Origin of the sequence: Brachybacterium atlanticum, assembly GCF_025669985.1 — a bacterium.
GTDB classification, from domain to species: Bacteria; Actinomycetota; Actinomycetes; order Actinomycetales; family Dermabacteraceae; genus Brachybacterium; species Brachybacterium conglomeratum.
In genome coordinates this window covers 1-53,670 of record NZ_JAKJJW010000010.1, presented here as the reverse complement: position 1 = coordinate 53,670, position 53,670 = coordinate 1, and the positions used below count along the sequence as shown (strand labels likewise).

The window sequence follows — 53,670 nt, the reverse complement described above, 5'->3', positions numbered from 1 at the left end:
ACGCCTTCCGCGAGCAGTGGGGGAGCACCCGTCGCGAGGGCGAGTCGCTCGTGATGCCCGGGCTCGAGGACCGCTCCCGCGAGCTGCAGCAGCACGTCGAGGAGCAGGACCGCGCCTCCGAGGACGGCGACGGCGGCTGGTTCGGCGACATGATGGACTGGCTGGGGGACACCGCCGGCGACGTCGTCGACGTGATCGACGACGGCATGGAAAGGCTCGGCGACCGGATCGGCGAGGGCGCGGACTGGGTCGGCGACCGGATCGGCGAGGGCCTGGACTGGCTCGGGGACCGCGTCCAGGACGGGAAGGACCTGGTCAGCACTGCGATCGACGCCGTGCGGGACTTCGAATGGCCGCGGGTCACGGAGCTGCTGGTCGACGGAGCGACCGGGCTCATCCGCGGAACGGGCGACGCCATCGAGGCTCTCACCGGGATCGACCTGAAGCTCGCCGACGACGGCGCCGGCTACGCGGACGCGCCGGTCCAGGTCACCGGTGAGGAGTCCGGCCTCGTGCCCCCGAGCGACCTCTCCCAGATCATCGCGAACACCAACACCACCTACGGCGACAAGGAGACCGGGGAGGTCTCGATGTCCGTCGTCGGCAACCCTCCCACCGGCGTGATCGTCAACATCCCCGGCACCGAGAAGTGGGGGCCGAGCGCCGGGGACAACCCGATGGACCTCACCGGCAACGCCGAGCAGGCCGGCTCGGGCGGCTGGTCCGCCGGCTCCCAGGCGACGGCCGACGCGATCGCGCAGCTCTATGCGCAGAACGACATCCCGCCCGGCACCCCGCTGATGCTGAACGGCCACTCGCAGGGCGGCATGATCGCCTCGAGCCTCGCCGCGAACGAGGACTTCGCCTCGCAGTACAACCTCACCAACGTCATGACCTACGGCTCGCCGGTGGACAACTACTCGGTCCCCTCCTCCGTGAACCAGCTGAACCTCCAGCACGGCGGGGACGCGGTGCCCAGGATCGACCTCGGCGGGCTCGCGCTGGGCCCGGGCGGCGGCGGAAGCGACGGGGCCACGAACATCACCCTCGACAGCCCGAGCTGGAACCCGCTGACCAACCACAGCGGCGGCGAGTACCAGAACTCCGTCCAGAACCAGCTGCAGGACCCGAACTCGGCGCTCTCCCAGTACAGCCAGGACCCGAGCCTCGCACCCTTCCTCACCGGCGACCCCGGGAACGTGCAGCACTACAGCTCTGGCGTGCACCGCGAGAACTGAGGCGTCGCGCGGTGAGAGTGGGGGATGATGGGCCGATGAGAGGCGTCGGCCGCAGAGGAGTGCTGGTGGGGATCGTGGGAAGCCTGCTCGCCGCGTGCGGCTTCGGCGGGCGCAGCGACGTCGGCGCCGTGCAGGACGCGCTGCGCACCGCCGTCGAGGCGCTGCCCGAGCACCGCGGCGGGCTCGTGCAGTTCCAGGACTCCACCAACGCCGGCACCAGGATCGGCGGCGTGCTCGTGCTGGAAGGCGAGGACCGGGCCGGCGTCGAGCAGTCCCTGCGCACGGTGCTGGAGACCGTCTCCCGGACCTACCGCGAGCAGCCCGGGGTGCGACGGGCCTTCGTACGGATCGAGGCGCATCCCGAGGGCGATGCCGCCCTGCGGGTGCTCGCCGCCGATGTGGTCGAGCCGGCCTCGGGCGCGAACGTCACCACCGACGACCTGGAGGCGCAGCTCGGCGGCTGAACGCTCTGCTCAGCGCGCGACGTCGAGCTGACCGACCCAGGAGATCGGGGAGACCCGGCCCTCCTCGAGCTGGTACTGGCAGCCGACGATCCCGAGCTCTCCCGCGGCGACCGCGTCGGAGATGACGGTGGACTGGCGCATGAGGGCGTTGACCGTCTCGTCGAGGTGACGACGGCCCACGGCGTCCACGTCGATGAGCGTCGGCTCGACGTAGGGGCTGACCTGCTGGGTCGCGAACCACTCCTGCTGCACGGCCGGGCGGATCTCCTCCAGCTCCTTGCGGATCGCCGGGGTGACCTCGCTGGGGCTCGCGGTGGTCTGGTCGATCGCGGCCTTCACCGCGCCGCAGGAGCCGTGGGCGAGCACCACGATGACGGCGACGCCGAGCTCCGCGACCGCGAACTCCATGGTCGCGACCGTGTTCTCGTTCGCGATCTGGCCGATGTTGCGCACCACGAAGAGGTCGCCCAGGCCGCAGTCGAAGAGGATCTCCGCCGCGACGCGCGAGTCGGAGCAGCCCAGGAACGCCGCGTTCGGCGCCTGTGCCCCGGTCAGCTCGGAGCGACGGGCCGCGTTCTGCTGCGGGTGGCGCAGCTCCCCGGCCATGAACCTCTCGTTCCCCTCGGCGAGGGCATTCCAGGCCTGCTGGACGGTGACGCGGGGAGTAGTCATGGGGGCGATCCTTCGTGGTGGGGTCCGCCGGGCGGGCCCGCTCGGCGCAGGGGCGCGACCTCGCGGGCTCACGCCCCGCCGCAGGATACTCCCGCGTCCGCTCCGGCTCCGTGGCGTCCGCCGTCCTCGCCTGCGAGGCGGCGGAGGCGAGGACGCTCAGGCTCAGGTCTACTGCAGGGCGGGAAGCTCGTCGGCCGCGGTGGGATAGCTGGGCTGGGCGCCCTCGCCGGTCGCGGCGAAGGCGCCGACGCGGGAGGCGAGGCGGGCGGCGGTGGCGAGATCGTCGCCGCGGGCGAGCCCGAGCGCGAGCGCGCCGATGAAGGCGTCGCCGGAGCCGGTGGTGTCCACCGCCTCGACCGGGGCGGGCGGGACGCGGCGCACGCCGGCCTGGTCGGCGACCAGCGAACCGTCCGCGCCGAGGGTGAGGACGGCCGACGGGATCCCCGTCGCGAGCAGCGCACGGAGGATCTGCTCGGGGTCCTCCGGAGCGTCCTCGTCGGGGGCGAGCTGGGCGAGGACGAGCCCTGCCTCGTGCTGGTTCACGACCAGCGGGTCCGAGGCGCGCAGCACTGCCGGATCCAGCTCCATCACCGGTGCCGGGTTGTGGAGGAACCGTCCCGTGACCAGGGCGGGCAGCGCCTCGATGCCGTCCCGCGGGATCTCCCCCTGGCACACGACGATGCGCGCTGCGGAGATGACCTCGGCCGCGGCCCGCACTCGGCCGGCGTCCATGGCGTCGTTCGCGCCCGCGATGACGACGATCGAGTTCTCGCCGTCCTCCGCGACCGTCACGATCGCCAGGCCCGTCGGCCCCTCGATCTCCGCGACATGGCCGAGGTCGACGCCGGCCTCGCGCATCGCGGACAGCGCCGCCTCCGCCTGGACGTCGGAGCCGACGGCACCCACCATCGCGACCCGTGCGCCGAGGCGCGCGGCGGCGACGGCCTGGTTCGCGCCCTTGCCGCCGGGGAGCATCTGCCCGCCCGTGCCATGCAGCGTCTCCCCGGGCCGGGGGTGACGCTGCACCTGCGCGAGGAGGTCGACGTTCACGGAGCCGACGACGACGATCGTGCCGTCGGGCGAGGAGGCGGTCGCAGCGGTCATGACGGGAAGCCTACGGTCAGGCGGCGTGGTCCACGCAGGTCCTCGCCGTCGGCCGGACCTCGAGGCGGGCGCGCGGGATCGGCCGGGCGCACACCTCGCAGATGCCGTAGCTGCCGTCCTCGAGCCGCTGCTCGGCGGCGTCGAGATCGACGAGGTGCTGCTCGGCACCGGCCAGCAGGGCCTCGGTGCGGGAGCGGTCCACGGCGGTGGTCTGCCCCTCGGGGTCGTGCTCGTCGTCGGTCGAGGTCAGCGCCATCCCTTCGAGGATCGCGGCGTGGTCGCGGCGGAGCGCCTCGATCCGCTCGTGGGTGCGGGTGCGTTCGGCCTCGAGCAGGGCGCGGAGGTCGTCGGAGACCGCTCAGCCCTCGCTGCCGGAGATGTTGACCTGCCACACGATGCCGAAGCGGTCGGTGAAGGCGCCGTAGACGTCGCCCCACATCTGCTTCTCGAGCGGCATCGTGATCTCGCCGCCCACGGACAGCTTCTCGTAGGCGCTGCGCAGCACCGCCTCGTCATCGCCCATCAGGGAGAGGGTGACGTTGGTGCCGCGGGTGTACTCGCCCATCCCCTCGATCACGTCGGAGGCGTACAGGCGGATCAGGTCGGTGACCTCGAGCGAGCCGTGCATGATCTTGTCGGCGGAGGGGTCGCCCTCGGGGACGGCCTGGAACTCCCCGAAGGTGGCGAACTGGGGCGTGGCCCCGAGGGCCTCGCCGTAGAACTCGAACGCCTCGCGGGCGTTGCCGTCGAAGTTGAGGTAGGGATGCAGTGCAGCGGGCATGGCGGACGTCCTCCTCGGCGTCGGCGCCGGCTCGTTGCCGGGCGCTCGGGGAGAGCGTAGGCCTGCGGGCCGACAGTCCACCAGGGGCGATGCGACGGACGGCCCGTGACCTGCGGTCGCCCCCTGCGTACGCTCGTCCGCGTGCCCTCCTCGCCCACGCTCTCCCTGCGCCGACGCCGCTTCGCGCTCTACGCCCTGTTCCTGCTGCCGGGCCTGAGCATGTCCGCGTGGGTCACCCGCACCCCCGCGGTGCGTGACCTGCTGGACGCCTCGACCGCGCAGATGGGGCTGGTGCTCTTCGGCCTCTCGATCGGATCGATGCTGGGGATCCTCTCCTCCGGACCGCTCGTGATGCGGCTCGGCACCCGTCCCGTGGTCCTCGCGGGGTCGACGCTGGTGGTCGTCGCACTGCCCACGATCGCGCTCGGCGCCTCGATGGGACAGCCGCTCCTCACCGCCTTCGGTCTCGCGCTGTTCGGCGGCGGCATGGGCGGCGGCGAGGTCGCCATGAACGTCGAGGGCGCCGACGTCGAGAGGCTCGGCGGGCGCTCCTTCCTCCCGTCCCTCCACGGCTGCTTCAGCCTCGGCACGGTGATCGGCGCGGTGCTCGGCATCCTCGCCAACGGCGCGGGCTTCCCGGTGGTGCCGCATCTGGTGGCGACGGCCGCCGTCGGCGCGGGGCTGCTGCTCTGGGCGATGCGCGCGATCCCGACCGGGACCGGGAGGGTCACCGCCGACGAGCGCGCCGCGCAGGCGGCGACGCCGCGGCCCGCGATCTGGAAGGACCTGCGGCTGGTGTGCATCGGCGGGGTCGTGCTCGCGATGGCGCTCGCCGAGGGGACCGCCAACGACTGGCTGCCGCTGCTCATGGTCGACGGGCACGGCTTCGGCGCGACCGTGGGCTCGCTCGTGTTCGCCCTGTTCGCGGCCTCGATGACGATCGGCCGCTTCTCCGGCGGGCCGATCGTGGAGCGCGTCGGCCGCTCCCGCGTGCTGCTGGTCAGCGCCCTGTTCGCCGCGACCGGCCTCGCGCTCATCGCCTATGTGGACAGCCAGGCCGTGGCCGTCGCGGCGGTCGTCCTGTGGGGCCTCGGCGCCTCCCTCGGCTTCCCGCTCGCGCTCTCCGCCGCCGGCGACTCCGGCCCGGACTCCGCCGCGCGCGTCGCCCTCGCCTCGGTGATCGGCTATCTCGCCTTCCTCGTCGGCCCGCCGACGCTCGGGTTCCTCGGCGAGGAGATCGGGCTGCGCGGCGCGCTCGTCGTCCCCCTCGCGGTCGCGCTCCTCGCGGCGGTGCTCAGCCCCGCCACCGCGTCCCGTCGGCCGACGGCGGAGGAGCAGCTGGGGAGCGTCGCGGACATGCGCTGAGGGTCAGCGGTGTCGCCGGCGCTCTCACCGCTGCCGACGCACGCCCCTCCTCGCCTCAGCCCCCGAACAGCCCGCTGAGGTCGACTTCCGAGGCGATCCATCCGGCGCTGGCGGCCAGGAGGAGCCCACCGGCGAGGATCCAGCCCAGCATGGCCAGCAGGTTCAGGAGGATCCCCCAGCCGGCGCGGCCGCGGGCGAAGGGCTCGTCCCCGCGGGACATGAATCCGAGGACCAGCCCGAGGACCGGAGCGATCAGCGTCCATCCCGCCAGCAGCGAGCAGATCCCGAGCAGCAGGCTCGCGGTGCCCTTGCCGGTGCCATGGTGGACGGCGGGTGCGTAGGTGGCGGTCATGGGATGCCCTCCTGGTGGTCGGTGCGCGCCCAGATCCCTGAGCGTGGTCGCCAGCGTAGGAACGGGGCGGGGGCCGACGGATCGGACCGCGGGATGGCGGAGGGTCCCCCTGCGGTCTGATCTGCGCGAGGGCCCTGGTCGCCGCAGGGTCGTCGGACTGCCGTGACGGGACCGACCAGTAGGCCGCTGCTCATGGATCGCACCCAGGTGCCGGAAGAGCCGCTCTACGTCCTCGCCGACCCGGAGGGCCACCCGTTCTGCCTGCCGGTGGGGTGAGCCGTCGTCACCAGGCGTAGGCCTCCGGGGCCGGACCGCCCGGGCCGGGGAAGATCTCGTCGAGAGCCGCGAGGTCGTCCTCGGACAGCGCGATGTCGACCGCCTCGATCGCGGAGTCCAGCTGCTCGATGGTGCGCGGGCCGATGATCGGACCGAGCACGCCCGGGCGGTGCAGCAGCCAGGCGAGCGCGACCTGGCCGGGGGCGAGATCCCGGTCCTCGCAGAAGGCCTCCCAGCGGTCCCGCTGCGCGGTGAGCGCCCCTTGTGGTCCTTCCCGCCGTACACGTCGGCGGTGTCGATGAAGGTCACGCCCTGCTCGAGGGCGCGGTCCAGGATCGCGAGCAGGATCCGTCGCGGGAGACCCTATTCCCGGCGGGTGGTGGAGGACCAGGGCCGCCCGGTCCGTGGAGTGCCGCTCAGCGCCAGGCCGCGGTGACCTCGTCGAGGTGGGCGCCCAGGGCCGCCTGCAGCAGCGGGCCGAAGCTGACGCGGCGCACGCCGAGCTCCGACAGTCGGGTGAGGGTCAGGCCGTCCGGGATCGCGCCCTTCGCCGGGTGGGCGGTGACGTTCAGCGGCGTGCTCACGGCGGCGAGCAGCGCCTCGAGCGTCGCGGTGTCCGGCACGCCCACCGGGTAGAGCGAGTCCGCCCCCGCCTTCTCGAGCAGGTTCAGCCGCGTGATCGCCTCGGCGAGCCGGTCCGGGATCTGCTCGTCGGTCGTGAACACGTCGGTGCGGGCGTTGATCACCAGGTGCACCCCGGCCTCGTCGGCCGCCCGGCGGATCCCCGCGATGTAGTCGGCGTGCTCCTGCGCTCCGCGCAGCCGACCTTCGGAGTGGACGGTGTCCTCGATGTTGACGCCGACGGCCCCCGCCTCCAACACTCGCTCGACGAGCTCGGCGGGGGCGGTGTCGTAGCCGGACTCCATGTCCGCCGAGACGGGTGCGTCCACGGCCCGGGTGATGCGGGCGATGCCGGCGAGGGCCTCGTCGAGGCTCATCTGCTCGCCGTCGCCGGAGCCCAGCGAGTCGGCGAGGGGGTGGCTGCCGATGGTCAGCGCCTCGAAGCCGGCCTCGACGGCGGCACGGGCGGACCAGGCGTCCCACACGGTGGGGAGCACGACGGGGGCAGGCTGGTGATGGAGGGCGAGCAGGGTCTCGGCGCGTGCGCTCAGCTTTGTCATGCGGCCAGGACACTCCACCCGGGACGAGCGGTCAAGGGCCGTCGGCGCGTCGAATTGCGGGCTCGACCGTGCCCGGCTCAGGCGTGCAGGGTGCGGGCCGCCTCGCGGGCGTGCACGTCGGGGCTCTCCATCTGTATGGTCGCGTGCTCGAAGGCGACGGGGAAGTGGGTGCGCACGCACTCGTGGACCTCCTCGAGGATCTCCATCGCATGCGACGAGCCGAAGCACTCCTCGGCCACCACCACGTGCGCGGAGAGGATCGGCAGGCTGCTGCCGACGTTGGAGGCGTGCAGGTCGTGGACGTCCCGGACGTGCTCGAGGGCCAGCAGGTGCTCGCGCACCTCGTCGAGGTCCACGCCCTCGGGGGTGTACTCCATGAGGATCCGCAGGGCGTCGCGCAGGATCCGCACCGCGCGCGGCACGATCAGCGCCGCGATGAACAGACCTGCGAGCGCGTCGGCCTGCTGGAAGCCGGTGAAGCGGATGACGAGCGCCGCGACGATCACGCCGAGGGAGCCGAGCGCATCGTTCGCGACCTCCAGGAAGGCCGCCTTCATGTTCAGGCTCGTGTCCTTGCCGCCGGCGAGCACGAGGATCGCCACCAGGTTCACCGCGAGCCCGACCGCGCCGAAGACGAGCAGCTCCGTCGAGGCGATCTCGGGCGGGGAGGCGAGGCGGCGCAGCCCCTCGACCGCGGTGTAGGTGCCGACGACGATCAGCAGCGTCGCCTGAGCCAACGCCGCGAGCACCTCGATCCGGGCGAAGCCCCAGGTGCGGGTGGGGCTCGCGGGACGCAGCAGCATCGTCGCGGCGATCAGCGCGACCAGCAGACCGGAGGCGTCCACCAGTGCATGCGCCGTATCGGTGAGCAGGGCGAGGGACCCCGTGACCACGCTGCCGACCGCCTGGGCGAGGACGATCAGGGCCGTCAGCCCGAAGGCGATCGCGAGCCGGGTGCGGCCGGTCGCCGGGGAGGCGTGGCTGTGGCCGTGGCCGTGAGTGTGCGAGGCGGTCATGGCGAGCCGTCCTCGTCGCTGCGGGAGTCGTCGTCGGCCGGGCCGCCGCCGACGCGCGGGTCGTGCAGGTGCTCGTGGACCGTCGGTGCCGCGCCCGCGCCGGAGAGCATCGCGGCGGCGAGGGCGAGCAGGGAGCGCAGCCGCTCCGGATCGGTGAGCGAGAACCAGGAGGCGCGGCCCTCGCTGCGGCTGTTGATCAGCCCGCAGTCGCGCAGGCAGGCGAGGTGCTTGCTCACGGTGGACTGGGCCAGGTGCAGGTGGTCGACGAGATCCCGCACCCGGTGCTCCCCGGTGGAGAGGTGCTGGAGCAGCGCGAGTCGGGTCGGCTCGGCCAGAGCATGGAAGAGCGCGGCCTGGGACTCGTCCACGTCGAAGAGCGGGGGAGAGGATTCCATCGGCATCGCCATGCGGCGATCATATCGCTGAACGGCGATGGGCGGGAGGGGTGGCGGTGGCCCGTCAGCGGCGCGGAGCCCGGGCCGCTCCCCGAGTCCCGCGACGCGCCCCTGCGTGCCCGCTCGGCCGATGTGTGAGAGGCGAGGTGGAGGGGTTCGTGGCGACTTCTGCGTACGTCATGTCCCTGATGTACGTGGATTTCTTCGATGACTCCCTAGCTCGGAGGCAGGCTGTCGGCATTCGGCGGGGAGTGGTGGGCGATGTCGGGCTCCTGCCCAGTGCTTATACCCCTTGGGGGTATAGGGTCGGGGTATGAGCACACATCACGAGGGGCACGGACCGCAGGACTCCCACGTCGCTCTCGGCGGCGAGGGCGGGGATCGACGCACGCACGAGCACGACGGCCGCGGGGGCCACGACGGCCATGACCCGCACGTCGAGCGTGACATGCACGCCGGGCATCACGGGAACGGGCCTCACCACGATCACAGCGATCACGACGCGCACGGCGGGCATGGCGATCATGTCGCGCAGTTCCGTCGGCTGTTCTGGATCATGCTGGTGCTCGCGGTGCCGGTGGTCGGCCTCTCCCCGATGTTCGCGCACCTGATCGGGTACACGATCCCGGACGTGCCGGGCCTGCAGTGGGTCGCCCCGGTGCTCGGCACGCTCATGTACGTCTGGGGCGGGCGGCCGTTCCTCACCGGCGGGCTCTCCGAGCTCCGCTCCCGCGCGCCGGGGATGATGCTGCTGATCAGCCTCGGCATCACCGTCGCATTCCTCGCCTCCTGGGGCTCCCGGCTGGGCCTGCTCGACCGCGAGCTCGAGTTCTGGTGGGAGCTCGCGCTGCTGATCGTGATCATGCTGCTGGGACACTGGATCGAGATGCGCTCCCTCGCGCAGACCTCCTCCGCGCTGGACTCGCTGGCTGCGCTGCTGCCCGACGAGGCCGAGCGGATCGAGGGGGACCAGCTGGTCACCGTCGCCCCCGCGGACCTGCGCGCCGGAGACCTCGTGCTGGTGCGCCCCGGTGCCTCCGTCCCCGCTGACGGCACCATCGTGGAGGGCAGCGCGGACGTCGACGAGTCGATGATCACCGGCGAGTCCCGCCCGGTGACCCGCAGCGCGGATGACCGCGTGGTGGCGGGCACCGTCGCGACCGATTCGAGCCTGCGCGTCGAGGTCACCGCCACCGGGGAGGAGACCGCGCTCGCCGGGATCCAGCGCCTGGTCTCGGACGCCCAGAGCTCCTCCTCCCGCGCTCAGCGGATCGCCGACCGCGCCGCCGCCTGGCTGTTCTGGTTCGCGCTCGGCGCCGCCGTGCTCACCGCGCTGGTCTGGACGCTGCTGGGCATGCCCGACCAGGCCGTGGTCCGCACCGTGACCGTGCTGGTCATCGCCTGCCCCCACGCATTGGGGCTGGCGATCCCGCTGGTCGTCTCGATCGCGACCGAGCGCGCCGCCCGGGCCGGGGTGCTGGTCACCGACCGGCTCGCGCTCGAGGGCATGCGCACCGTGGACACCGTGCTGCTGGACAAGACCGGCACCCTCACCCGCGGCGAGCCGGAGCTCTCGCAGCTCGAGGTCGCTCCGGGCGCAGGGATCGGGGAGCAGGAGCTGCTGGGCCTCGCCGCCGCCGCGGAGTCCGAGAGCGAGCATCCTCTGGCCGGCGCGATCCGTCGGCGCGCGGAGGCCGACGGCGTGGACGTGCCCGGCGCCTCCGAGGTCTCCTCCTCCCCGGCGCTCGGCGTCAGCGCCCGGGTGGACGGCCGCGAGATCCGGGTGGGCGGGCCCCGCCTGCTCGAGGAGAGCGGGGCGGGCGAGCTCGAGCAGGCCGCGACCTGGCGCGAGGAGGGCGCGATCGTGCTGCACGTGCTGCGCGACGGCGAGGCCGTCGGCGTGCTGAAGCTGGCCGACGCCGTGCGGGAGGAGTCCCGCGAGGCGATCGACGCGATGCACGCGCGCGGCCTCCAGGTCGTCATGATCACCGGCGACGCGCAGAACGTCGCCGATCACGTCGCCGCCGAGCTCGGCATCGACCGGGTCTTCGCGCAGGTCCGTCCCGAGGACAAGTCGGCCCGGGTGGCCGATCTGCAGCAGGAGGGCCGACGGGTCGCGATGGTGGGCGACGGCGTCAACGACGCCCCCGCCCTCGCCCAGGCCGACGTGGGCCTCGCGATCGGCGCCGGCACCGACGTCGCGATCGGCTCCGCCGGGGTGGTGCTGGCCTCCTCGGACCCCCGCTCCGTGCTCTCGGTGATCGACCTCTCCCACGCCGCCTACCGCAAGATGCGGCAGAACCTGGGGTGGGCGGCCGGCTACAACCTGCTCTCCGTCCCGCTCGCGGCGGGCGTGCTCGCCCCGATCGGGTTCGTGATGCCGATGAGCGTGGGGGCGCTGCTGATGAGCGCCTCGACCGTCGTGGTGGCGCTGAACGCGCAGCTGCTGCGCCGCCTGGACCTCAGGCCGGAAGCGAGCGGCGACCGACGCTGAGGTCCTGCCCCGCTCAGGCCCCCAGCTGCATCGTGGTGAGGCAGGTGGGGGCCTCCGCGTCGGTGCGCAGGGTCGTGGTGGCCTCGCCCGCCGCGCCGGCGAGGCGGAGGGTGAGCTCCTCGGATCGCGGCAGCCACAGGCCCAGGAAGCCGTTCGGGGCGGTGGTGCGGGACGCGTCGACGAGCACGGTGCCGGAGGCGTCCTCGACCCGTACGTCGAGCTCCTCCTCCGCCAGTTCACCCAGGCACGTGGTGAGGCTGTGGAAGAAGCACTCGTGGGTGCCGGTCACGAACGGCGCGACCGAGACGTACAGCTCCTCCGCGGGCAGGTCGAGGGTCGCCTCCTGCCCGGTGGCGTCGGAGAGGGTGAGCACGTCGGTGCCGACGGAGGCGAGCAGCTCCGCGGGCCGTTCGTCGAGCGGCAGAGCCTCGAGCGCGTCGATCACCTCGCGCGCTGTGCCTCCGGGCAGGTCATGCGCGGCCAGCAGCTCCTCCGCGTCCGACGGGGAGCCGGTGCAGCCGGCGAGGACCAGCGGGGTCGCGGCGAGGGCGGCGAGCAGGGTGCGGCGCGGAAGGGCGGTGGTCATCAGGGTCCTTCGGGACGACGGCGGGGCCGTCCGACCGTACCCCAGCGGGGTATGCGGGGCCCGGGACAGGAGTCCCGGGGCGGACCCTCCGGCCGCGGGGCGCGGGCACCGCGTCCGGGAGCCCGTGCGGCGGCGTAGTCTCTGCGCGTTCCCCACGTCCCGGGAGGCCCCGATGCAGATCCTCGACGCGACCGCGCAGCACGCCGGCGGCATCGCCGCGATCTACAACCATGCCGTCGAGCACACCACCGCGATCTGGAACGAGCGCCTCGTCGACGCGGCCGATCGCGCCGCCTGGATCGCCGAGCGGCAGGGGAGCGGCTTCCCGGTGCTGGTCGCCCTCGAGGACGACGGGACTGTGCTCGGCTATGCGACCTACGGGCCGTGGCGTCCGCACGACGGCTACCGCCACACCGTCGAGCACTCCCTGTACGTGCGCGAGGGACTGCGCGGCCGCGGCACCGGTTCGGCGCTCCTGGAGGCGCTGATCCAGCGGGCCCGCGCGCAGGGGCTCCACGTGATGGTCGCCGGGATCGACGCGAGCAACGAGGGGTCCGTGCGCCTGCACGAGCGGTTCGGCTTCGACCGCGTGGGCGTGCTGCCGCAGGTGGGGACCAAGTTCGGGCGCTGGCTCGACCTCGCCTTCCTCCAGCTGGTGCTGGATCAGGCCCTGCCCGCGGAGGGGGACTCCGCCGGCCGCTGACGGTGGGCCGGGCCGGGGCGCACCGGCCCGGACCCCGTCGGCCGATTCGCCGCAGGACCGGTCACCGCCGCAGCACGAGCGCCTCGCCCTGGCCGCCCCCGCCGCACAGCCCCACCGCGGCGGTGCCGCTGCCCCGACGGGCCAGCTCGTGCGCCACGTGCACCACGAGTCGGGCGCCGGAGGCGCCGATCGGGTGGCCGAGCGCGATCCCGCCGCCGTGCACGTTGACGATCTCCTCGGGAACGCCCAGCACGCGCTGCGAATGGGCGACGACGGCGCCGAAGGCCTCGTTGATCTCGACCAGGTCGAGGTCCGCGGCGGTGATCCCCTGCTTCGTGAGCGCCCGGGCGATCGCATCGGCCGGCTGGGCCTGCAGGGAGCTGTCCGGTCCCGCGGTCTGCCCGTTCGCGCCGATCCGGGCCATCACCTGCCATCCCTCCGCGTCGGCGCGGGCGGAGGTGGTGAGCACGAGCGCCGCCGCGCCGTCGGAGATCTGCGAGGAGCTGCCGGCCGTGATCGTGCCGTCCTTCGCGAAGGCGGGGCGCAGGCGGGCGAGGGACTCGGCGGTGGTGTCGGGGCGGATGCCCTCGTCGGCCGTGACCTCGAGCGGCTCGCCGCGCCGCTGCGTCACCTGGACCGGGACGATCTCCTCGGGAGGACGTCGGCCGCGGCGGCCGCGCGCTGATGGGACAGCGCTGCGACCCGGTCCTGGTCCTCGCGCGTGACCTCGAAGCGCGGGTTGTGCCGCTCGGTGGACTCGCCCATGCTCACCTGGTCGTGGGCGTCGGTGAAGCCGTCGTGCGCCATATGGTCCAGCGCCTCGACCGCCCCGTACTTCCACCCCGCGCGGGAGCCCATCAGCAGGTGCGGCGCCTGGGACATCGACTCCATGCCGCCGGCCACCACGACCTCCGCGTCCCCGGACGCGATCATCCGCGCCGCGTCGATCACGGCGGTCAGGCCCGAGAGGCACACCTTGTTCACGCTGCTGGCGGGGGTGGACCACGGGATGCCCGCGCCGAGCGCGGCCTGTCGGGCGGGGTTCTGGTCGGAGCGGGCCGGCAGCACCTGCCCCAGGACCACGGCGCCGACCGCGGCGGGTTCCACGCCTCCGCGCTCGAGCGCCCCGGCGATCGCGGCGGAGCCGAGCCTCGGGGCGGAGAAGGAGGACAGCGCCCCCTGGAGCCGGCCCTGCGCGGTGCGGGCGGCGGCGACGATGACGATCTCGGACATGGGGTGCCTCCCGGCGGCGACGACGGTGTCTGCCGTCATTGTGTCGCACCGCACCGTGCCGCACCGCGTCGCAGCGTGAAGGCCAGGAGGCTGTGAGGCCTCGCGCCTGCACGAGCACGCGCGCGGCGGGAATCGCGGAGGCCGCGTCGCTCAGCGGGCGTCGAGCCGGTCGGCGACCCGTTCGAGAAGGCTGGCCAGGGTGGTCAGCTCCTCGTCGGAGAGGTCCCCGAGGATCGTGTCGCGCGCGAGCTCGATGTGCGGCGGGGTGGCGCGGAGATAGGTGTGCAGTCCCTCGCGCGTGAGGCGGACGTTGATGGCGCGGCCGTCGCCCGCGCAGGACGTCCGCTCGACGAGTCCGCGCTTCTGCAGCCGGGTGACGGCCTTGGAGGTCCGGGGGGTGGACGACGCCGCCCCTTCGGCGGTCGGGTCGTGCCGCTGCGCGAGGCGGTGCGGCGGTCGATCGGCATCGTCCACCGCCAGGACGAGCTGCCGAACCCGGCGCTCGCGGGATTCCTCGCGCTGGTGCGTGCCGACGGGAACCCCGTCCCGCGCGACACCCTCATGGACCTGCCGGCCTGCCCCGTCACCGGCAGCGGCGCCTCCGGGGGAGGCCGCGGCATGCTCGCGACAGGCTCTACGCCTTCCTCGACGCCACCTCGTCCTCCCTCACGGTGGATCTGGGGCTGAGCCGGGCCGCAGACCTCGCGGGCCTCGCGACGCGCGCCTCGAGCGTCGACCCCTCGCACATCACCTTCGCGACAATGCCGTGGGAGCCGGCGCCCACCGACCGCAACCCCGTGGTGCCCTCCGCGGAGGCCGCCGGGCTCTTCCTGGCGCTCGCGGCCGACGAGCCGATGGTCGCGCAGGACGAGGACGCGGATGTCCCGGACAGCGGGCCGGACAGGACCGCGGCGACGGAGGACTCGGACGACGGGGAGCACAGGGACGCGCCCACGCCGGGCGACGCCCCGAGGGCGGCGGAGCCCGACACCGCTCCGTCGGCCCCCCGCGGGACCAGGACGGCGGACACCGATCTCTGCGCGGGATGAGGCGGCTCCGCATCCCGCGACGGGGTGCACCCCGGGCAGGAGCAGCCCCGCGGCGATAGCCTCGAGGGCGTGACCTGCAGGAGGCGGACCCGTGTGCGCCGCGCACGCGCCCGAGGGAGGAGAGAGATCGATGCAGCTGGAGGGCAGGCTCGCCGTCGTGACCGGCGGCGGCAGGGGGATCGGACGGGGCATCGTCGAGCGCTTCCTCGCCGAGGGCGCCCAGGTCGCGATCGTCCAGCGACGCCCGCTCGACCCCGAGCTGCGCGACCGCCCGGGGGTGCATGGCCTCGAGGCGGACCTGAGCGATGCATCGGCGGCCCGAGAGGCGATCGACCGCAGCGCGGAGCTCCTCGGCGGGCTCGACGTGCTGGTGAACAACGCCGGGATGATGAGCGAGCGCGCAGTCTCCGAGATCTCCGTCGAGGAGTGGGACCTGATGCTCGCGCTGAATCTGCGCGCCCCGCTCTTCCTCGCCCAGGCCGCCCTCCCGCACCTGCGCGAGCGCGGCGGCGGCAGCATCGTCAACATCGGCTCGATCGAGGGCATCGGCACCAATCCCGAGCACGCCGCGTACAGCGCCTCCAAGGCCGGCGTCCACGGGCTGACCCGCGCGCTCGCCGTCGACCTCAGCGAGCACGGGATCCGGTGCAACGCCATCGCCCCGGGCTGGATCGGCTCCGACCTCAGCGAGGGCTACCTGGACTCCGCCACGGACCCCGAGACCGCACGGGAGCGGCTCGAGCAGCTGCACCCCGTCGGCCGGTTGGGCCGCGCCGAGGACGTCGGGGACCTGGCGGTCTTCCTCGCCGGCGACCGCTCCGGCTTCCTCACCGGCGAGACGATCGTGCTCGACGGGGGCCGGAGCGTGAAGCTCCCGCTCCCGCAGTGACCCGCCCGGGAGGAGGTCAGGCGCGCTGGGCCCGCCGGACGGTCAGGGCATAGAGCAGCGTCATCAGCACGGTGAAGCCCACGCCGACGGCGAGGGCCGTGTGGTACTCGCTATTCCACACCATGATCCCGAAGGTGAACAGGATGAACGCGATCGCGAACAGCTGCCCGTAGGGCCAGAAGGGGACCGGGAACTCCAGCGCGTCCCGCTCCTGCCGGCTCATCCCGCGGCGGGAGGCGACCTGCGCCAGCAGGATCATCAGCCACACGAACACGGTCGCGAAGGTCGCCAGCGACGCGACGATCGTGAACACCTCGTCCGGCAGCATCCGGTTCAGCACCACGCCGACGACGAGCACGCCCAGCATCGCGACAGTGGTCACCACCGGCACCCCGCGCACCGTGCGGGACAGGGCCGACGGGGCCAGGCGCTGACGCGCCATGCCGGCGACGACGCGGCCGGCGCCGAAGAGGTCGGCGTTGATCGCGGAGAGTGCCGCGGTGATCACCACGATGTTCAGCAGCGCCGCCGCCCAGTTCACGCCGAGGGTGTCGAAGATCTGCACGAAGGGGGACTCCTCGCCGGTGATCTGCTGCCACGGGGTGAGCAGCAGGATCACGCCGATCGCGAGGACGTAGAACAGCAGGATCCGCACCGGGACCGTGTTCACGGCCTTCGGGATGGCCTTGGCGGGATCGTCCGCCTCGGTGCCGGCCACGCCGATGATCTCGGTGCCGCCGAAGGCGAAGAGCACCAGGATGAACGCGCTGATCATCCCGCCGGGCCCGTTCGGGAAGAAGCCCCCGTCGGCCGTGAGGTTCGCAAGGCCCGTCGGCGTCGAGGGATCCCCGAGCCCGAAGGCGAGGATCGCCGCGCCGCCCGCGATCATCGCGACCACCGCCGCGACCTTCACGATCGTGAAGGCGAACTCCAGCTCCCCGAACCAGCGCACGCTGGCGAGGTTCGCGGCGCCGACGATCAGCAGCGTCAGGGCCACCCAGATCCACTGGGCGGTGTCCGGGAACCAGAAGCGCATGTAGATCGCGATCGCGGTGAGGTCCGCGAGGCACACGATCAGCATCTCGAAGGCGAACATCCAGCCGGTGATGTACCCGGCCCAGGGGCCCAGGAAGCGTCGCGTGTACTCGGCGAAGGAGCCGGAGATCGGCATCCGCACTGCCATCTCGCCCAGTGCGCGGAGCATGAAGTACACGACGGCCCCGCCGAGCAGGTACACCAGCAGCACGGAGGGACCGGCGGCCTGGATCGCGCCGGCCGATCCGTAGAACAGGCCCGTCCCGATCGCGGAGCCGAGGGCGATGAAGTGGAGGTGTCGCGCCGAGAGACCGGGGCGGCGACGCGTGGTCGCGGGGGCGGACACCGGGGCGTCGTGCGCGGTCGCGTTCATGGCGGGGTGGCTCCGGGGACGGGGAGGGGCTGCGGCGCGGAGGCCGCGGGCACTTCTTGTGCACCTGACACGGTACGGCGCGGGGTGGCGCGCGGCCACGTGTGTCCGGCCACGTCCGTCGGAGTGCGGGGCCGGTCGACGGGGGTGCCACCGCGGCCGGCCGGGGAGCTGTGCGCCCGGTGTCGGCCCGGTCGGTCATGCTGTCCTGATGACCACCGATGCCCGCCTGCAGCTCGACCCTCCCCGTGAGAGCGACCTCGAGGACCTCCACCGGATCTACTCCGACGCCCGCACGTGGACGCACCTGCCCAGCGGCCGCTTCGCCGACCTCGAGACCACGCGTGAGGCGCTGGCCGTCTGGCTCGGGGATTGGCGGCGGGAGGGCCTCGGCGCGTGGGTGGCCCGGGAGGGCGGTGCCGTGGTGGGGCACGGAGGCTGCGCGGTGCGGCAGGAGGCGTTCTGGAACCTCGGGTACCGCTTCGCGCCCGAGGCACAGGGGCGCGGGCTCGCGACCGAGCTGGCCCGTGCTGCGGTCGTGGCCGCCCGCGAGCACCGTCCGGAGCTCCCGGTGGTCGCCTACCTGCTCGAGAACAACCCCGCCTCCGCCGCAGTCGCCCGGAAGGTCGGGCTCGCGCTGCGCCATCGCGGTCCCGACGCCGGCAACCCCGATCCGTCGGCCGTGCGCCTGGTCTTCGCTGACCGCGCCCTGAGCGAGTCGGAGCTCGCCGCGACCATGCGGTGAGGACTGCTCAGGAGGCGGCGACCGAGGCGACCTCGGGGTCGACGAGCTCGTCCTCCACCGCGTCGGCCGTCGGCGTCGGGAGCGGGCGGCGCAGACCCCAGGCGACGGTCGCGAGGCACAGAACGCACACCGCCGCGACGATCACGAGGCCGCCCGTGTAGCGCAGCACCGGGGTGAGCGCCGCGAGGATCGTCGGCAGCAGGAAACCGAGATAGGCGAGGGAGTAGTAGACGCCGGTGATCCCGGCGAGCTCGCGCGGAGAGGCGAGGGACTGGGCGATGACCAGCCCCGCCACCACGCACACCCCGTAGGACGCGCCGAGCACTGCCGCGACGCCCACCACCAGCACCGGGCGGCGCAGATCCGCGGCGACGGCGGCGAGGATCATCCCCGCGCTCATGCCGCTCAGGCCCACGACCAGCGCGCGGCCGCGGGTGAGGCGGTCGATCAGGCCCACGGTGCCCTGGGCGATCGCGCCGACGCCCAGGGTGAGCACCGTCAGGCCCGTCGCGTAGATCGTCGCGGAGTCCCCGATCTGCGCCTCGACCGTCGCAGGCAGGATGGCGTAGGCGACCCCGGCGGCGGCGAACACCCACGGCGCGGCCGGCAGCACGATCCGCGCGAAGACGGGATGTCTCACCGAGGAGACCCTCAGGTCATCGCGCAGCGCGCCGCGGGCCCGCAGCTCGCGCGGCAGGCTCTCCGGCGCCGCGAGCAGCGCGATCCCGGCCAGAAGGCACAGCCCGAGATGGACGAGGAAGGGCAGCTGCCCCGGCAGCGGCGCCCACTGGGCGAGCGAGCCCGTCACGCCCGCGCCGAGCGCGAAGCCGAGGGTGAGGATCATCGAGGAGCGTCGGGCCCCGGCGGTCGGCGTCGCGCCCGGGTCGTGCGGGGCGCAGGAGAGCTCCTTGATCCAGGTCGAGCAGACCCACATGCCCACACCCACTCCGATCCCGGCGAGGACGCGGCCGGCGCACAGCAGCACGAAGCTCGACATGCTCGCCGCGAGCACCACGCTGCCGAGCGCCCCGGCAAGCAGGCCCGCGATCGAGATCGGCCGACGGCCGTGATGGTCCGAGAGCCCCGCGGCCAGCAGCATCCCGGGGACGAGACCGGCGACGTACATCCCCAGCAGCAGGTTCGCCTGCCAGGGCGCATAGCCGCCGACGGTCTCGTACACGTGCAGCAGCGGCGTGAAGTGGTTGCCGCCCCAGGCGAGGAGGAAGCCCGTCGGGGCGACGGCCAGCCAGGCCGGGATCCGTGCGCGCATCACTCGGGCACCACCGAGTAGGCATCGTGGCCGGTGTGCAGGTGGCCCTCGATCATCTCGCGGAAGCCGGCGACGTCCCCGCGCGCCACCGCATCGGTGAGCTCGACGTGCTCGCGGTGCAGGGCGGGCAGGTCCGCGGCGGGGGAGAGGACTGCCAGATGCGTGAGGCGGAACAGTCGCGGTCCGAGCGCGCGCAGCACCTCCTCGACCACGCGGTTGCCATCGTGGGAGGCGAGGGTGAGGTGGAAGGCGTAGTCGTGGACGGCGAAGTCCGCGGGACGATCGGTCGCGCCCTCCTGCGCCGCGAGCACCGGCGCGAGCGCCTCGACGAGGGAGGTCCGACGGGTCTCGTCGGGGGCGATGCGGGAGACGGCGTGCCCCTCGAGCATCGCGCGGACCGAGAGCAGCTCCTCCCGCTCCCGGGCGGTCGGGGTCGTGACCTGGGCGCCCTTCTTCGGCAGGAGGCGCACCAGCCCCCAGGTCTCCAGCTGCAGCATCGCCTCGCGCGCCGGGGTGCGGCTCGCGCCGTGCTCCTCGGCGACGTCGACCTCACGCAGCAGGGCGCCCGGCTCGATATCGCCGGTGGCGATCTGTCGGGCCGTCCTCGCGGCGATCTGCGTCGCGATCGGACGGTTCTCGCGGTCATCGAGCCAGGGGAGGGTGGGGGAACGCATGGGGGCGATCCTAATGCATGCATCAATGGATGCAAGACGGGGGCCGTGATGCGGTGCTCGGCCGCGGGGCCGTGCGGGGCCGTGATGGGCAGTGCGGCGCCGTTCGCGAGTGTCCGCCGTCCCCGCGGCCGAGGTGCGGTTCACTGGAGGCATGAGGGACTGGACCGCCGCCGCCGAGGCCTACGACCGGTCCTTCGCGACCCTCTGCGACGGCGCCGCCCCACGACTGCTCGCCGATCTGCCCGACGGGGAGCTGCTCGACGTCGGCTGCGGCACCGGACGCCTGGCCGTGCGAGCCGAGCACGCGGGACGGACGGTGACGGCGCTGGATGCCGACGAGTCCATGGTCGAGACCGCCCGCCGTCGCCTGCGAGGGCAGGTGCTCCGCGCCGCGCTGCCCGACCTGCCCCTGCCTGATGCAGGCGAAGGCGCGATCGCGGCGAACTTCGTGATCAACCACGTCGGCCGCCCTCGCGCCGCGCTCGCCGAGCTGCGCCGCGTGCTGCGCCCCGGCGGGCGCCTCGCGATGACGATCTGGCCCGCCGGCGGTGCGAGCTGGAGCGCGCTGCTCGGCGAAGTGTTCGAGGAGGCCGGCGCCGTGCTCCCGCCGCCGGAGCGACTCCCGGCCGACGAGGACTTCGACCGCGGCGCCGACGGGCTCGCGGAGCTCGCACGGGAGGCACGGCTGGAGGTCGTGGAGGCCCGCGACCTGCACTGGGACTGGCGGATCCGTCCCGAGAGCCTGTGGGCGGGGCTCCAGGCGGGGATCGCCACCCCGGGCGCGGTCGTCCGCGCCCAGACACCGCCGGTCCGCGACCGGATCCGGGAGGTCTGGGTCGCGCGCGCCGAGGACCTCGCGAGGCCCGACGGCACCGTGGCCTTTCCTGTGCGCGCCGCGTACGTGCTCGCTGCGCGGTCCCTGGGCGAGGAGGCCTGAGGCGATGCCCCCGACCCTGTTCCTCACCGTCGGCCTGCCCGGCACCGGCAAGACCACCGCCGCCCGCCGCATCGAGGCCGAGCACGGCGCGCTGCGGCTCACCAAGGACGAGTGAATGAAGGCGCTCTAGGGCAGCGAGAACCCCGAGCAGGCCTCCGACGTCATCGAGGGCCGGCTCGTGGGGATCGCGCTGCGCGCCCTCGAGCTCGGGACGAGCGTCGTCCTCGACTTCGGGCTCTGGGGCAAGGACGAGCGCTCCAGCCTGCGCCGGGCCGCCGCCGACCGGGGCGCCGAGGTCGTGATGCTCTTCTGCGACGTCGATCCCGCCGAGCAGCGACGCCGCCTGGACCGCCGCCTCGCCGAGGAGCCGCACACCACCTGGCCGATCTCCGAGGCCGAGCTCACCTCCTGGGCCGACGTCTTCCAGCGCCCCGCCCCGGAGGAGGTCGACGGCAGCGAGCCGATCCCGGATCCGCCGACGGGGTTCGCGGACTGGGCGCGTGGCGCGAGGACAGGTGGCCTCCTGCGATCCGCTGAGGCGACGGCGGCCGACCGGCCGCCCGGCCTGTCCCGGCGCGCCGCGCGGACCAAGGGTGGAAAGCGTAACTTTCCAGGTGGTCGGGGTGGACCGAGCGTCGCTGACCAGCGACGTCACCTGCCCCGGCTGCCCGGAGCACCGGAAAGTCGTGAGAGGTGCACCGGCGGATGGCCGTGCCGCGCTTTCATGGGGCACGGCAATCATCAGGGGAGGGGCCGACATGACGGATCACCAGCAGGCACGCGCGACCGCCACGAGCACGAGCGTCACGGCGCGAGCGCTCGCGGACGGCAGCCCGTTCGGCACCGTCCTGCAGCGCCTGGACGCGCTCGACCAGCGCCGCTGAGGCGCCGCGGGCGTCAGCGCACCGCGTCGTCGACGAGCTCCACCACACCGTCGGAGCAGGTGGCGCAGTCGCGCCGGCGCGGCGCATCAGGAAGCGGTGCGCCGTGCCGAGTGTCGGGAGGGCAGGCTCAGTCCTGCCGATCCTCGCGCGTCGGCTCCGTCTCTCGCTGCGCCCGTCGTGCGCCGGAGGCGGCGGCCGCCCGGACGACCGCGAAGAGCACGGCGACGACCACCACCGCGGCGATGACCACCGCGAGCAGCATGACGATCTCCCAGCCCCCGAGCCCCATGAACTCCGTGATTCCCATGGTCCGACCCTACGCGTCAGTGGATCACCGGGGCAGGAGGCAGTAGTCCTCGGCGGTGGCACTGAGGGGGGCGACGGGGCGGATCGGGATACCCGCCGATCGGCACGCAGGTGATCTCTGGTGCTGCAGGTCAGGAGGCCTGCTCAGCGAAGATCTCCACGAACCTGCCGCCGGTCGGGAGCAGCGCGTCGAACCTGCCCCGGTGAGCAGGCCGAGGCAGCCCGCCCACTCGTCCAGGCCGCCGTCCGCCTCCGACTCCTCGACATGAAGTCGCGGACCCCCGCTCTCCTCGACCTCCACCCCGATCTCCTCGCGCAGCTCCTGCCGCAATGCTGCGGACGCGCTCTCTCCCGGCTCGACGTGGGTGCCGGGGGAGTCTCAGCACTCCGCGCAGTAACGCCGATGTGGTGAGCTGAGGGCGTGGAGCACCCCGCCCGGCCCGGGCAGCGCACCCGCGCAGTCGCTTGGGATCACGGCCGTCCCGTCTCGACGGGGGCCCGCAGCATCGAATGGACGACCGGGCCGTCGGGGATCCGCGTGGTCGCGGTGACGGAGAAGCCGTGGCGAGAGTACAGCTCCACGTTGCGGGGGTCCGAGGTCTCCAGCGTGCAGCTCCCACCGGCCGCATCGACGCGGCGCAGGCCCTCGGCGAGCAGTGCGGAGCCGAGGCCCCGCCCCCGTGCCGAGGGGCGGACTCCGAGGGTCGCAAGCTCCCACGCCTCGGTCGGCCGTGGCGGCAGCTCGGCGGCGAGGAAGACGTCGAGACGGTCGCCCAGCAGGTCGGCGATCCGTGCCTGCGCCGCGTCCGCCGGGGCGGGGGAATGCGGGCGGAGCAGGGCGGCCACCCCGTCCAGGTGCTCACTCACGAGAACGATGCCACTGCTCAGGGCGTGCTCGAGGTAGATCGACTGCAGTTCCTCGAGTCGCTCGGCATGGTGGTCCTCGGGGATCGACCACCGTGTCCACGAGTAGTCGTCGAAGGCCGTGGCGAGAGTCTGCGCAGCGGCGGGCAGGTCGGCGGGGCGGGCATCGCGGAGAGAGTTCGGCACTCCGGCACGGTAGCCCAGCTCGTCCGGGGCACGGACGGTCGCTGCGTTCACGACGACTCCCGCATCCGTGCGCGCAGCACGTCGGACTCGCATCCGGAGCGTCCGGGTCGAGACCGTGCTCGAGCAGCCAGCGCGCCGCGGTGAGGCTCCGCACCGACCACCAGACGCGGATGACGTCGCGGTCCACGTCGGTGCCGTAGCCCGTGAGCAGGTCCTCCAGGTGCTCCTCGTGGCCGAGGGTGAGGATCGCGAGCTCGAACATCGCGTCCCCCGGGGCACCCTCGGACCAGTCGATGATGCCGGTGACCTCGTCGGCCTCGACGAAGACGTGGGTGATCGGCAGGTCGCCGTGGATGAACACGGGCGGACGGGGTTCCAGCGCCCCGCGGGCGATCTCCCGGTTGCGCACCACCAGCTCGGAGGGGAGCGGGGAGTGCGCGAGCAGCCACTCACACTCCTTCTCGAGCTCCGCCTCGACGTCCGCGAGCGGTCGCCCGGGCCACGGAGGCAGCGGCGCCTCGTGGAGCCGACGGATCATCCGCCCGGCCGCCGCCCACGCTGCGGGCGATGCCTCCGACGGGGCGCCGAGCACGCCGAGCGCCGCGCCGGGCACCGCCGAGAGGGCGAGCGCCGGCGGCTCGTGCCACAGCACCTCGGGCGTCGGGATCGGGGCGAGGTGCATCGCCCGGACCTCGGTCGCGAGACGGGTGGGGTGCCCGTCGATCTTCACGAACACCTCGCCCGCGCGCAGCGTCGCCCGCTCGTCGTGCGCGACGACCACCTCGACCTCGTCCATGCGGACATCCTCCCGCCTCCGGCGGTGAGGCGGCGCCGGTTTTCTGCGTCGCCCGAGGCGCTGCGTGACTCCCGAACGGAGATATGAGACAGTGCCATCTACAAAGTTCGGCATGCCGAACTAATGTCAGATGACGAGGCGAAGAGGTGTGCGCGTGGGGCATGGAGGACGACTGGTGACGAGGGCTGCGGCAACGGCGGCGGCACTTGTGATGCTGCTGGCGGGATGCGGGAGCGCGGGCGGCCGTGACGAGGGGGACAGGCCCGTCGTGCTGACCACCTTCACGGTCCTGCAGGACATCGCGCAGAACGTGGCCGGGGAGCATCTGCGCGTCGAGTCGATCACCAAGCCCGGCGCCGAGATCCACGGCTACGAGCCCACCCCCGGCGACGTCGCCAAGGCCTCCGAGGCGGATCTGATCCTCGACAACGGCCTGCACCTCGAGGCCTGGTTCGGCCAGTTCGTCGAGACCGCGGACGTCCCTCACGCGGTGGTCTCCGACGGCGTCGAGGCGCTCGACATCGCCGGTGATGCGGGGACCCCCAACCCGCACGCCTGGATGAGCCCCGAGGCCGCGCAGGTCTACGTGGACAACATGGTCACAGCCTTCAGTGAGCTGGATCCCGAGCACGCCGAGGACTTCGCGGCCAATGCCGAGGAGTACTCCCGGCAGCTGCAGCAGATCCACGACGAGCTCGTCGAGACCGTCGGCGCTCTGCCGGAGAACGAGCGGGCGCTGGTGACCTGCGAGGGTGCCTTCTCCTATCTCGCGCGCGATGTGGGCCTCGAGGAGCACTACATCTGGCCCGTCAACGCCGAGCAGCAGGCCACCCCGCAGCAGATCGCCGCGGTCATCGAGACCGTCGACGAGCAGGACATCCCGGCCGTGTTCTGCGAGTCGACCGTCTCCGACGCCCCCATGCAGCAGGTCGTCGAGGCGACCGGCGCCCGCTTCGGCGGCACCCTCTACGTCGACTCGCTCTCGCAGGAGGGCGGCCCCGTGCCCACCTACCTCGACCTGCTCCGCCACGACGCCGATGTGATCGTCGAGGGCCTGACCGGGACGGAGGCGGCGGCATGAGCCTCCGCGTCGAGGACCTCACGGTCCGGTACGGCGAGGTCACCGCCCTGGACAGCCTCAGCGTGCGCATCGCGGCCGGGGAGGTGACGGGCCTGGTCGGCATGAACGGTGCCGGGAAGTCCACCCTGTTCGGCGCGATCATGGGCACCGTCCCGATCGCTTCGGGGCAGGTCCTCCTGGACGACGAGGAGCCCGCTCGGGCGCGCCGCCGCGGCGCGATCGGCTACGTCCCCCAGGGCGAGGCGATCGACTCCTCCTTCCCGGTCAGCGTCGCGGACGTCGTGATGATGGGCCGCTACGGCCACCAGGGCCTGACCCGTCGGCCCCGCCCCGCCGACCGCCGCGCGGTCGCCGAGGCGCTCGCACGGGTCGAGCTCGAGGACCTCGCCCGTCGGCCCATCGGACAGCTCTCCGGCGGGCAGCGGCGCCGTGCGTTCGTCGCCCGCGGCCTCGCCCAGGGCGCCCGCACCCTCCTGCTCGACGAGCCCTTCGCCGGCGTCGACAAGCGCAGCGAGGCCCTGCTCGTCTCCGTCCTGCGCGAGCTCACGGCCGACGGCTGCACCGTGCTCGTCTCCACCCACGACCTCCACGCGCTGCCCGCCCTCGCCGATTCCGCCGTGCTGCTGCGGCGCCGGCTCCTGTTCCACGGCCCGGTCGCCGAGGCGCTCGAGCCCGCGATGCTCGCCCGCGCCTTCGGCCTGGATCCGCTGGCCCGTGAGGAGGTCGCCCGATGAGCCCGCTCGACCTGATCATCGAGCCGCTGCAGTACGACTTCATGCTGCGGGCGCTGGCCGCGACCTCCCTCGCCGCCGTGGTCTGCGCGCTGCTGTCCTGCTGGCTCGTGCTCATCGGCTGGTCGCTGATGGGCGATGCGGTCTCCCACGCCGTGCTGCCCGGCGTGGTGCTCTCCTACGCCCTCGGCCTGCCCTTCGCGCTCGGCGCGCTCGTGTTCGGCCTCCTCGCCGTGGTGCTGATCGGCGCGGTCCGCGGATCGCGACGGGTCGCGGAGGACGCCGCGATCGGGATCGTGTTCACGACCCTGTTCGCCCTCGGGCTGGTGCTGATCTCCGTGACCCCGAGCCACACGGACCTCGGCCACATCCTCTTCGGCAGCGTCCTCGGCGTCTCCCGCGGCGACCTGGTGCAGATCGCGGTGCTCGCCTCCCTGGTGCTCGCCCTCCTGCTGCTGCGGCGGCGCGATCTCACCCTCTTCGCCTTCGACCCCACCCACGCCCGAGCGATCGGCCTCTCCCCGCGCCGCCTCGGCGCCCTGCTGCTGGGACTGCTAGCCGTCACGGCGGTGGTCGCGCTGCAGGTGGTGGGCGTGATCCTGGTGGTCGCGATGCTGATCATCCCCGGTGCCACGGCGCGCCTGCTCACCGACCGCTTCTCCCGCATGCTGCTGATCGCGCCGACGCTGTCGGTCGCCGCCTCGGCGCTCGGAATCCTGCTGAGCTACTGGCTGGACGCCGCCTCCGGCGGGCTGATCGTTCTCGTCCAGGGGACGCTGTACGCGCTCGTCCACCTGCTCGCACCGCGGTACGGGCTGCTGGCCCGGGGCCGGGCGCGGCGCGGGGGCCGGGCGGAACGGCGGGGCTCGCCGGGCGCGGTGCCGTCGGCCGAGGGGTCCGCGCCGACGGGAGCCGCGGAGTCGGCCGAGCCTCAGGCGCCGGCGGCGGTCTCCGACGCCCAGATCGCCTCGGTCGCCGAGCGGCCCAGCGGCACGGCGGTGCTCGAGCCGACCAGCGACACCTCGAGCGCGTCGGAGAACTCCGGCCCCTCGCGGATCTCGAGCTCCGCCCCCACCACGATGCCCTGAGCCGCGCAGAAGGTGAGCAGACGCGGATCGGCGTCGGAGATCCGCTCCACGCGCACCCGCGTCCCGGCCGGGAGGGCGGAGAGCAGCTGCGCCTGGGGCTGGTCGACGGACCCGTCGGCCGCGGGGATCGGATCGCCGTGCGGATCGCGCGAGGGCCGGCCCAGATGGGCGTCGAGGCGCTCGACGAGCAGGTCGGAGACGGCGTGCTCGAGCTGCTCCGCCTCGTCGTGGACCTCCTCCCAGCCGTAGCCGAGGTCCCGCACGAGGAACGTCTCGATCAGCCGGTGCCGACGCACCATCGCCAGCGCATGCTCGCGCCCCTGCGCGGTCAGGGCGATCGCGCCGTAGCGGGAGTGCTCGACCAGCCCCTGCTCACCGAGCTTCCGCATCGCATCGGAGACGCTGGAGAGCCGCACCCCCACCCGCTCCGCGATCGCCGAGACCGTCACCGGCTCCTCGGACCACTCGCCGAGGCTCCAGACGGCCTTGAGGTAGTTCTGGGCGCTGGTCGACAGCTCGGAGACGGACATGAGGACACGGTAGCCAACGGTGCACCGGGCGGCGCGCTACCCGGCGCCCCTCAGGAGTCCGCGAACACCCCGAGCCGGTTCCCGCTGGGGTCGGTGAACTCGAAGCGCCGGCCGCCGGGGAACTCGTAGGGTCCCGCGACCACGGCGCCTCCGGCCTCCTCCACGGCGGAGACCGTCCCGTCCAGGTCCTCGGAGAACAGCAGCACGAGGGGCCCGGCGGCCGACGGCGCCGTGCCGGGGTTCAGCCCGCCGACCTCGCCCTCCCCGTCGGGGGCGGTGATGCCGCTGTAGGCGGGGCCGTAGTCGTGGAACCTCCATCCGAAGGCCTGCTCGTAGAACGTGCGGGTCGACGGCAGGTCGGTGACACCGAGCTCGACGTAGCTGATCGCGTGATGGGTCGGTGCGGGCATGGGGTCTCCTCCGTGAGGTCGCGGCAGGGCCGAGCGGTGGCTCGTGCCTCGTGCCCCGACGCTACGCGTCGCTCCGCGCACCGTCTTCCAGGAATCGGACAGCCGTGGTCCCGGTCAGGGAGCGCACCTCGTCGTTCATATGGGCCTGATGCGCATAGCCGGCGGCGAGCGCGCGCTCCGCGAGCGAGCCGGTCCGGCCCCGCGCCTCATCGGCCTCGTGCTCCCACACGCACGACACCAGCGCACCGAGACCGTCCGGTGCGGGGAGCTCGCGGTAGAGAGCCGACATGGTGCCCGAGCGTAGCGGCGCCGCTCGGTTCAGAGCCCCGGTTCCTCCCAGGGCACCGGCGTCGTCGTGCCGCTCTCCCAGTCGCGACGCAGGATCGCGTAGGCGACGGACGCCAGCGGTGCACCGCCCTCGACGGGCCAGGACTCGCGGTAGTGGGCCTCCTTCACCCAGCCGCAGCGCACGAAGGTGCGGCGCATCGCGAGGTTGTCCTCCCGGGTCTGGCCCTCGAAGCGCGTCACCTCGTCGAGGTGCTCGAAGACGTGGCGCGTGACCGCGCGGAGCGCCTCGACGCCCAGCCCCCTGCCGCGGAACTCCTCGGCCAGGCGCAGGTCGAACAGGGGAGTGGGGTCCTCGAGGTCCTCGAGTCGCACCAGGCCGATGCAGCCCAGGTCGGCATGGTCGAGCCAGAAGCTCTTCGTCTCGTCGTTCTCGAAGGCTCCCTCGTCGATCGACGTGGCGACCTCCTCGGCCGTGCGTCGTGACATCACGTGGAACGGGAACACGTTGGAGGTGAGGAAGGAGAGCAGGCGGTCGCGGTCCGCCCCGCGGGGAGCGAGTCGGCGCAGCGCGATCGACGGGGCGGTGGCGGCAGCAGTCACGTCCTCACCGTAGCGCCAGCCATCGCCGCGACAGGGCGGCTTCGCCGTCCTCGAACGTGGACGGAGCACACGCGGGCGACGTCTGGTCCCGCGGGCTGACGCGGTCGCGACCGCCGGATGACGCCAGAGTCACCGGCCTAGGACCAGCATCGATGCCATGAACGACACCCTGACGAGCCCGCCCGGACACGCGACCACGCCGAGGACCGAAAAGGTCGGCCGAGGACGCCTCGAGGCGATCGACATGGCCCGGTTCCTGACCGGGCCGGGCGCATACGCGCTGCAGCTGCGGATGGTGGTCGCCGTGGGCTGGGTGCTCGTGCGCACCGGGCGTCGGGGACCGCTCGAGACCGGCATGTCGACCCTCGCCGCGACCGGTGCGGCGGCCGTCGGCCGGAGGGGTCGCAGGGACTGAGGCCCGATCGCCCGAGGACCTGGGGCTCCGGTGGCAACCGGCGTCATCTCCTGGTGCCGTGCGAGCAGGGAGGGGATGATGGAGCCATGAGCTTGACGACGGCGACCCAGCAGCCCACGATCCACCCGATCCCCGAGGGCCTGGCCGAACGGGCCGCCCTCCTCGGCGGCCCGGGAGGCAACCTCGCCGACGAGCAGATCGCCGGCTTCGTCGCCGAGCAGCTCGCCGGGCAGGACCTCGACGGCAAGAGCGTCTGCCTGATCATCCCGGACGGCACCCGCTCCGTGCCCCTGCCCAAGGTGCTGCCCGCGATCCACGACGCGCTCGCCGGCCGCGCCTCCTCCGTCACCGTGCTCATCGCGCTCGGCACCCACGCCGCCATGAGCGAGCAGGCCATCGACCAGCTGCTCGGCTCCACCGAGCGCGGCGCGAAGGCGACCTACCCGGAGTGGACGGTCCTGAACCATGCCTGGGACGACCCCTCCCAGATCGCGGACCTCGGCGTCATCCCCGCCGAGCGGATCGCCGAGCTCACCGGCGGGCTGCTCACCGACATCCCCATGAACGTGCAGATCAACAAGCTCTGCGTCGAGTCCGACGTGAACCTGATCGTCGGCCCCGTCTTCCCCCACGAGGTCGTCGGCTTCTCCGGCGGCAACAAGTACTTCTTCCCCGGCTGCTCGGTGCACGACGTCATCGACATCTCCCACTGGGTGGGTGCGCTGATCACCGCCAGCCGCATCATCGGCACCCTCGGCATCACCCCCGTGCGCCAGCTCATCGACGCCGCGAGCGAGCTCATCCCCACCGAGAAGCTCGCCTTCACCATGGACGTCGCCGAGGGCGGAGCGGACCTCGGCGCGATCGCGTTCGGCGACCCGCAGGCCGCCTGGGCGGCGATGGCGAAGATCTCCGCACAGACCCACATCACCTACGTCGAGAAGCCCTATAAGCGGATTGTCGCCCTCGTCCCGGAGATGTACGAGGACATGTGGACCGGGGCGAAGGGCTTCTACAAGTCCGAGCCCGTCTGCGCCGACGGCGGCGACGTGATCATCTACGCCCCGCACATCACCGCGGTCGCCGAGATGCATCCCGGCATCCGCGAGATCGGGTACCACAACATCGAGTACTTCACGAAGCAGTGGGACCGCTTCAAGGACCACCCCTGGGGCGAGCTCGCCCACTCCACCCACGTCACGGGCCTCGGTACCTACGACCCCGAGACCGGGGAGGAGAAGCAGCGTGTGAACCGCTACTTCGCCACCTCCATCTCCAAGGAGGAGACCGAGGCGTACAACGTGCTGTACATGGACCCCGCCTCCCTCGACATCGAGGCGCTGCGCGACGACCCCGACACTCTCGTGATCGACCACGCGGGGGAGGTCCTCTTCCGCCTCGCCTCCGAGCGCGACGGCGCCGCGGAGCAGAGCAGGTGACCTCCGTCCGCCAGCCCGTCCCGCTCACCCTCGGCACCGCCCCGCAGGCCCCCACCTCGCTGTTCGCGCCCGGCCATCCCGGCTTCGAGGTCGAGGAGATGACCCCCGACGCCCTGCAGGGCGAGGCGCTCGAGCTCGCCGACGCGGTCTCCGCCGAGCTCGCGGGCGTGAGGAAGCTCGGCGTCGCCTACTCCGGCGGCGTCGACTCCGCGACCCTGCTCGCGCTCGCCGTCCGGGCCCTCGGCGCAGAGAACGTCGTCGCGCTGCTGGGCGTCTCCCCGTCCCTCGCCCGGCGCGAGCGGCGCCTGGCACACCAGGTCGCGCGCGTGATCGGCGCCGAGGTCGTCGAGGTCCCCACCCACGAGGGCGAGAACCCCGACTACCAGAAGAATGACGCTGCTAGGTGTTTTCATTGCAAGGACGAGCTGTTCACCCGCATCGGCGAGGACGTCGTCGGCGAGCAGCAGCTCGACGCGGTCGCCTACGGCGAGAACGCCGACGACGCCACCCGCCACGACCGCCCCGGCGCCGGCGCCGCGACCCGGCACCGGGTGCTGCGGCCGCTGTCCGTCGTCGGGATGACGAAGTCGCAGGTCCGCGAGGTCGCGCGGCAGCTGTCCCTGCCCGTCGCGGACAAGCCCGCCGCCCCCTGCCTCGCCTCCCGCATCCCCTTCGGGCAGGAGGTCACCCCCGAGAAGCTGCGCCAGATCGACGACCTCGAGGACGCCGTCTACGAGCAGGGCTTCAGCGACTGCCGGGTCCGCCACCACGGCGCCGTCGGACGCATCGAGCTGCCCACCGAGGAGCTGCCCCGCGCGATGGAGCCCGAGATCCGCGAGGCGCTCGTCGCCGCGGGCAAGGAGACCGGCTTCCAGCACGTCACCATCGACCTCGACGGCATCCGCTCGGGCCTGTTCTCCCTGCAGATCGTCGGGAAGGGCGGCCGTGGCTGACGGGGCCGGGCGGATCGAGGGGTTTCTCGACCTGGACCTCGGCCGCGCCTCCCGCCGCGGCGCCCCCGAGGCCGTGCTCTGCGACGCGAAGTCCGTCGAGCAGGTGCGCGAGATCGCCGCGACCTACGCCCGCCTCGCCGCCGAGGGGCGCGAGGACCTGGGACCGGTGCTGTTCACCCGCGCCGACGAGGCCCGCGCCGAGGCCGTGCTCGCCGCCCTGCCGGACGCCTCGCACGATCCGTCGGCCCGCTTCCTCGCCTGGCCCGCCGCGCCGCCCGCGCCGAGCGGCGGCCTCGTGATCGTGGCCTGCGCCGGCACGAGCGACCTGCCCGTCGCGCGCGAGGCCGAGCTCACCGCCCGCCACCTCGGCCGCCCCACCACGCTCATCGCCGACATCGGCATCGCGGGCCTCCACCGCCTGCAGTCCCGCCTGCCCGAGCTGCGCGAGGCCGCCTGCGTGGTCGTCGCCGCCGGGATGGACGGGGCGCTGCCCACCGTGATCGCCGGGCAGATCCCCGCACCCGTGGTCGCGCTGCCCACCTCCGTCGGCTACGGCGTCGCCGCCGGCGGCGTCACTGCGGCGCTGACCATGCTCTCGGCGTGCGCGCCGGGCATCGGCGTGGTCAACATCGACAACGGCTACGGCGCCGGGCACCTCGCCGCGCAGATCGCCCGCTGGGCGCCTGCGCCGGAATGAGTCCGCGTCGCGGGAGCGCACCTCGGCTCAGTGCCAGGAACTGAGTGCTTCTGCCGCGTTCTCCAGGGGCATCTGTCCTGTGGCCACGGCGATGACCAGGTCGTAGGCCTCGTCGTCGGGCGCATCGAGGTCGACGCCGTTCAGTCCGAGGAAGACGACGACGGCCAGCCATCCCAGGCGCTTGTTGCCATCGAGGAGGGTGTGGTTGCGGACGATGGACTCGAGGAGCGCCGCGGCTTTCAGGTCGAGTCCGTCATAGGCGTCTGCGCCCCAGAGCGTGGTCGTGGGGCGATGTGCTGCGGACTCGAGGAGACCGACGTCGCGCACCGGGCCGACTCGGAGGTCGTCGACAAGTGTCAGCAGGTCCTCGAGGGTCAGATAGCGAACCGGAGTCACTGAGCGAGTCGGTCGAGGAGGTCGGCGTAGCGAGTGCGCGCACGCAGGGACAGATCCTGCACCGCCTTCTCGTGCCCCCGTCGGGCGGCTGCCTCGCGGATCGCGCGGACCGTGGCCTCCTGCCGGCTGATGCCCTCCTCGCGCGCGAGCTCGGCGAGGATCTTCTCGTCGTCATCCGTGAGTCGCAGAGTCATGGCCATGACGAGATGATACCGCTCTGGTATCACGCTGGACACCCCCGCCCGTCGTGAAGATCGCCAGCTGGGCCCCCGCGCCGGGGGAGTGAGCGGGAGCCGAGCCCCAGTGCGCGGGATCTCCGGTCGCCGCCCTTGCGTTACTTTGCCATCCGGTTGGTAAAGTAACTGGGTCGTCCCGATCCAGGAGGTGCCATGGCTCCCGCACGCCCCACCGTCCCCGCCGCCTCGGGCCGCCCCGCGCACCGCCCCTCGGCCCGCGAGGCGATGCTCGACGCCGCCGAGGCCCATCTCGGCGAGGGCGGCACGCTCACCCTCGACTCCGCCGCCCGCGCCGCCGGCGTCACCAAGCCGGGGCTGATGTACCACTTCTCCACCAAGGAGCAGCTGCTCGGTGCGATCCTCGACCGGATGACCGCGCGCTACGAGCGCGAGATGCTCGCCCTGGTCGCCGCCCGCCACGGCGCAGAGATCGAGGACTTCGCCGAGGCGCCCGCTGAGCATCGCGTGCTCGCCTATCTCGACTGGGCCTGCACCGGCGCGATCGACGCCGCCGACCTGGTGATCTTCGCCGACCCCCACCTTCGCGTCACCCTCACCGAGCGCTGGGAGGATCAGCTCTCCCGCTGGCTCGGCATCTCCGCCGGAGTCGACGCCGACCGCGGCGCGCGCCTCCTGGCCGTGCGGCTGATGGCCGACGGGCTCTGGTTCGACCGCGCCAGCGGACTGGACGTCGGCTCCGCGGAGCAGCTGGACCAGACGCGCGAGCTCGCCCGCGACCTGCTCGGAGGTGACGCATGACGACCTGGCTGCTGCTCGCCGCCGCGGTCCTCTCCGAGGTCACCGCGACCCTCTCCCTGCGCGGAGCCCTCGACCGGCCTGCGCTGTACGTCGTCGTGGTCGTCGGCTACGTGCTCACCTTCGCCCTGCTCGCCCAGGTGCTCCGCCGCGGCATGGGCCTCGGCGTCGCCTACGGGCTCTGGGGCGCGATCGGGGTGGTGCTCACCGCCGGCGCGTCGGCCGTGCTGTTCGGGGAATCGCTGGGCGCCCTGAAGATCAGCGGGATCCTGCTCATCGCGGCCGGCGTCGCCGTCGTCGAGCTCGGCTCCCAGCGAGCCCGCCGCGCCGAGGCCGCCACCGCCGCCGACGCCGGAGCGGGGGAGCGGCCGCACGGCGGACCCGGCCCGGTGCCGGTCGCCGCCGCCGACACGGCGGAGATCCCCGTCGAGGAGTGGCTCGCCGGCGCCACTGCCTACGGCTCCCGCGGCGAGGTCGAGCTGCTGCGGGAGCTCGAGATCCACGCGATCCCCGACGAGTCCGAGGACGAGCACGAGGGGAAGGAAGCATGACGAGCTGGCTGCTGCTCCTGGGCGCGATCGTCACCGAGGTCGGCGCGACCCTCTCCCTGCGGATGTCCGCGACGGGCGACCGCCGCTGGTACCTGCCGGTCGTCGTCGGCTACCTGCTCGCCTTCGCCCTGCTCTCGGGCGCGCTCGCCGCCGGCATGCCGCTCGGCGTCGCCTACGGGATCTGGAGCGCCGTCGGGATCGTCGCCACGGCCGTGCTCTCCCGGATCCTGTTCCGTGAGCCGCTCACTCCTCTGATGCTCGGCGGGATGGGGCTGATCGTCGTGGGCGTCCTGCTCGTGGAGCTCGGCGGCTCGCACTGACGCGGCGCGGGCGACTCCTGCGAGGTCTTCCCTCGCAGGTCTTTCGCCGTTCATGAGTCCTTCGACGACGTGGTGAACACTTCCGGTGCGGGACGTCACCGAGCCCGCGACGCCGCCGACGCCGACGAGAGGCACGAACCCCATGCACCGCGACCAGGACGGACCCACCTCGAGCACCGCGCGCAGAAGACTCGGAGATCGGCGCGGGTTCCTCCGCGGGGCGGGCCTGGCGAGCGCCGGCGTCCTCGGGGGAGTCGCCGGCCCTGCCCGAGCGGAGGCAGCGGGACGCGGGAGGGGACCGCGGCCGTCCGGCGACCTGGTCTGGCTCGCCGGGGACCACCACCTCCACAGCCAGTACAGCAACGACGCCATGTTCCGCATCGAGGACCAGGCGCGACGCGCGGTCGCCGGAGGCCTGGACTGGATCGTCATCACCGACCACGGCAACGAGGCCTTCGCCGCGCACAGCATCGCGCCGCAGCGCCAGGACATCCTCGCCGCCCGCGAGCGCTTCGGCGACGAGCTGCTGCTCTTCAACGGCCTGGAGTGGAACATCCCGGCCGGCGAGCACACCACGCTGATGATGGCGCCCGGCGAGGGCGAGGCCGAGCTCCTCCAGGAGTTCGTCGACACCTACGACGCCAATGTCGTCGGCGCCCGGGACGGAACTTGCGCCCACGAGGCGCTGGCCGTCGATGCGCTGACGTTCCTGAGCCGGGCCGTCGCCTCCGGTCGGCTCGCGGACGTCCTCGTGCTCCCCAACCATCCGGCGCGCAAGGGGATCGACTCGCCGGCGGAGCTGCGGGCCTGGCAGGACGCCGCCCCCGAGGTCGTCATCGGCTTCGAGGGCGCGCCGGGGCACCAGGCCGCCGCGCTCCCGGCCGGGATGGCCCGCGGTCGCGGGCTCTACGACGGCGGCCCGGGCGAGCACTCCTTCGAGGGGTACCCGGAGGAGAGCTACCGCACGTGGGGCGGCTTCGACTGGATGACCGCGACGGTCGGCGGGATGTGGGACAGCCTGCTCGCCGAGGGCAGGAAGTGGTGGATCACGACCACGTCGGACGGTCATCAGGGGTGCGGCGACTGGGTGAAGAACCCCGTCGACGACCTGGACCAGACCGGCTACTCGGACCGTCCGTACAACGAGGCGGGAGACACCTTCGACAGCACCGGCGTCTTCCCGCCGCCGGTGAACGCCGGGCGCCCGGTCGTCGAGTACAGCTCCTTCACGCCCGGGGCGTACAACAAGACCTGGGTGGGGGCGACGGAGGCCAGCCACCGCGCGGTGATGGAGGGGATGCGGGCCGGCCGCATGTGGGTGTGCTTCGGGGACCTCATCGGATCTCTGCAGATGACGTTGCAGGTGGCGGGGAACCGCGGGAATCGGTTCGCCGTGGGCATGGGGGAGACCCTCGAGGTGAGGACACCGACCGAGGTCGAGCTGAAGATCGTCATCGAGACCGCTGACCAGGTGAACTATGCCGGGCTGCTCCCGCAGCTCGCCCGGGTGGACCTCGTGCTCGGTGAGATCACCGGCCCGACCGAGGACCGTGATGCGCTGCGCGCGCCGGGCACGCGCGTGGTGAGGTCGTGGGACACCGTCGGTCAGGACGGGACGATCGAGCTCACGCATCGATTCACCCTCGAGCGCGACGTCTACCTGCGGATCCGCGGCACAGACGGGAAGCGCAGCCAGCCCGGCTTCCACGGACCCGAGGTCGATCCCGTCGGACCTGCGCTCGACGTGGTCGGCGAGGTGAACCCCTGGGAGGACCTCTGGTTCTACTCGAACCCGATCTTCGCCCGGCTGGGCTGAGGGCGCGCCGGGCAGGGACGCGAGCAGCCAGGCCGTCGGCCCGGCGCGCCTGGGACACTGGGGATCATGACCCGCGCACCTGAGGAGACCGCCACGGCGATGCCCGAGCCCGGGACGTCCGACGCCGGGCTCGGGCACGGCGTCGTCGGCGGAGCGCCCGCAGGGATCCTCACGCACCTGGACCCCTCCGCGTGACGGGCGGACCGGGCGGCGCGACCCCGCGGCGGCGGCTCCGCCGCCGCGCGGTCCCCGTCGCGATCCTCGCCCTGGCCGTGCTGCTCGTCGCGACCGTGCTCTGGCTGCGCCCCGCCGAGGACCGGCCGGCCGGCGACACCGCGGAACCGGTCGACCTCGCCGACCTCCCGCACCCCTCCGCGGTCGCCCGCCCCGACCTCTCCTCCGCCGAGACCCGCGACCCCGCGGACCCCCTGGCCGAGGGGCCCGTCGACGCGCCCGTCGTGCTCGTCGTCTTCACCGACTACCAGTGCCCCTACTGCGCCCGCTGGACCGAGGACACCCTGCCCGCGCTGCGGGAGCACGTGGACCGCGGCGAGCTGCGCATCGAATGGCGCGACGTGAACGTCTACGGCGAGGACTCCGCCCGCGCCGCCCGCGCCTCCCTCGCCGCCGCTCTCCAGGGCCGCCACGCCGACTACCACCAGGCCCTCTTCGCGGGCGGCGAGGTGCGGCCCGCCGCCGAGCTCGACGAGGACTCCCTCATCGCCTTCGCCGAGGAGCTGGACCTCGACGTCGAGCGGTTCACCGCGGACCTCCGCTCCGAGGAGGTCGCCCGCACCGTCGAGGAGCACGCCGCCGAGGGCGTCGAGCTCGGCGCCGTGACCACCCCGTCGTTCGTCCTCGACGGCACCCCGACCGTCGGCGCGCAGCCCACCGAGGTGTTCCTCGAGCAGGTCGAGGCGGCGCTCGAGGAGGCGGAGGCCTGACATGGGGATCAGCCTGCTGCCCGCCTTCCTCGGCGGCGCCCTCGCCCTGCTCAGCCCGTGCGGGGCGCTGCTGCTGCCCGGCTATCTCGCCTCGACCGTGACCCGCCGCGCCGGCCTGCTCCTGCACGGCGCCGTGTTCTACGTCGGGTTGCTGCTCACCCTCGTGCCGCTCGGCGTGGGCGCCGGGGCGCTCGGCGGGCTCCTCGCCCAGCACCGCGCTGTGCTCGTCGCCGCGACCTCCGTGCTGCTCATCCTGCTCGGCGCGGTGCACGCCCTCGGGATCGGCCTGGACCCCGCCCGGGTGCTGCCCGGCGCGGACCGGCTCCGCCAGGCCTCCGCCCGCGGCTCCGGGCAGCCGCGCACCTTCCTGCTCGGCGCCGTCGGCGGCGTGGCCGGGGTCTGCGCCGGGCCCGTCCTCGGCGCCGTCCTCACGCTCGCCCTCGGCCAGGGCGGGATCCTCCGCGCCGCCGTGCTGCTGGCCGCCTACGGCGCCGGCATGGTGGTGCCGCTGCTGCTGCTCGCCCTGACCTGGGAGAAGCTCGGCCCCCGCTCCCGGCGCCTGCTGCGCGGGCGGCCCCTCGCGCTCGGCCCGCTCACCCTGCACTCCACGACCCTGCTCACCGGGCTGCTCATCATCGCGCTCGGGGTCCTGTTCTGGACGACGAACGGGCTGATCTCGCTGCCCTCCCTCGTCCCGACGCGGGTGCTCGCGCAGTGGCAGGAGTCGCTGGCCCCGCTGAGCTCGACCGGGGTGCAGATCGCGGTGATCGCGGGCCTCGCGGCCCTCGCGCTGCTGCTGTGGTGGCGGGCCGAGCGGCGAGGCGCGGCGGAGTCGGCGGACAGGACGGCCGACGGCGCGGCGGGCGGCAGGACGGCCGACGGGGCGGCGGACGATGCGGCAGCCGGTTCGGCCGACGGGACGGCGGGCCCGCAGGATCGGAGGGGCCGATGACCCTGCAGTCACCGCAGACCCCGTCGGCTCCGACGGGCAGGACCTCCCGCCGCGGCCTGCTGCGCGCCCTCGGGCTCGGCACCGCCGGGCTCGGCGCCGCGGCGCTCGCCGCCTGCACCCCGGAGACCCCGGAGGGCGCGCCGACCAGCGCCGACACCCCGCTGGCCCCCGTCGACCCCATGCCCGCCCTCCTCGGCGAGCAGGCCACCGTCGTCGACCCCGCCACGCTGCGGCTCCCCCTCGAGATGCTCGTGATGATCGTGGTCGAGCCCGGGTGGACCGCCGCCCCGCAGCAGCTCGACGGGATCTTCCTGGGCCGCCGCTGCGACGGAGACGCCGTGCGCTTCACCGCCGTCGACCAGGACGGCACCGCGCTGTGGACCGCCCGCCGCCCCCTCGGCTGCGAGGCCGCGGTCCTCACCCGCGACGACAGCGCCCGCGCCGTCGCCGTCCTCACGGACCGCACGGCCGACGGCGTCACCACCCTGACCGGATACCGCCTGCGCGGGGCCGAGCATCTCTGGGGGCCCGTCGCCGTGCCTGGTCCGCCCGTCGGCCCCGGGCTCCTGGTCGCCGCGGCCGACGGCTCCGGCCGCGCCGTCCTCGACCCCGGCACCGGCGGGACCGCGCAGGCCGAGGCCGATCTCGCGGGCGGCCGGCTCCTGGCCGAGCATCTCGGCACGGTGCTGCTCGTCGACGGCGAGGAGCTCGTCGCCCGCGACGTCCCCTCCGGCACGGAGCGCTGGCGGATCCCGGCACCCGAGGGACTGGACCTCGCGACCTCGGAGGTCTCCGGCCGGATCGACCCGACGACCTCCCACGCCGTCCTCGTCGGCCCCGACGGGACGGGCGCGCTGCTCGACGTCGCAGGCGGCCGGGTCCTCGCGGACGGGATCACCGCCGCCGCCCACGACCACGCGATGGACACCACCGTGGTCACCGCCGGCCGCACCGTGCGCGGCCTCGCCGCCGACGGCACCGAGACCTGGCGGCACGACGACCCCGAACAGCTCGTGCTGATCGCCGCGGGGGAGCGCCTCGCCTACGCCCAGCGCCCCGAGGAGGGGACCCTGGTGGTGCTCGACACCTCCCAGGGGCAGATGGTGAACCCGTACGATGTCGACCTCGAGGGGCCGCTGGCCGTGCCCGAGCTGTTCTCCGCCGACGCCGCGACCTCGGTCCACGTCGAGGACACCCGGTACCTCGTGACCACGACCCTCGACGAGGGGTACGGGATGCGGGAGCGGTCCTGAGAGCCGCCCGGACGGGGCGGTTGCCGCCGGTTGCCCTTCCGTGAGGGTGAGATCTGCCGAGGACAGCGGGCGCGCGGCGCCCCCGAGGACAGCGCCCGGTGGGCGCGGGACGGAGCCGGCCGAGTGACGGACGCGCGCGTGACGATCTACGACGTCGCCAAGGAGGCAGGTGTCGCCCCCTCCACCGTCTCGCGCGCCTTCTCCCGCCCCGGCCGGGTCAGCGCCGCGACCCATGCCAAGGTCATGGCGGCCGCGAAGGTCCTGGACTACCGCACCTCCGCCCCGCCCTCGCAGGAGCGCGCCCACCGCCACCAGCGCCTCGGCATCGAGGTCCCGGACCTCACCAACCCCTACTTCGCCGAGCTCGTCTCCGGCATGCAGGAGGCCGCCCAGGAGCAGGACTTCCTGCTGCTCCTGCTGGACGCCGTCGAGGACGAGGCGCGCGAGCGCGCGAGCCTCGAGAGCGCCGTCGACGTCGTGGACGGGATCGTGCTCTCGGGCACCCGGCAGTCCGACGCGATGCTCAACCACCTGTCGAAGCGCATCCCCGTCGTCGTGATGAACCGGCGCGTGGCAGGCCTGGATTCCGTCACCCCCGAGTTCGAGCACGGCATGGGCCAGGCGATCGCCCACCTGGCCGAGAACGGCCTGCGCACCGTCACCTACGTCGCCGGGCCCGTGAACTCGTGGTCCGACGGGGAGCGCTGGCGCGCCGTCCGCGTCGCCGCCCGCCGGCACGGGCTGCAGATCCAGCGCCACGGCCCCTTCGCCCCCACCATCGCGGGCGGCGAGCAGGCCTTCGAGGAGATGCGCGACTCCCTGCCCCATGCGGTGATCTGCTACAACGACCTGGTCGCCTTCGGCTTCCTGGTCTCCGCCCTGCGCGCCGGCATCCGCGTGCCCGAGGAGCTGTCGGTGATGGGGCACGATGACATCCAGCTCTCCCGGCTCGTCGGCGGCGGGCTCACCACCATCGTCAGCCCCAAGCGCGCCCAGGGCCGTGCCGCCGTCGAGCGCCTCATCCGCCGCATCGAGAACCCTTCCGCCCACCGCACCCCGGTCGAGGGCTCGCTGCCCGTGCGGCTCGTGCCCCGCGGCAGCACCGGACCGCGCGAGACCCCCTGAGGCGGCGCGCCCGACGCAGTCCCCGGCCGCTTGCTGGGGCGCCGATCAGTCTGATGGAGGGCGCTTTCCCCGGCAACCCGTGACAACCGTCCGACGCTCTCGCGAAAGGTTGCGAGGATGGCCGCATGAGCAACGACGCCTTCGTCCCGCACCCCGACCGCCTCCTGCCCGCGGACCCGGCCGTCCGCGAGATCGCGCGCAGCCTCTACGAGCTGGAGAAGGACCAGCCGATCGTCTCGCCCCACGGGCACGTCGATCCGCGCCTCCTGCTCGACGACGAGCCGTTCCGCGACCCGACCTCGCTGTTCATCACCCCTGACCACTACGTCAACCGGCTGATGCACGCCCGCGGCGTGGACCTCGCCGACCTCGGCGTGGCCCAGGGCCCGCTGGACGAGAAGGCCTCCCGCAGGGCCTGGCACCTGCTGGCCGAGCACTGGCACGCCTACGCCGGCACGCCCTCGCGCTACTGGATGGAGCACGAGTTCTCCGAGGTCTTCGGCCTGGAGACCGTGCTGAACCCGCGCACGGCCGCCGCGATGTACGACGAGATCGCGGACAAGCTCACCCGCCGCGAATTCCGTCCCCGCGCCCTGTTCGACCAGTTCAGGATCGAGGTCATGGCGACCACCGACGACCCGGTCGACGACCTCGCCCCGCACGACGCCCTCGCCGCCGACGCCTCCTTCACCGGCCGCGTGATCCCCACCTTCCGGCCCGACAAGTACCTCGAGCCCGCCCGCGCCGACTTCCCCGAGCTGGTCGCCGCCCTCGGCGAGTCCGCCGGCGTCGACACCGGCACCTACGACGGCCACCTCGAGGCGATGCGCACCCGCCGCCTCTACTTCCGTGACCACGGTGCGGTCTCCTCCGACCACGCCCACATCGATCCCGGCACCGAGCGGCTCGCGATCGAGGACGCCCGCCGCCTCTACACCGCCGCGCTCGAGGGCACGATCGGGGCCGACGAGGCCGTGGCGCTGCGCCGCCACCTGCTCGCCGACCAGGCCCGTCTGGCCGCCGAGGACGGGCTCGTGATGACCCTGCACCCGGCCGTCTCCCGCAACCACTCCGACGCGATGTTCGAGAAGTTCGGGGCGGACGTCGGCTTCGACATCCCCGTCGCCGTCGACTACGTCCACCACCTGCGCCCCATGCTCAACGACGTGGGCCACGCGGAGGGCTTCCGCACCGTGCTGTTCACGATCGACGAGACCGTGTTCTCCCGCGAGATCGCGCCGCTGGCCGGCGTGTACCCCTCGGTGTACGCAGGGGCGCCGTGGTGGTTCATCGATTCGCCCGATGCGATCCTGCGCTTCCGCCGCGCCGTCTCCGAGACGCTCGGCTATACGCGCACCAGCGGATTCATCGACGACACCCGCGCCTTCTGCTCGATCCCGGCGCGCCACGACATGTCGCGCCGCATCGACGCGAGCCACCTGGCCGGACTGGTCGCCGAGCACCGGATGCGTCTCGAGGACGCCGAGGCGCTCGTCGCCACCCTGCCCACCCAGCAGCCTCGCGAGGTCTTCCGCCTCGGCGAGTCCGCGTGAGAGGAACCGCTCCGATGAACGCCCCCGCCCCCTCCGACGTCGGCCGCCTGGTCCACCTCGGGATCGGCAACTTCGCCCGCGCCCATACCCTGCCCGCCACCGCCGTGGCCGGCGGCTGGTCCGTGGTCGCCTTCACCGGCCGCTCCGCCGCGATGGCCGACGCGCTGAACGCCCAGGGCGGGAAGTACGGCCTGATCGTGCGCGGCCCGGAGGCCGACGAGGTCAGCGTGCTGGACGTGATCGACGAGGTCCACCCCGCCGCCGACGTCGACGCCCTGGTCCAGCTGCTCGCCGATCCCTTCACCGCCGTGGTCACCCTGACCATCACCGAGAAGGGCTACGCCGCCGGGTCGGATCCGGCGACCTCCGCCCCCGCCCGCATCGCGCTGGGGCTGAAGGCCCGCCGCGAGGCCGGCGTCGACGAGCCGATCGCGCTGGTCTCCTGCGACAACCTCACTGGCAACGGCGAGGTGCTGGGCGAGGCCGTCCGCGCCGAGCTCGACGAGGAGACCGCCGCCTGGTTCGAGGACCACGTCGACGTCATCTCCTCCATGGTCGACCGGATCACCCCCTCGGCCGACGACGGCACCGCGGACACCGTGCGCGAGCAGACCGGCTTCGCCGACGCCGTCCCGGTGGTCACCGAGCCGTTCACCGAGTGGGTCATCGAGGACCGGTTCCGCGGTCGTCGCCCCGAGTGGGAGAAGGCCGGGGTGCAGTTCACCGACGACATCGAGGTGCACGAGCGCCGCAAGCTGCGCCTGCTCAACGGCGCCCACACTCTCATGGCCTACGCCGGCCAGGTCGCGGGCGTGGAGCGCGTGGATGAGGCGATCGGCCACCGCGAGGTGCGCGCCCTGGTCGAACAGCTGTGGAGCGAGGCTCGGGAGACGCTGCCGCTGCCGGCCGACGAGCTCGACGCCTACACCGCCGCCCTCGAGGAGCGCTTCCGCAACCCGCGTCTCGCGGACAACCTGATCCGCATCGCCGCCGACGGCACCGCGAAGCTGCCCGTGCGCGCCCTGCCCGTGATCGCCGAGCTCGGCGGCCCGGACGAGGCCCCCGGCGAGGTCGCGGCCGTCGCCGCCTGGACCGCCTGGGTCACCGATCGCGTGCACGGCGGCCACGAGGTGCAGGACCCGAAGAGCTCCGAGATCGCCTCGGCGGCCGGCATCGAGGACGCGACCGAGCGGGTCACCGCCCTGCTCGCCCTGCTCGACGTGCCCGCCGGCGACCCGCTGGTCGCGGCCGTCGTCGTCGAGGAGCAGCGCCTGCCCCGCCCCTGAGGCCCGGTGCCCAGGCTCCGGCCGGACTCGACACGACGCCTCGCGGATCTGTTCCGCGGGGCGTCGTGCTGCCGTGCGGTGCACCTGAGACTCAGTGCTCCTGGCCCGCGGTGCACGAGGCCCCGCCGCGGCCGGGCCCTCACCGGCGCCGCGGCTCACCCACCAGGACCATGATCTGATCGACGCCGCGCCGGGCGGTGGTTCGGTGGCGGCGCAGGGCGTCCCACTACGCCTATATAGGCATAGTGGAACGCCATGCGCCATCTGCAGACCATGCACCGCGGGCAGCGCATGCGGTGCTCGTGCGAGCGAGCCGCCCCCTCAGGCCAGGTCGGCGAGCTTCTCGAAGCGCTCGAGGCGCTCGCGGTAGTAGTCCTGGTGGGCGAGCACCGGCTCGACCCGGGCGAGCACCGGCGCCTCGGCGACGGGGATCTCGGGCGCGGCCTGCTCGAGGGCCATCACGGCCGCGCCGCGCATGGTCGAGCGGGAGACGGCGACGTGGTCGATCGGCATGGCGAGCGCGTCGGAGAGCAGGTGCAGCCAGCCGGGGATCGCCCCGGTCATGCCGCCGGAGAGCACGATCCGCTCGGGCTCGCCGCCGGCCTCGCGCATCTGGTCGGCGATGCGCAGGAACGACACAGCCACGCCCTCCATCGCGCCGAGCAGCATGTCCTTCCAGGTCGTGGAGGCACCCACGTTCGTGAACATCGCCCGGGAGCTGCCGCGCCACTTGGTGCCGCGCTCGCCGGAGAAGAAGGGGACCACCAGCGGAGTGCCCTGGGAGGGCGGGCCGGAGAACAGGGTCGCGGTGTCGGTCGCGTCGATGTCGAAGGGCATCGCGAGCTCGTTGCGGCACCAGTCCAGCACGCGCCCGCAGTCGCTCATGGCGGAGCCGACGAGCGTGCGGCGCTGGTCCACGCGGTATGCCCACAGCCCGGAGGGGAGGGCGGGGATGTCGGTGTCCAGCAGCTGACGGATCGCGCCGGAGGTGGCGGTGGAGATGCCCCAGGTGCCGGTCCCGAGCGCGCCGATGCCGAGGTTCGCGGCGAGGCCGTCGCCGATCACGGGCAGCCACACGGCCTCTGCCAGCTGCGGGAACTCGGCGGCCAGCGGGGTGCCGGCGACGTGCAGCGCGTCGTCGGGGTCGATCGCGGGGCCCATCGCGGCCTCGTCCACGCCCACGGCGTCGAGCAGCTCGGGCACGTACTGCCCGGTGCGCCTGTCGATCATGCCGGACCAGGCTGCGGAGGCGGTGCCGAGCGCGGGCGTGCCCAGCAGCTTGAAGGCCACGTACTCGCCGAGCGCCATGAACCGCTCCGTGCGGGCGAAGACCTCGGGGTGCTCCTTGCGCAGCCACAGCAGCCGTGGCGCGGTGTAGGAGGAGTGGAGGCGGGCGCCGGTGCGCTCGTGCAGGTCCTCGACGTCGATCCGGGAGGCGAGCTCGCCCACCTGGGCGTGGCAGCGGGTGTCTGCGTAGGTGATGCACGGGGTCAGCGCGTTGCCGGCCGTGTCGACCGCGATCAGCGAGGAGGCGAAGGTGTCGAAGCCGATCGCGCGCACGTCGCCGGGCAGCTCGCCGTGGCCGAGCACGGCGGAGAGCGCGGTGCGGATCTCCGCGACGATCTGGTCGGCGTCGATCGTGCTGGTGCCGTCGTCGTCGACCGTGAAGGCATGGATCTCCTTGTGCTGGAGCTTGCCGACCTCGCGGCCCGAGACGTCGTACACGGCGGCGCGGGTGCCCCCGGAGCCGATGTCGATCCCGACGACCAGGGGTCCCTGGGCGTCCTCGGCCGGGATGTTGAAGCGGGGCATGGATGATCTCCTGCGGTCGTCGGGGCCTGCGCGTGCGAGCACGACGGTCCGGGCGGTCGTGCCGGGGCGCAGGGGGTTCCGGCCAGCATACGAGGCCCTCGCACAAGGCCGACGGACTCGCCACGGGTTGCCACCTGCCGGCTGTCGATCTCCCGCACTCCCCGCCCTCCTCGTCGGTTCGTCGCGCAGGGCCCGGCAGAAAGGGGACTCCAGCGGCACGGTGAGGAGCTCAGCTCCGCACCGTGCCGCTGGAGTCCCGTCTGTGCAGACGGCGCTCGGTCGCGGCCGGACGGGCCGGCGGCGGCTCGGCTACTCCAGCACGGACTGCCCCAGGAACTCGCCCTCGGCGCAGCCCGGCGGGATCGCGAACACGGCCGAGCCGATCGGTGTCGTCCACTGGTTCAGCAGGTCCAGCTCGTCCAGGCGGCGCTGGATCGGCAGGAACTGCGCGAGCGGATCGGCCTGGAAGGACACGAACACCTGCCCCGCCTCGGACAGCAGCCCCGAGCCGGGCGCCGGCGCGTGCTCGTAGTTGTACGGCCGGCGGTAGATCTCCTGGTGCTCGCCGTCGTCGATCCCGCGGGCCCGGCGCATGTGCGAGAACTCCCCGATCACCGGGAAGCCGTTCGCGGAGACCTTCTCGAAGTCCGGCGGGGTGCTCTCGTCCCCGCCCGACAGCGGCGCGCCGTCGTCCTGTCGGGTGCCGGTCGCGGCGTCCCGCGCGCCGCGGTCGGCCTCGTCCCAGCCGTCGAGGTCCATGCGGATCCGACGCACCACCATCGAGGTGCCGCCCGCGAAGGGGCCGTCCTCGATCCAGACCACCTTCGCGAAGTGCTCGCTGCCGGGGGCGGGGTTCGCGGTGCCGTCGAGCTGGCCGAAGAGGTTCCGCAGGGTGCTGCCGAGCCTCACGACGCCGGGGGAGCGGCGGAATCCCGTCTGCCCCCACCGAAGGGTCGTGAAGGCGCGGGCGTCCTTCAGCAGCATCCGTGCGGCGTGGGAGACCGTCAGCGGATCGTCGGCCGCGACCTGCAGCAGCAGGTCCCCGCCCGACCACTGCTCCTCGAGCTCGTCGATGCCGAAGGCGGGCAGGGGCGCGAGCCAGTCCGGCGCCGGGCGCTCGGCCCGGGACATCAGCCCCGGGCCGAAGCCGCCGGTGACGGTGAGGGAGGCGGGCTCGGTCGCGAGCTCCGGCTCGGTGTCCGCGAGCGCGGGCTCGCCCCGGGTGAGGCGGGCGGCGTCGTCGGTGAGCAGGCGCAGCATCCGCAGCACCCCGTCCCGGTCCACGTCCTCACGCAGGTCGAGAGCCAGGAGCATGGCAGACGCCGGGGCGGGCGTCTCGATCCCGGCCTGGTGCCCGCCGTGGAAGGGGACGGTCGGGGCGCCGTAGGGCGCCTGATGGGTCGAAGCCTCCTCCGCGGAGTCGGCAGGGGCGGCGGGGTCGTCGAGGGTGCGGCCGAGCCCGACCCCCGCGGCGCCGATGCCGAGCGCTCCGGCGCCGAGGGTGCCGGCCCGCAGCAGGTGGCGCCTGCCGGGGCGGGCGGGGGCGCGGTGGTCGGGGGCGGTCACTCGGCGCCGTCCTCTTCGGTGTCCTCACCGTGCTCGTCGGTGCCGTGGCTGTCGTCGGCGCCGGCGTCCGCGTCGTGCCCGTCGTGCTCGCCGCCGTCGTCGGAGGCACCGGAGCCGGCCGAGCCCTCGGGCTCGTAGTGCTCCTGCGCGCGGGCGAAGTCCTTCACCGTGGCGGTGACGACCAGCTCGGTGCCGTCCTCGCACTGCAGCGTCAGCTCCACCTCGTCGCCGGGCCGCAGCGGGGCGGCGAGGTCCATGAGCATGAGGTGGTCCCCGCCGGGCTCGAGCACGAGCTCGCCGCCGTCGGGGACGGGGAAGCCGCCCTCCTTCTCCTGCATGCTCATGCCGCCGGAGCCGTCCCCCGTGGTCTCGTGCAGCTCGACCATCCCGGCCGTCGGGGTGCTCGCCGCGATCAGCTGCAGATCGCGGCCGGTCGCATTGGTGAGGGTGCCGAAGGCGGAGGTCATGCCCTCCTCGGCGGCCTTCACCCACGGGTCGACGAGGATGAGCCCCTCGGCGCTCGTGCCGCCGCCGTCCGAGGCAGCGCCACCCGTCTCGGAGCCGTCGGAGGGGTCGGAGCCGCAGGCGGCGAGGGGCAGGAGCAGGGCTGCGGCGAGGGCGGCCCGGCGGGTGGGGCGGGTGGCAGAGGGCAGGAAGGAACGCTGGGTCGTGGAATGCTGAGACATCGAAGGTCCTCTCGAAGGGCCGACGGTCCGCGGCGCAGGGGCGTGCGGGCAGCGGTCGGCGCGGACCCGTGCGGCAGGGATGCCGGACGGGTGATGGTCGATCGGGGACGGTCTGAGCGGGCGCGTCGTCCCTGCTCAGGCCGCGAGGACCACCGGAGGGCCCCGGCGCAGCTGCGGGGCGAGGACGGCACGCTGGGCGTGCAGGAGATGGGGCGCCGCGGGCAGGGGCCGGGCCGGCCGCTCGGGCACCAGCAGCGTGAGCAGCAGCAGCAGCGGCGGATGCGCGAGCACCGCGAGGACGCTCAGCGCCAGGCGCGCGCAGCGCATCAGCACCGACTCGCCGTGCTGCAGCAGCACCGCGGTCACCATCGCGGCGAGCACGTGCAGCAGGAGCATCCGCAGGTCCGAGTGGCTGCCGTGCAGGGCATGGTCGGCGACCCACGCGACCCCCTCGCCGCCGTCGCCGTGAGCGCCGTGCCCGGCGACGCCGCCGGCGCCGTGCCCTGCGTGGCCCGCGCCGTGGCCCAGATGGGAGCCCGGCGGGTCCACGAGGGCCCGCCCCGGGTCACCGGGCGTGCCCGCGCTGAACAGTCCGTGGAACAGCGCCTGGCTGGCCAGCACCGCGACGCCCATGCGGGCCAGGGAGAAGCGCGTGCCCGCCAGCAGCGTGCACACGGCGACCGCGAGCCACCAGGGCACGAGGATCCCGAGGCAGGCCGGCATCGGCCCGCCGCCCGCGAGGTGGCCGCCGAGCGCGACGGCGGTCGCGATCGAGGCGGCGGTGCCTCCGCGCACGAGGCGCAGCGGCGAGCGGGAGGCGGACATGTCGCCATTCTGCCCCGTCGGGCCGCGCGGCGCGGCGCGAGATGCCCCTCGTCGGTGCGACGGGCCGGCGTTGCGGGGATGCTACGTGGCGTGGGACGGCACCACCATCACCGGTCCCTCGGCGTGCTGGAGCAGGCCACGGGAGACCGAGCCGAGCAGAGTGCTGGTCACGCGCCCGTGCCCGCGGGTGCCGACGACGGTGAGCTGCGCATCGGTAGACTCCGCGATCAGCAGTCGTACGGGGTCGCCGAACAGGACCTCGCTGGTGATCCTGAGCTCGGGCTGCTTCCGGCGACGCTGCTCCAGGCCTCGTTCGAGCCGGGCCGCGGCCCGTGAGCGATGGGTCCGGACCATGTCGGGGTCCGGGCGCCAGGACGCATAGGAGCCGCCCCAGTCCTCCAGGGACGGGAGCACCATGAGCACGCGCAGCGAGGTGCCGCGGGCGAGCGCCTCCTGCGCGGCCGCGTCCAGCGCCGCCCGAGCCCGGGCGGAGCCGTCGGTGCCGACGGTCACGGGGGCGTCCTCCTCGAGGGGCTCGAAGCGGTGCGCGCCCTCGCCGAGCTCGTAGCCGCGATGCACCACGACCGTGGGGCAGTGCGCATGGGCGGGGAGCGCGGCGGAGACCGAGCCGAGCAGCCGGCCCATGAAGCCGCCGCGTCCGCGCGCGCCGACGACGGCCACAGCGGCCTGGGCCGACAGCTTCACGAGCACGCCCGCGGCATCGCCCCACTCGGCGCGCAGGTCGACGGCTCCGCTGTAGTCGCGCAGGTGCTCCCGCGCCTCGTCGAGCAGCTCGCGGGCGGCGTTCAGCCGCGCGACCTCGGCCGGGACGACCGGGGTGAGGGCCGCCTCGGCGTAGGCCATGGTCGGCACGGTGTAGGCGGTGACCACGGTGAGCGGCAGGTTCTGGCGCAGCGCGGCGCGGGCGGCGTAGTGCAGCGCCTGGACGGCCTGTCCGGAGCCGTCGTAGCCGATCAGCACTCCGAGCGGCCGCTCCCCGTCCGGCGAGGTGCCGGGAGCGTGGGAGACACTGGGTGCCGGGGCGCGGCCGGTCGGTGCGGAGGTGTCGGCGGGGCTGGTCCGGGCGGGCTGGGCGGTGACGTCGTCGTCGGGCATCTCGACCTCCTGGGTCGGGGGCTCCCTGGGCCGACGGAGCCGCCCCCGTGGGTCTCCTCCGCCGGTCCGTCGATCGTAGTCACGGCCGGACCGGCCCGTGCGGGGCCGAGGTCCCGCGGCGGGGGTGAGCGCCGCGGTCGGGCGTCGTCGGGTCCGCCGTCGGCTGAGTGGGACGGCCGGACTTCTCGACCGATCAGAACCCTCGTTGCCGCGCACCCGGGACGGGACGACAATGGAGGGCGGGCTCGTGGTCGCGAGCCCGTCCGCCGGTCCGAAGGAGCGCTACGCCATGTCCGAGCTCACCGTCCTCGCCAGCCCGAGCCGCTATGTCCAGGGGAAGGGGGCGCTCGACGCGCTGGGCACCCATCTCGCCGCCCTCGGGAGCAGCCCGCTGCTCGTCGCCGACGACATCGTCTGGGGGCTCTTCTCCGAGCAGGTCGGCGCCTCCTTCGCCGCGGCGGGTCTGCCCCTCGAGCGCGTCGGCTTCGAGCGCTTCGCGACGACGGATGCTGTCGACGCGCTGGTCGCCGCGATCGCCGCCGGAAGCCATGACGTCATCGTGGGCTTCGGCGGCGGATCGAGCATCGACGCCGCGAAGGCGGCCGGGCACCTCGCCGGGATCCGCTGGGCGAGCGTGCCCACGGCGGCCTCCTCCGATGCGCCGACCTCCGCGCTCGCGGTGATCTACACGGCCGAGGGCGAGTTCCACGAGTACCGCTTCTTCCCCCGCAACCCGGACCTCGTCCTCATCGACACCCAGGTCGTGGCCGAGGCGCCGGTGCGCTTCCTCGCCGCCGGGATCGGCGACGCGCTGGCCACCTGGCTCGAGGCGCGCGCCACCCGCCGCGGCACCGGCACGGCGATGGCCGGCGGCCGCCCCACCCTCGCCGGCACCGCGCTGGCGGAGCTGAGCTGGGACATCCTGTGGGAGAACGCGCTGCCGGCGCTCGATGCGGTCGCCGCGCGCGTGGTCACTCCCGCCCTGGAGGCCGTGGTCGAGGCGAACACGCTGCTGTCCGGGCTGGGCTTCGAGTCCGGGGGCCTCGCCGCCGCGCACGCCATCCACAACGGGCTGACCGCCGCCCCGCAGACGCACGGGCTCACCCATGGCCAGAAGGTCAACATCGGCTCCCTCGCCCAGCTCGTCCTCGAGGGTGCCCCCGCCCAGGAGATCGAGGACTTCATCGTGTTCACGACGAAGGTGGGCCTGCCGAACACCCTCACCGAGATCGGGCTGACCCCCGAGGACCGGAAGGAGCTCCGCGCGGTCGCCGAGGCCGCGACGGTGGAGGGCGAGACGATCCACTCGATGCCCTTCCCGGTGACGGCCGACGACGTCCTGGCCGCGCTCACCGCGATCGAGGGGCTCTCGCGCCGCGTGCGCCGGGAGCATGGCCTTCCCGAGCCCGAGCTCTACACCGGCGGAGGCCACTGACCCCGGCTCAGCGGGGGCGGCGCCGGTCGTGGCCGATCCGCGAGATGTCCAGGTCCGGCACCACCATCACCGGGCCCTGCGCCCGCTCCAGGAGGCCGCGGGAGACCGAGCCGAGCAGGGCGCTCATCGTGCGGCCCCGTCCACGGGTCCCCACCACCGTCAGCCGCGCGTCGCGCGAGCGCTCCACGAGCAGCGCGACGGGATCGCCGACCTCCACCGAGGCGGTGACCGCCACCTCGGGGTTCCGGTCGCGCAGCGCCCGGGCCTCGCCCTCGAGGAGGGCGAGGAGCTCCTCGAGCTGCCGGTCCAGGAACTGCTGGTCGGGCACCGTGGCGAGCGCGGAGGCGGACCAGGTGTCCAGCGGCGGGATCGCCTGCAGCAGGTGCAGCGGCGCCCCGGCAGCCGCGGCCGCCCGCTGCGCGAGGGTGGTCAGCGTGCTGTCCTCGCTGCCGTCCAGCCCCACCACCACGGGCTCCGTGCCCGGCACCTCGGTGAAGCGCTCGCGTCCGGTGGTCTCGGGCACCTCGTAGTTCGAGGGGACCACGACCGTCGGGCAGTGCGCGTGGGCGGGCAGCGCCTCGGAGACGGAGCCCAGCAGGCGCCCCAGGAAGCCGCCCCGGCCGCGGGAGCCGACGACGGCGAGGCGGGCGAGCGCGGAGAGCTCGACGAGCACGCCGGCCGCATCGCCCTGGACGGACTCGAGCTCGACCTCGCCCGGATAGCCCTCCAGGTGCGGGAGGGCGCCCGCGGCGACCTGTCGGGACGCGGCCGCACGGGCCTCGTCCTCGCGCACCGGCGGCAGCGAGGCCAGGTTCGGGTAGACCATCACGGGCACCGTGAACGCGGAGACCACCGTGAGGCGGCAGCCGATCCCCAGCGCCATCGTCGCGGCGTAGTGGAGGGCCTGGATCGCCTGGTCGGAGCCGTCGTAGCCGACGAGCACCCCGACCGGTCGGGATTCGGGATCGAAGAGCGGGGGAGTGGAGCTGTCGTCGTCGGCGCGCATCGGGGTCTCCGTTCCGGGGGCGCGGTGCGACCGTCGACGGGATGCCCCCATCGGTCGCGCCCGCCGTCGGTACCTCCGAGGGTACGGCCGTCCGGCATGCGCGGCCAGGGCCGAGGTCCCGGGCCCTGCACCTGGACGCACCTCCCGACCCGCGCCTCGCGTCGTGGTCGCGGGCGGCGCGGGCTTCCCGTCGCCCGTCCGACAGCGAGAGCGGCCGGGCGACGGGAGACGGATCAGCCCTTCGGCATCCCGAAGCGCGGGGCGGGCAGGGGTGGCGCGACCGCGGCCGGGGCCTCCTCCAGCAGTGCGAGCGCCTCGGTGACGCCGCGGGCGAGCTGCGGATCCTCCCCGGCCACCCAGGCGTTCGGCGGCAGCGGCACCTCGATGTCGGGCTCGACGCCGTAGTTCTCGATCGCCCAGTCCTCGCCCTCGAACCAGCTCGCGTACTTCGGCTGGGTGACGCCGGTGCCGTCGACCAGGTCGTAGCGGCCGTCGATCCCGATCACACCGCCCCAGGTGCGCGTGCCGATGATCGGCCCGACCTCCAGGGCGCGGGAGACGGCGTTCACGATGTCACCGTCGGAGCCGGCCTCCTGGTTCGTCACCAGCACCACCGCGCCGCGCGGCGCGAAGGCGGGGTAGGTGCCCGGCCGCTCGTGGCGCGGGTAGTCCCAGGACAGCACCCGACGCGCGATCCGGTCGGTGACCAGCTGCGAGGTGTGGCCGCCGCTGTTGTAGCGCACGTCCACGACCAGGCCCTCCTTCGTGGTCGCCTCGCGCAGGTCGCGGTGCATCTGCGCCCAGCCGGAGGAGACCATGTCGGGGATGTGCAGGTAGCCGAGCCGGCCGCCGGAGAGCTCGGCGACCAGGGCGCGGCGCGACTCGACCCACGCCTGGTAGCGCAGCTCCGAGTCGTCGCCGAGCGGCGTGACGGCCACCCGGTGCTCGGCGCCGTCGCGCCCGAGGACCAGCTCGGTCGCCTTCCCGGCGGAGCCGACGAGCGCCGCCTCGATCCCCTCGGGGCCGACGTCCCGGCCGTCCACGCGCAGCACCGCATCGCCCACGCGGGCGTCGACGCCCGGCGCGAGCAGCGGGGAGCGGGCGTCCGGGTCGGAGGAGTCGCCCGGCAGGATCCGGGTGATCACCCAGCGCCCGTCGAGGCGTTCGAGGTCCGCGCCGAGATGGGCCGGCAGCATCGGCGGATCGGCCTGGTACACCCCGCCCTGCACGTAGGCGTGCGAGGTGCCGAGCTCGCCCTGGACCTCCCACATCATGTCCTGGAAGTCGTCCTCGGTGACCAGGCGCTCGATGACCGGGTCGTACCAGGAGGTCATCGCGTGCCAGTCCATGCCGTCCATGTCCGCGCGCCAGTACTGCTGGGCCATGATCCGGTAGTTGTCCCAGAGCATGCCGCGCCGCTCCTTGACCGGGTCGACGGTCAGGCGCAGGCGCCCCGTGTCGATGACGATCCGGGCGGGGTCCTCGTCCTCGGCCTTGCGGGTCGCGGGGACCTGCACCCAGTGCTCGCCCTGCCGGATCACCAGGGTCTCGCCGTCGCCGGAGACGGTCAGGTCGGTGACGTCCTCGGCGAGGACGGTGAGCTTGCGGTCCGCGAGCGACCAGTGCTCGAGGGTCGGCGAGGGGGCCTCGCCCTCGACACCCGCGCGGGCCGAGCCCAGCACCCCCTGCTGAGGGTGGCGGAGCCAGACGAAGCCGCCGGTCACGGCGGTGAGATGCGAGTAGTAGCCGGAGACGACGGGGAAGGGCACCAGGCGCGACTCGACCTGCTCGAGGTCGATGCTGGTGGCCGGCGCGCGGTGCGCGTCCTCCGCCCCGGCGGCGGAGTGCGAGGTCGCGGGGTGGGAGGAGGCCTCGGCCGCGGCGGTCGCGGCGGCGCTCGCCGAGGTGCCGGCGGCCGCGCCCGACGGGGCTCCCGATC

At 73.7% G+C, this 53,670-nt stretch carries 59 protein-coding genes and 4 pseudogenes (1 of these 63 only partly in view); 31 read left to right on the top strand and 32 right to left on the bottom strand.

The window, feature by feature from the left end; all coding sequences use genetic code 11:
- Both L3K22_RS06940 and L3K22_RS06935 read left to right on the top strand, forming a co-directional pair.
- Positions 1-1,238: the 3' portion of a WXG100 family type VII secretion target gene (locus tag L3K22_RS06940; RefSeq protein ID WP_263310726.1), read on the top strand. 139 nt of this gene lie to the left of the window's left edge; the window shows 1,238 of its 1,377 coding nt (coding positions 140-1,377); its start codon lies off the left edge, out of view; it ends in the stop codon at positions 1,236-1,238.
- 65 nt (positions 1,239-1,303) lie between these two features.
- Entirely contained in the window at positions 1,304-1,702 is a 399-nt protein-coding gene (locus tag L3K22_RS06935; RefSeq protein WP_263310725.1) for a hypothetical protein, read from the top strand.
- Between the two features lie 9 nt (positions 1,703-1,711).
- Here L3K22_RS06935 and L3K22_RS06930 read toward each other — a convergent pair whose 3' ends face one another.
- From L3K22_RS06930 to L3K22_RS06915, 4 genes are all read right to left on the bottom strand, one after another.
- On the bottom strand, positions 1,712-2,374 hold the full coding sequence (locus tag L3K22_RS06930; RefSeq protein ID WP_263310724.1) for a carbonic anhydrase: 663 nt from the start codon (positions 2,372-2,374) through the stop codon (positions 1,712-1,714).
- Between the two features lie 168 nt (positions 2,375-2,542).
- Entirely contained in the window at positions 2,543-3,478 is a 936-nt protein-coding gene (locus L3K22_RS06925) for a ribokinase (protein WP_263310723.1), read from the bottom strand.
- A 16-nt stretch (positions 3,479-3,494) separates the two neighbouring features.
- Positions 3,495-3,734, bottom strand: a complete 240-nt coding sequence (locus L3K22_RS06920; protein ID WP_269365062.1) for a TraR/DksA family transcriptional regulator — start codon at positions 3,732-3,734, stop codon at positions 3,495-3,497.
- Positions 3,735-3,836: 102 nt separating this feature from the next.
- On the bottom strand, positions 3,837-4,259 hold the full coding sequence (locus tag L3K22_RS06915; RefSeq protein ID WP_263310722.1) for a VOC family protein: 423 nt from the start codon (positions 4,257-4,259) through the stop codon (positions 3,837-3,839).
- 141 nt (positions 4,260-4,400) lie between these two features.
- On the opposite strand from L3K22_RS06915, the gene L3K22_RS06910 reads away from it, so the two are divergent.
- A complete protein-coding gene (locus L3K22_RS06910) occupies positions 4,401-5,624 on the top strand; it encodes an MFS transporter (protein ID WP_263310721.1) in 1,224 nt (407 codons plus the stop codon).
- 55 nt (positions 5,625-5,679) lie between these two features.
- On the opposite strand, the gene L3K22_RS06905 is transcribed toward L3K22_RS06910, so the two are convergent.
- The 5 genes from L3K22_RS06905 to L3K22_RS06885 form a co-directional block, all read right to left on the bottom strand.
- Complete coding sequence (locus L3K22_RS06905) at positions 5,680-5,976, bottom strand: hypothetical protein (protein WP_263310720.1); 297 nt, start codon at positions 5,974-5,976, stop codon at positions 5,680-5,682.
- 283 nt (positions 5,977-6,259) lie between these two features.
- Positions 6,260-6,619, bottom strand: coding sequence for an aldo/keto reductase (locus L3K22_RS06900; RefSeq protein WP_263310767.1), 360 nt, complete (start codon positions 6,617-6,619; stop codon positions 6,260-6,262).
- A 49-nt stretch (positions 6,620-6,668) separates the two neighbouring features.
- Positions 6,669-7,433: an isocitrate lyase/PEP mutase family protein gene (locus L3K22_RS06895; protein ID WP_263310719.1), complete on the bottom strand. Its 765-nt coding sequence runs from the start codon at positions 7,431-7,433 to the stop codon at positions 6,669-6,671.
- A gap of 77 nt (positions 7,434-7,510) precedes the next feature.
- Positions 7,511-8,449, bottom strand: a complete 939-nt coding sequence (locus tag L3K22_RS06890) for a cation diffusion facilitator family transporter (RefSeq protein WP_263310718.1) — start codon at positions 8,447-8,449, stop codon at positions 7,511-7,513.
- The gene (locus tag L3K22_RS06885) at positions 8,446-8,856 is read right to left on the bottom strand and encodes an ArsR/SmtB family transcription factor (RefSeq protein ID WP_263310717.1); all 411 of its coding nucleotides are present in this window, start codon (positions 8,854-8,856) and stop codon (positions 8,446-8,448) included. Before L3K22_RS06885 ends, L3K22_RS06890 begins: the two co-directional genes overlap by 4 nt.
- Positions 8,857-9,157: 301 nt before the next feature.
- Between L3K22_RS06885 and L3K22_RS06880 the strand changes: the two genes are divergently transcribed.
- The gene (locus L3K22_RS06880) at positions 9,158-11,338 is read left to right on the top strand and encodes a heavy metal translocating P-type ATPase (RefSeq protein ID WP_373318006.1); all 2,181 of its coding nucleotides are present in this window, start codon (positions 9,158-9,160) and stop codon (positions 11,336-11,338) included.
- A gap of 13 nt (positions 11,339-11,351) precedes the next feature.
- On the opposite strand, the gene L3K22_RS06875 is transcribed toward L3K22_RS06880, so the two are convergent.
- Positions 11,352-11,924: a CueP family metal-binding protein gene (locus L3K22_RS06875; RefSeq protein WP_263310716.1), complete on the bottom strand. Its 573-nt coding sequence runs from the start codon at positions 11,922-11,924 to the stop codon at positions 11,352-11,354.
- 172 nt (positions 11,925-12,096) lie between these two features.
- On the opposite strand from L3K22_RS06875, the gene L3K22_RS06870 reads away from it, so the two are divergent.
- Positions 12,097-12,627, top strand: a complete 531-nt coding sequence (locus L3K22_RS06870; RefSeq protein ID WP_263310715.1) for a GNAT family N-acetyltransferase — start codon at positions 12,097-12,099, stop codon at positions 12,625-12,627.
- Positions 12,628-12,688: 61 nt separating this feature from the next.
- Here the strand turns inward: L3K22_RS06870 and L3K22_RS06865 are convergent.
- Together L3K22_RS06865 and L3K22_RS06860 are read right to left on the bottom strand one after the other, a co-directional pair.
- Positions 12,689-13,860: pseudogene (locus tag L3K22_RS06865) on the bottom strand (acetyl-CoA C-acetyltransferase).
- Between the two features lie 150 nt (positions 13,861-14,010).
- Positions 14,011-14,334, bottom strand: a complete 324-nt coding sequence (locus L3K22_RS06860; protein ID WP_263310714.1) for a MarR family winged helix-turn-helix transcriptional regulator — start codon at positions 14,332-14,334, stop codon at positions 14,011-14,013.
- A gap of 197 nt (positions 14,335-14,531) precedes the next feature.
- Between L3K22_RS06860 and L3K22_RS06855 the strand changes: the two genes are divergently transcribed.
- Positions 14,532-14,909: a hypothetical protein gene (locus tag L3K22_RS06855; protein WP_263310713.1), complete on the top strand. Its 378-nt coding sequence runs from the start codon at positions 14,532-14,534 to the stop codon at positions 14,907-14,909.
- Between the two features lie 130 nt (positions 14,910-15,039).
- Positions 15,040-15,798 (top strand): SDR family NAD(P)-dependent oxidoreductase, encoded by a 759-nt coding sequence (locus L3K22_RS06850; protein ID WP_263310712.1) that lies wholly within the window; start codon positions 15,040-15,042, stop codon positions 15,796-15,798.
- Between the two features lie 16 nt (positions 15,799-15,814).
- Here L3K22_RS06850 and L3K22_RS06845 read toward each other — a convergent pair whose 3' ends face one another.
- The gene (locus L3K22_RS06845; protein WP_263310711.1) at positions 15,815-17,206 is read right to left on the bottom strand and encodes an amino acid permease; all 1,392 of its coding nucleotides are present in this window, start codon (positions 17,204-17,206) and stop codon (positions 15,815-15,817) included.
- A gap of 208 nt (positions 17,207-17,414) precedes the next feature.
- Here L3K22_RS06845 and L3K22_RS06840 point away from each other — a divergent pair, with 208 nt between their 5' ends.
- On the top strand, positions 17,415-17,948 hold the full coding sequence (locus tag L3K22_RS06840; RefSeq protein WP_263310710.1) for a GNAT family N-acetyltransferase: 534 nt from the start codon (positions 17,415-17,417) through the stop codon (positions 17,946-17,948).
- 7 nt (positions 17,949-17,955) lie between these two features.
- On the opposite strand, the gene L3K22_RS06835 is transcribed toward L3K22_RS06840, so the two are convergent.
- Both L3K22_RS06835 and L3K22_RS06830 read right to left on the bottom strand, forming a co-directional pair.
- Positions 17,956-19,218: an MFS transporter gene (locus L3K22_RS06835; RefSeq protein WP_263310709.1), complete on the bottom strand. Its 1,263-nt coding sequence runs from the start codon at positions 19,216-19,218 to the stop codon at positions 17,956-17,958.
- The gene (locus L3K22_RS06830; RefSeq protein ID WP_263310708.1) at positions 19,218-19,892 is read right to left on the bottom strand and encodes a GntR family transcriptional regulator; all 675 of its coding nucleotides are present in this window, start codon (positions 19,890-19,892) and stop codon (positions 19,218-19,220) included. The genes L3K22_RS06835 and L3K22_RS06830 overlap by 1 nt, the downstream gene beginning before the upstream one ends.
- 151 nt (positions 19,893-20,043) lie before the next feature.
- Here L3K22_RS06830 and L3K22_RS06825 point away from each other — a divergent pair, with 151 nt between their 5' ends.
- The 4 genes and pseudogenes from L3K22_RS06825 (at position 20,044) to L3K22_RS06815 (ending at position 21,713) form a co-directional block, all read left to right on the top strand.
- Positions 20,044-20,829 (top strand): class I SAM-dependent methyltransferase, encoded by a 786-nt coding sequence (locus L3K22_RS06825; protein ID WP_263310707.1) that lies wholly within the window; start codon positions 20,044-20,046, stop codon positions 20,827-20,829.
- Positions 20,830-20,833: 4 nt separating this feature from the next.
- On the top strand, positions 20,834-20,944 hold the full coding sequence (locus tag L3K22_RS16795) for an AAA family ATPase (RefSeq protein WP_505661136.1): 111 nt from the start codon (positions 20,834-20,836) through the stop codon (positions 20,942-20,944).
- Positions 20,945-21,007: 63 nt separating this feature from the next.
- Positions 21,008-21,202: pseudogene (locus L3K22_RS16790) on the top strand (P-loop nucleotide/nucleoside kinase family protein); the annotation flags it as partial.
- Between the two features lie 385 nt (positions 21,203-21,587).
- A complete protein-coding gene (locus tag L3K22_RS06815) occupies positions 21,588-21,713 on the top strand; it encodes a hypothetical protein (protein WP_263310770.1) in 126 nt (41 codons plus the stop codon).
- A 127-nt stretch (positions 21,714-21,840) separates the two neighbouring features.
- Here L3K22_RS06815 and L3K22_RS06810 read toward each other — a convergent pair whose 3' ends face one another.
- The 4 genes and pseudogenes from L3K22_RS06810 to L3K22_RS06795 form a co-directional block, all read right to left on the bottom strand.
- Positions 21,841-22,020: a hypothetical protein gene (locus tag L3K22_RS06810; RefSeq protein WP_191460920.1), complete on the bottom strand. Its 180-nt coding sequence runs from the start codon at positions 22,018-22,020 to the stop codon at positions 21,841-21,843.
- Between the two features lie 24 nt (positions 22,021-22,044).
- Positions 22,045-22,383, bottom strand: a pseudogene (locus L3K22_RS06805) (hypothetical protein); the annotation flags it as partial.
- A 107-nt stretch (positions 22,384-22,490) separates the two neighbouring features.
- Complete coding sequence (locus L3K22_RS06800; RefSeq protein ID WP_263310706.1) at positions 22,491-22,886, bottom strand: GNAT family N-acetyltransferase; 396 nt, start codon at positions 22,884-22,886, stop codon at positions 22,491-22,493.
- Positions 22,879-23,865, bottom strand: a complete 987-nt coding sequence (locus L3K22_RS06795; protein ID WP_263310705.1) for an aminoglycoside phosphotransferase family protein — start codon at positions 23,863-23,865, stop codon at positions 22,879-22,881. The genes L3K22_RS06800 and L3K22_RS06795 overlap by 8 nt, the downstream gene beginning before the upstream one ends.
- 130 nt (positions 23,866-23,995) lie before the next feature.
- On the opposite strand from L3K22_RS06795, the gene L3K22_RS06790 reads away from it, so the two are divergent.
- From L3K22_RS06790 to L3K22_RS06780, 3 genes and pseudogenes are all read left to right on the top strand, one after another.
- Entirely contained in the window at positions 23,996-24,946 is a 951-nt protein-coding gene (locus tag L3K22_RS06790) for a metal ABC transporter substrate-binding protein (protein ID WP_373318005.1), read from the top strand.
- Positions 24,943-25,680: a metal ABC transporter ATP-binding protein gene (locus L3K22_RS06785; RefSeq protein WP_263310704.1), complete on the top strand. Its 738-nt coding sequence runs from the start codon at positions 24,943-24,945 to the stop codon at positions 25,678-25,680. The genes L3K22_RS06790 and L3K22_RS06785 overlap by 4 nt, the downstream gene beginning before the upstream one ends.
- Positions 25,677-26,519 (top strand): annotated as a pseudogene (locus L3K22_RS06780) (metal ABC transporter permease); the annotation flags it as partial. The gene L3K22_RS06785 and the pseudogene L3K22_RS06780, both read left to right, overlap by 4 nt.
- A gap of 89 nt (positions 26,520-26,608) precedes the next feature.
- Here the strand turns inward: L3K22_RS06780 and L3K22_RS06775 are convergent.
- The 4 genes from L3K22_RS06775 to L3K22_RS06760 all read right to left on the bottom strand — a co-directional run bounded on the left by L3K22_RS06775 (position 26,609) and on the right by L3K22_RS06760 (position 28,593).
- Complete coding sequence (locus L3K22_RS06775; protein ID WP_263310703.1) at positions 26,609-27,295, bottom strand: metal-dependent transcriptional regulator; 687 nt, start codon at positions 27,293-27,295, stop codon at positions 26,609-26,611.
- A 50-nt stretch (positions 27,296-27,345) separates the two neighbouring features.
- Positions 27,346-27,705: a VOC family protein gene (locus tag L3K22_RS06770; RefSeq protein WP_263310702.1), complete on the bottom strand. Its 360-nt coding sequence runs from the start codon at positions 27,703-27,705 to the stop codon at positions 27,346-27,348.
- A gap of 61 nt (positions 27,706-27,766) precedes the next feature.
- Positions 27,767-27,994 carry a hypothetical protein gene (locus L3K22_RS06765; RefSeq protein ID WP_224765494.1) on the bottom strand — a complete coding sequence of 76 codons (228 nt, stop codon included), beginning with the start codon at positions 27,992-27,994 and terminating at the stop codon, positions 27,767-27,769.
- 29 nt (positions 27,995-28,023) lie between these two features.
- Positions 28,024-28,593: a GNAT family N-acetyltransferase gene (locus L3K22_RS06760; protein WP_263310701.1), complete on the bottom strand. Its 570-nt coding sequence runs from the start codon at positions 28,591-28,593 to the stop codon at positions 28,024-28,026.
- A gap of 157 nt (positions 28,594-28,750) precedes the next feature.
- Between L3K22_RS06760 and L3K22_RS06755 the strand changes: the two genes are divergently transcribed.
- The 4 genes from L3K22_RS06755 (at position 28,751) to larB (ending at position 32,097) form a co-directional block, all read left to right on the top strand.
- The gene (locus L3K22_RS06755) at positions 28,751-29,008 is read left to right on the top strand and encodes a hypothetical protein (protein WP_263310700.1); all 258 of its coding nucleotides are present in this window, start codon (positions 28,751-28,753) and stop codon (positions 29,006-29,008) included.
- A gap of 86 nt (positions 29,009-29,094) precedes the next feature.
- Positions 29,095-30,447, top strand: a complete 1,353-nt coding sequence (locus L3K22_RS06750) for a lactate racemase domain-containing protein (protein ID WP_263310699.1) — start codon at positions 29,095-29,097, stop codon at positions 30,445-30,447.
- Positions 30,444-31,400: an ATP-dependent sacrificial sulfur transferase LarE gene (gene larE / locus L3K22_RS06745; RefSeq protein WP_263310698.1), complete on the top strand. Its 957-nt coding sequence runs from the start codon at positions 30,444-30,446 to the stop codon at positions 31,398-31,400. The genes L3K22_RS06750 and larE overlap by 4 nt, the downstream gene beginning before the upstream one ends.
- Positions 31,393-32,097, top strand: a complete 705-nt coding sequence (larB, locus tag L3K22_RS06740) for a nickel pincer cofactor biosynthesis protein LarB (protein WP_263310697.1) — start codon at positions 31,393-31,395, stop codon at positions 32,095-32,097. Before larE ends, larB begins: the two co-directional genes overlap by 8 nt.
- Positions 32,098-32,124: 27 nt before the next feature.
- Here the strand turns inward: larB and L3K22_RS06735 are convergent, their stop codons facing one another.
- Both L3K22_RS06735 and L3K22_RS06730 read right to left on the bottom strand, forming a co-directional pair.
- Positions 32,125-32,493, bottom strand: a complete 369-nt coding sequence (locus L3K22_RS06735; protein WP_191459049.1) for a type II toxin-antitoxin system death-on-curing family toxin — start codon at positions 32,491-32,493, stop codon at positions 32,125-32,127.
- Entirely contained in the window at positions 32,490-32,693 is a 204-nt protein-coding gene (locus tag L3K22_RS06730; protein WP_053917723.1) for a CopG family transcriptional regulator, read from the bottom strand. Before L3K22_RS06730 ends, L3K22_RS06735 begins: the two co-directional genes overlap by 4 nt.
- A 189-nt stretch (positions 32,694-32,882) precedes the next feature.
- Between L3K22_RS06730 and L3K22_RS06725 the strand changes: the two genes are divergently transcribed.
- From L3K22_RS06725 to L3K22_RS06675, 11 genes are all read left to right on the top strand, one after another.
- Positions 32,883-33,488 carry a TetR/AcrR family transcriptional regulator gene (locus L3K22_RS06725; protein WP_191459047.1) on the top strand — a complete coding sequence of 202 codons (606 nt, stop codon included), beginning with the start codon at positions 32,883-32,885 and terminating at the stop codon, positions 33,486-33,488.
- Positions 33,485-34,036: a DMT family transporter gene (locus L3K22_RS16670; protein ID WP_191459045.1), complete on the top strand. Its 552-nt coding sequence runs from the start codon at positions 33,485-33,487 to the stop codon at positions 34,034-34,036. Before L3K22_RS06725 ends, L3K22_RS16670 begins: the two co-directional genes overlap by 4 nt.
- Entirely contained in the window at positions 34,033-34,356 is a 324-nt protein-coding gene (locus tag L3K22_RS06715; protein WP_191459043.1) for a DMT family transporter, read from the top strand. The genes L3K22_RS16670 and L3K22_RS06715 overlap by 4 nt, the downstream gene beginning before the upstream one ends.
- A 142-nt stretch (positions 34,357-34,498) precedes the next feature.
- Complete coding sequence (locus L3K22_RS06710; RefSeq protein WP_263310696.1) at positions 34,499-36,172, top strand: PHP domain-containing protein; 1,674 nt, start codon at positions 34,499-34,501, stop codon at positions 36,170-36,172.
- A 66-nt stretch (positions 36,173-36,238) separates the two neighbouring features.
- Positions 36,239-36,367 (top strand): hypothetical protein, encoded by a 129-nt coding sequence (locus tag L3K22_RS06705; RefSeq protein WP_263310695.1) that lies wholly within the window; start codon positions 36,239-36,241, stop codon positions 36,365-36,367.
- Positions 36,364-37,116 carry a DsbA family protein gene (locus tag L3K22_RS06700; RefSeq protein WP_263310694.1) on the top strand — a complete coding sequence of 251 codons (753 nt, stop codon included), beginning with the start codon at positions 36,364-36,366 and terminating at the stop codon, positions 37,114-37,116. Before L3K22_RS06705 ends, L3K22_RS06700 begins: the two co-directional genes overlap by 4 nt.
- A 1-nt stretch (position 37,117) precedes the next feature.
- Complete coding sequence (locus L3K22_RS06695; protein ID WP_263310693.1) at positions 37,118-38,068, top strand: cytochrome c biogenesis CcdA family protein; 951 nt, start codon at positions 37,118-37,120, stop codon at positions 38,066-38,068.
- Positions 38,065-39,321, top strand: a complete 1,257-nt coding sequence (locus L3K22_RS06690) for an outer membrane protein assembly factor BamB family protein (RefSeq protein ID WP_263310692.1) — start codon at positions 38,065-38,067, stop codon at positions 39,319-39,321. The genes L3K22_RS06695 and L3K22_RS06690 overlap by 4 nt, the downstream gene beginning before the upstream one ends.
- A 138-nt stretch (positions 39,322-39,459) precedes the next feature.
- Entirely contained in the window at positions 39,460-40,446 is a 987-nt protein-coding gene (locus L3K22_RS06685) for a LacI family DNA-binding transcriptional regulator (protein ID WP_263310691.1), read from the top strand.
- A 125-nt stretch (positions 40,447-40,571) separates the two neighbouring features.
- Positions 40,572-41,999 carry a glucuronate isomerase gene (uxaC, locus tag L3K22_RS06680; protein WP_263310690.1) on the top strand — a complete coding sequence of 476 codons (1,428 nt, stop codon included), beginning with the start codon at positions 40,572-40,574 and terminating at the stop codon, positions 41,997-41,999.
- 14 nt (positions 42,000-42,013) lie between these two features.
- The gene (locus L3K22_RS06675) at positions 42,014-43,285 is read left to right on the top strand and encodes a mannitol dehydrogenase family protein (protein WP_263310689.1); all 1,272 of its coding nucleotides are present in this window, start codon (positions 42,014-42,016) and stop codon (positions 43,283-43,285) included.
- A gap of 321 nt (positions 43,286-43,606) precedes the next feature.
- On the opposite strand, the gene L3K22_RS06670 is transcribed toward L3K22_RS06675, so the two are convergent.
- From L3K22_RS06670 to L3K22_RS06650, 5 genes are all read right to left on the bottom strand, one after another.
- Positions 43,607-45,097, bottom strand: a complete 1,491-nt coding sequence (locus L3K22_RS06670) for a gluconokinase (protein WP_263310688.1) — start codon at positions 45,095-45,097, stop codon at positions 43,607-43,609.
- A gap of 309 nt (positions 45,098-45,406) precedes the next feature.
- On the bottom strand, positions 45,407-46,663 hold the full coding sequence (locus L3K22_RS06665) for a Dyp-type peroxidase (RefSeq protein WP_263310687.1): 1,257 nt from the start codon (positions 46,661-46,663) through the stop codon (positions 45,407-45,409).
- The gene (locus L3K22_RS06660) at positions 46,660-47,349 is read right to left on the bottom strand and encodes a copper chaperone PCu(A)C (RefSeq protein ID WP_263310686.1); all 690 of its coding nucleotides are present in this window, start codon (positions 47,347-47,349) and stop codon (positions 46,660-46,662) included. The genes L3K22_RS06665 and L3K22_RS06660 overlap by 4 nt, the downstream gene beginning before the upstream one ends.
- 135 nt (positions 47,350-47,484) lie before the next feature.
- Positions 47,485-48,174: a hypothetical protein gene (locus L3K22_RS06655; protein WP_263310685.1), complete on the bottom strand. Its 690-nt coding sequence runs from the start codon at positions 48,172-48,174 to the stop codon at positions 47,485-47,487.
- An 81-nt stretch (positions 48,175-48,255) separates the two neighbouring features.
- Positions 48,256-49,290: a universal stress protein gene (locus L3K22_RS06650; RefSeq protein ID WP_263310684.1), complete on the bottom strand. Its 1,035-nt coding sequence runs from the start codon at positions 49,288-49,290 to the stop codon at positions 48,256-48,258.
- 289 nt (positions 49,291-49,579) lie between these two features.
- Between L3K22_RS06650 and L3K22_RS06645 the strand changes: the two genes are divergently transcribed.
- Complete coding sequence (locus L3K22_RS06645) at positions 49,580-50,725, top strand: glycerol dehydrogenase (RefSeq protein WP_263310683.1); 1,146 nt, start codon at positions 49,580-49,582, stop codon at positions 50,723-50,725.
- 7 nt (positions 50,726-50,732) lie between these two features.
- Here L3K22_RS06645 and L3K22_RS06640 read toward each other — a convergent pair whose 3' ends face one another.
- Together L3K22_RS06640 and L3K22_RS06635 are read right to left on the bottom strand one after the other, a co-directional pair.
- Positions 50,733-51,731 (bottom strand): universal stress protein, encoded by a 999-nt coding sequence (locus L3K22_RS06640; RefSeq protein ID WP_263310682.1) that lies wholly within the window; start codon positions 51,729-51,731, stop codon positions 50,733-50,735.
- Positions 51,732-51,964: 233 nt separating this feature from the next.
- Positions 51,965-53,670: S41 family peptidase (locus L3K22_RS06635; RefSeq protein WP_263310681.1), on the bottom strand; the 1,706-nt coding region annotated here is incomplete at its 5' end.

Coding starts and splice junctions, on each gene's coding strand:
- L3K22_RS06930 (WP_263310724.1), bottom strand. CDS start 2,374: ATGACTACTCCCCGCGTCACCGTCCAGCAGGCCTGGAATGCCCTCGCC.
- L3K22_RS06925 (WP_263310723.1), bottom strand. CDS start 3,478: ATGACCGCTGCGACCGCCTCCTCGCCCGACGGCACGATCGTCGTCGTC.
- L3K22_RS06920 (WP_269365062.1), bottom strand. CDS start 3,734: ATGGCGCTGACCTCGACCGACGACGAGCACGACCCCGAGGGGCAGACC.
- L3K22_RS06915 (WP_263310722.1), bottom strand. CDS start 4,259: ATGCCCGCTGCACTGCATCCCTACCTCAACTTCGACGGCAACGCCCGC.
- L3K22_RS06905 (WP_263310720.1), bottom strand. CDS start 5,976: ATGACCGCCACCTACGCACCCGCCGTCCACCATGGCACCGGCAAGGGC.
- L3K22_RS06895 (WP_263310719.1), bottom strand. CDS start 7,433: ATGACAAAGCTGAGCGCACGCGCCGAGACCCTGCTCGCCCTCCATCAC.
- L3K22_RS06890 (WP_263310718.1), bottom strand. CDS start 8,449: ATGACCGCCTCGCACACTCACGGCCACGGCCACAGCCACGCCTCCCCG.
- L3K22_RS06885 (WP_263310717.1), bottom strand. CDS start 8,856: ATGGCGATGCCGATGGAATCCTCTCCCCCGCTCTTCGACGTGGACGAG.
- L3K22_RS06880 (WP_373318006.1), top strand. CDS start 9,158: ATGAGCACACATCACGAGGGGCACGGACCGCAGGACTCCCACGTCGCT.
- L3K22_RS06875 (WP_263310716.1), bottom strand. CDS start 11,924: ATGACCACCGCCCTTCCGCGCCGCACCCTGCTCGCCGCCCTCGCCGCG.
- L3K22_RS06870 (WP_263310715.1), top strand. CDS start 12,097: ATGCAGATCCTCGACGCGACCGCGCAGCACGCCGGCGGCATCGCCGCG.
- L3K22_RS06850 (WP_263310712.1), top strand. CDS start 15,040: ATGCAGCTGGAGGGCAGGCTCGCCGTCGTGACCGGCGGCGGCAGGGGG.
- L3K22_RS06845 (WP_263310711.1), bottom strand. CDS start 17,206: ATGAACGCGACCGCGCACGACGCCCCGGTGTCCGCCCCCGCGACCACG.
- L3K22_RS06840 (WP_263310710.1), top strand. CDS start 17,415: ATGACCACCGATGCCCGCCTGCAGCTCGACCCTCCCCGTGAGAGCGAC.
- L3K22_RS06835 (WP_263310709.1), bottom strand. CDS start 19,218: ATGCGCGCACGGATCCCGGCCTGGCTGGCCGTCGCCCCGACGGGCTTC.
- L3K22_RS06830 (WP_263310708.1), bottom strand. CDS start 19,892: ATGCGTTCCCCCACCCTCCCCTGGCTCGATGACCGCGAGAACCGTCCG.
- L3K22_RS06825 (WP_263310707.1), top strand. CDS start 20,044: ATGAGGGACTGGACCGCCGCCGCCGAGGCCTACGACCGGTCCTTCGCG.
- L3K22_RS16795 (WP_505661136.1), top strand. CDS start 20,834: ATGCCCCCGACCCTGTTCCTCACCGTCGGCCTGCCCGGCACCGGCAAG.
- L3K22_RS06815 (WP_263310770.1), top strand. CDS start 21,588: ATGACGGATCACCAGCAGGCACGCGCGACCGCCACGAGCACGAGCGTC.
- L3K22_RS06810 (WP_191460920.1), bottom strand. CDS start 22,020: ATGGGAATCACGGAGTTCATGGGGCTCGGGGGCTGGGAGATCGTCATG.
- L3K22_RS06795 (WP_263310705.1), bottom strand. CDS start 23,865: ATGGACGAGGTCGAGGTGGTCGTCGCGCACGACGAGCGGGCGACGCTG.
- L3K22_RS06790 (WP_373318005.1), top strand. CDS start 23,996: ATGACGAGGCGAAGAGGTGTGCGCGTGGGGCATGGAGGACGACTGGTG.
- L3K22_RS06785 (WP_263310704.1), top strand. CDS start 24,943: ATGAGCCTCCGCGTCGAGGACCTCACGGTCCGGTACGGCGAGGTCACC.
- L3K22_RS06775 (WP_263310703.1), bottom strand. CDS start 27,295: ATGTCCGTCTCCGAGCTGTCGACCAGCGCCCAGAACTACCTCAAGGCC.
- L3K22_RS06770 (WP_263310702.1), bottom strand. CDS start 27,705: ATGCCCGCACCGACCCATCACGCGATCAGCTACGTCGAGCTCGGTGTC.
- L3K22_RS06765 (WP_224765494.1), bottom strand. CDS start 27,994: ATGTCGGCTCTCTACCGCGAGCTCCCCGCACCGGACGGTCTCGGTGCG.
- L3K22_RS06755 (WP_263310700.1), top strand. CDS start 28,751: ATGAACGACACCCTGACGAGCCCGCCCGGACACGCGACCACGCCGAGG.
- L3K22_RS06750 (WP_263310699.1), top strand. CDS start 29,095: ATGAGCTTGACGACGGCGACCCAGCAGCCCACGATCCACCCGATCCCC.
- L3K22_RS06730 (WP_053917723.1), bottom strand. CDS start 32,693: ATGGCCATGACTCTGCGACTCACGGATGACGACGAGAAGATCCTCGCC.
- L3K22_RS06725 (WP_191459047.1), top strand. CDS start 32,883: ATGGCTCCCGCACGCCCCACCGTCCCCGCCGCCTCGGGCCGCCCCGCG.
- L3K22_RS16670 (WP_191459045.1), top strand. CDS start 33,485: ATGACGACCTGGCTGCTGCTCGCCGCCGCGGTCCTCTCCGAGGTCACC.
- L3K22_RS06715 (WP_191459043.1), top strand. CDS start 34,033: ATGACGAGCTGGCTGCTGCTCCTGGGCGCGATCGTCACCGAGGTCGGC.
- L3K22_RS06710 (WP_263310696.1), top strand. CDS start 34,499: ATGCACCGCGACCAGGACGGACCCACCTCGAGCACCGCGCGCAGAAGA.
- L3K22_RS06705 (WP_263310695.1), top strand. CDS start 36,239: ATGACCCGCGCACCTGAGGAGACCGCCACGGCGATGCCCGAGCCCGGG.
- L3K22_RS06695 (WP_263310693.1), top strand. CDS start 37,118: ATGGGGATCAGCCTGCTGCCCGCCTTCCTCGGCGGCGCCCTCGCCCTG.
- L3K22_RS06690 (WP_263310692.1), top strand. CDS start 38,065: ATGACCCTGCAGTCACCGCAGACCCCGTCGGCTCCGACGGGCAGGACC.
- uxaC (WP_263310690.1), top strand. CDS start 40,572: ATGAGCAACGACGCCTTCGTCCCGCACCCCGACCGCCTCCTGCCCGCG.
- L3K22_RS06675 (WP_263310689.1), top strand. CDS start 42,014: ATGAACGCCCCCGCCCCCTCCGACGTCGGCCGCCTGGTCCACCTCGGG.
- L3K22_RS06670 (WP_263310688.1), bottom strand. CDS start 45,097: ATGCCCCGCTTCAACATCCCGGCCGAGGACGCCCAGGGACCCCTGGTC.
- L3K22_RS06660 (WP_263310686.1), bottom strand. CDS start 47,349: ATGTCTCAGCATTCCACGACCCAGCGTTCCTTCCTGCCCTCTGCCACC.
- L3K22_RS06655 (WP_263310685.1), bottom strand. CDS start 48,174: ATGTCCGCCTCCCGCTCGCCGCTGCGCCTCGTGCGCGGAGGCACCGCC.
- L3K22_RS06650 (WP_263310684.1), bottom strand. CDS start 49,290: ATGCCCGACGACGACGTCACCGCCCAGCCCGCCCGGACCAGCCCCGCC.
- L3K22_RS06645 (WP_263310683.1), top strand. CDS start 49,580: ATGTCCGAGCTCACCGTCCTCGCCAGCCCGAGCCGCTATGTCCAGGGG.
- L3K22_RS06640 (WP_263310682.1), bottom strand. CDS start 51,731: ATGCGCGCCGACGACGACAGCTCCACTCCCCCGCTCTTCGATCCCGAA.